The following is a 57671-nucleotide window of genomic DNA, read 5'->3' on the forward strand; positions in this document are numbered from 1 at the left end:
AAGGATTTTGAAATGGGATCAGTTTTTAGATTGATAGCCATGGATTAGAAAAATACCCGAATGTGGTGGATTTATGTTCGGGTATTATCAGTACATTCAAGCGTAGCGAAAAGGGATTATCCGCCCATTATATTGCACTATCTAAACATCGGTGACGAAATTCCGCTGGCGTTTCTCCTTTTTGTTTTCGATAGAAGCGGCTGAAATACGCAGGGTCATCAAAGCCCAATTCAAACGCTATGGTCTTGACGGTTTTCGTCGAAAACACCAGCTCTCGATTGGCTTCTAATATGATTCGATCATGAATCAGTTGCGTGACCGTCTTGCCTCTGTCGGCTTTCACTAACTCGTTTAGACGTTTGCTGGTAAGGGCTAATGCATCGGAGTAAAACTGGCATTTCTTTTGTTCGCGATAATGCAGTTCGATTAATTCGGTCAACTGAACGATGCGAGCGTCTTTCTGCTCCCCTTTCTGAGATGGTGTTTTAGCAAAGCGCAATGCATAGCGAAGAAAGCTGTTGATGAGTGATTCGACAAGGTCCCAGTCACAGTCCTCTCTTTCACACTCTTCTTTGATTAGGGTGTAAATCGATTCTAGGTAGGGAAAACCCTCGTCGCTGCAATCGAGGTACGGCGGTCGCTCAATCGTAGAAAATACGCTATTCACCAACTGTGTGCTACGTGGATTGGTTTCAGCAAAGCCAGGACGGAATATCAACATGCGAATGTTTTTACCCATGAACTCGGAATGGTGAACCTGCCCTGGTGAAATGGTAAACAAGCGACCAACGCGGTTTTGGTATTCGACGAAGTCGACGCTCTGCGTTCCGCTATTATCTAAACACCACACGATTTCCCAGTACTCGTGACGATGCGGTTCGATGTATGGGTCTTCTTGGATGTCCGAAAATTCAAGCGCTCGACACGGCTCACCTAAAATGAGTCGCACTTGTCGGATTGGCGAAATCATATTGCTCATGAGGCATTCAACAGCTCTTGGGGATGATGATTTGATCATTATGAATCGAATAATCAAGATTGTGCACGGAAATTTTTGTGCTCAGTAGCCAGTGAGTTCCATATAACCTGTCCCAGAATGAGAGCCCTCAATATGTACTGGGCCTTCCCAATAAGGCACGGAAAGCGGCATTTTCGCGTTCGGGTTGAGAGCAGAAACGGTAAGCTCGATTTGCTGATTTGGAATCGACACTTGCCACTGGGTTGGATACTTTCGCCCTTGGATTTCTGTTTGATTGGTTGCCTCTAACTGAATGGCTTTTTGTGGGATAGCGATGCCAGAACCATCTTGCTGCATCAGCCTTGCGCTGGAGTAACTGGCTGCTCCGGTTTTGGAATCTCGCAATTGGAACACCACCAAGCTGGTTTCGTCACTCAACCTTAGGGCAAACCAGTCCCAGCCTTGTTGTGAGTCGAGTAAGAATTGCGAGCTCCACTCTCGGTCTATCCAACCTTTGCCCGACACTTGATGGATTTCGCCGTCGATCGTGACTTCACCGGAGACATCAATAAATGGTTGGCTGTAGTAATACGAAGCCACCCGTCCATCGGCACTTTTGGTGCTGTAACCTTGCTCGCCTTGCTTTTGATAAGGCGCAGTGCTGGTAAGAGTGAGCGAATAGCCAAACTGTTCGGAGTTCGCCTTCAATGTTGCAGGGAAGAGGTCGTTGGTTGAAGAGATCCACTGCCAATCATCGAGATAAACCCGAAATGGTGAAGTGTCGACGCCTGCGAGAGAGGCTTGAGCGCGTGACCATTTTTCATCAGCGTAGTGTTTGTCTGCGGTCGTCACTGCGCTGTGCGCCATGTAGATTTGCTGAGTTTGCCACTCGGTTTTCTTCACGTCATCTTCGCCCCTTGGCGGTGGTGGCGGCGGCGCAGCAGCAAAGCGAAATTGTGTCCACTGGACGCCAAGTGGGTTGCCATCTTCATCAATTAAGTTAGCGGTTAAGTACCACCATTCATGACGAAAATTCGGGTGCGCTTGATGGTCTGCCGGGAAGGTGAGTTCATTCCCTTTTTGTACGGGTGTGAATAGGTTGCTCTCGCTTTGCGTATCTCCACTGCCCAGCAACGTGCCCATATTTTGTTGCTGCGTATCTTCACAACCAAACAGGAATAAGCTGCTTATGAGTAGAGCAAGTTTGCTTGCTAATCGAACCATCACAACACCTCGCTTTGCAAACTGGATACGACAGGCTTGCTGACCAATCGCCACAGCGGAATCAAGGTTGCAATCACCGCTACCAAGATGGTGATTGCCGCAATGCTGAGGGCGTCACTCCAATTCCACAGGTAATTTAAGCTCCAACCAAAAGCGCGCAAGGTGACGATGTCTGTCAGTACGTAACCCACCATGGCTCCGAGGGGCAGGGCGATAACCAGAGTAAAACTGACCAAAGCGACGATCTGTCCGACCACCATGGTCATTAATTTACGACGACTAACGCCAAGTGCATACAGCCTTGCAATGGCGGCTTTACGCGCGTCGAGTAACATGAAACAAGCACTGAACAAACCAATCACCGCGACCATCAACGTCACGCCATTGAGCGCACGCGTAATGGCGAAGGTTTGCGAGAATATATCCAAAGCGATGGATTTGATTTGCGCCTGATCGTAGAGCTGACTTGGATGCAGATTCAATTGCTCGCGCAGTTGCTCGTAGACGATTTGTGGGTCCCCCGAGACTTTAATGCCAAGGCTTGTTGGCAAGTCGGTAAATCCGCTCTCTTGCCATAGATTTGGTGCTAATAAGACTTCACCGTTAGGTGAGCCGTAATCATGGAATACCGCACCCACAAGTAGGTTCTTATTTGGAACGGCATCAAGCGTGAGCTCGCTACCCAGTGATAAACCCAGTTTGACCGCGGTTGGCTCACTGATAGCGACTAACTCACCTTGGTAAAAGCGTGGCCAGAAGTTCTCCAAATGCGATTTGAACACCATGGTTTGCTCTAAGGTGTCTTTGTCTTTGGTGCCAAGCAAAATCGGTAAGCCTTGCAGATTATCGTCGACGTAGTATTGCTTGTAGACGGTCTCAACCTTGTCGAACTGTCCTAACGCGCGCTCTACATCAGCGATTTCTCCTTGGGCAGGGCTGACGTAAATATCGGCGTGCAGTCTTTGTTCTAACCACTGTTTTAGGGTGGACTCGAAGCTACCAACTAGCGTGTTCATCCCCATATTGGCAGTAACGGCGAGTAGCAGTGCCATCATGGCGAGAGAAAGCGGAGAAATCAGCTCGCGCAGCTCTGCAAACAGATACTGCATCAAACCGGAAGTGGTGCGTTTTTCACACCAATTGGCTAACACGCTGAGTGTTTTGGGTAGATACAAAGGAATCGACACCACAAGCACACCGAGCCACGCCATGGTGAAGCGGTGATGCTCACTCAACCATAACCCTGCGAGTGCGAGAGCCGTCAACGCAGCACCTATCACGAACAATTGGTTTTCGTTAGAAGCTTCAGGTGCTTGATAAAATCCACCATGAGAGGAAAGCGGCTGGCGCACTCGCTGTTTAAAGTGCTGCCAACACGCCAATAGGGTTGCGGCTAACGTGAGCAGCAGCGCTTGCGCCCACCATTGCCATTGCCAAGTGCCGGGCAGCAGTGTCGCACCATAAAGTTGTTCTAGAGTCAGTGCTACGGTCGGATGCAACCAATGGCTGAGCTGCATGCCCAATACAAAACCGAGGGAAGCACCGATGGTAACGAGAAGAGAGAGTTCAACTAACAGCGCAGAGAACACAATGCTCGGCGCAACACCTGCCTGTTGGATTTGTACTAACAGACGATTGCGTTTCAGCAAACTGTATTTTACGCCGTTGTAGGCAATGAACAGCCCGACTAAAAAGGCAAGTAAGCTCATTGCGGTGAGATTGAGGTGAAAGCTGTCGGTCAGCGAGCCAAGGTCTGTGCTTTGATTGTTGGCAATCCATTGCCCTTGATCGCCAATCAGCTTCTGCCAATTTGCTTGCGTGTCTTTATTCCCTTTATCACCCGAGTGGAAAACCGCAATGTAACTGAGCTGTCCTTGTTTATTGAGCAGTTGCTGGGCAAAGCCAATGTCCATCAACATTCGGCTACCTAACTGCCATTCGTCGGGTAGCACCACCACTTGGGTTGGAATGTCGTCCAGAGTTAGGGTTTCTACCTCTCCTAAGTTTTGATGTTGAGATTGACTCATCATCACGATTGGCTCGCCAGCTAAAAGCTCAGGTAAAGGTAAAGCACTGTCGAACAAAGACACGTTTTGTTGGTTTTCTGATGACTTTCCGTTTGCAGAATACCGAGAACGCGAAGAGATGGCAGCAATCAACTCGCTGCCTTGTACTGACCAACGTCGACCTTGTTCATCTCTCACTCGCCCTTCGATTACAGGTAGCGCTGCGCTGAGTCCGTTTTGTCTAAGGGTGAAGTAGAGCGACTCGGGCAGATAGTTTTGCCCTGCTGGTGGAATAATTAAGTTCTGAGCTTGTGCGCTAAGCTGCTCGGTAGACTCCGCATAACTGCGCTTGGCATTAAGGTTGATGGCTTGCACCGCAACAAATAAGGTCACCGCCAACACGATACCGATCAGAATCGCGGCGGCTTGCAGTGGTGCCTGCCGATAGTGCGCCGCAAACAGATTCAGGGCGAGTCGAGTATGCGTGAATCTGGTATTTTGGAGCTTAGCTTGCTTCATGGCGAAGCTCATGCTTGTTTTGGTGATGACCGCCATGCAACTGACTATTTTCCAAACGCCCATCTTTTAAGCGTAACTGGGTTTGCATAAACCCGGCACATTCAGGGCTGTGTGTCACCAGTAGTACCGCCGTATTGCCTTGGGTGGTGATTTCACTCAGTAATTTCATCACTTCCAAGCCGGCTTTTTGGTCGAGGTTACCTGTGGGTTCATCAGCAAGTAGCAGTTTAGGTTTGTGTGCTAATGCACGTGCAATAGCGACTCGTTGCTGTTGGCCGCCGGATAGGGAAGAAACATGTCTATCGAGCAGTTGGCTGATGCCTAGAGTCTCGACCAAATAGTCGCACCAGTCATTCCATTTCTGTTGATTCAAATTCAGAGGGAAGGCGATGTTTTGCTGCACGTTGAGCGGCGTTAATAGGTTGAATTGCTGGAAGATAACACCGAGTTTTTGGTGTCGAAATCGGCTCCATTGTGGGTCTTTCCAAGCCGCCGTGTTATCACCATCTAACCACAACTCACCTTCGGAAAGTGGCTCAAAGCCAGCGATGACGTTGAGTAAAGTACTTTTGCCGCTGCCACTTGCGCCCGTCAGCGCAACACTCGCTCCTGTGTTCAACGTGAAGTCGACGCCTTCCAACACGCGATGTGTCTCTTTGCCATCGACAAAGCTTTTGCTAGCTCGTTTGAGTGTGACAAGTGGGCTTTCCATTTCCTCTCCCTGTATTCAAAAGGTGTCGTTTCTTTTGGCAATCACTATTGCAGTTAGTTCTCTAGAAACTTTAGACAACAATCAGATAAAAACAGCGATTTACATCGATTTCTTAATAACTTGTACTGAAAAGAAGAGGGAAGAGATTAAATGAGGAGGGATATGACAGGCATTAAAAAAGCCCGAGTCAAACTCGAGCTTTCAAATACATTCAGCGTGGTCAGCTTACACGTAGTACGCTTCAACTTCGCCTTTAAGTTTGATTAGCATTGGGTTACCGAAACGGTCTTTTGCTTTAGGAGAAGCAATTTTTACCCAACCTTCGCTGATGCAGTATTCTTCTACGTCAGTACGCTCTTGGCCGTTGATACGAATACCGATTTGGTGCTCGAAGCATTCTTTGATGAAGAATGGGCTACGTGGGTTACCCGCTAGGCGATCTGGTAGAGCTGGTTTAGCTGTGTCTGTCATTTTGTGTGACCTAAATTCCGTAAAAAGTGCGCTATTGTAGTCAGTGCACTGTGTGTGTTCAAGATATGTTGAGAGTCGATGCGTTGTTTGACTTTCAAGTAACTCCTACAACCCCTTTAAATACTGCGCGTTGGCTGTTGGTTGAATCATGGCATTCAGCGTTTGGACGGTTTGTTCGCTGTGTTCTTCAAGTAGAGCTAAGAACGCGTCAATCAACTCAGGTTTGCTTGCTGAGACTTTCGTTTCGGTCTGGATATCACGCAGATCGATCAACACATCGGTAAACAATTGCGGCAGATCGTGCAGCACTTGCAGGTTTAAGATGTTGTGCTCGCTGTAGATTGAATTGTGGCTGCCTTTTTGTTTTTGCACCAAGTAAGGATTGTCTTTTAAGTTGATGATAGACGTGCGTTTATCACAGCGTTTCAAACAACTTTTGTTGACCTTCACCTTACGGCATCCTTCGGTTTGTTGAAACAAACATTGGCGGCTCGTGAGTAGAGTGTTCGGGTGATAAATGCTGTAGAAGCTGCGCATGTTTTTCGGACGCTTTATGTGACGCACCTGCTTCATATTCAGCTCGTTAGAAACAAACGCGCCACTTGCCGCGAACTCGTCTTGAAGGCATTTAAACGCGTATGAGTTCACCGTGTTCAGTTGTGGGCCTGCCACCCAGCCTAAGCCGAGCTCTTTTGCGATCATGCCGACACCTGAGTTGTTGGTGATCAACAACTCAGGTTGGATGGTTTCCAAAAATACGCGCGCGGCGTGGTAGTCTTCGCCAATCAAAATGGCTGGGAACCAAGGTTTGAGCATTGGGTTGGCTTGGAACAATTCAATCATCGCGCTCAGTTCACCAGACAATCCCATTGGCAATTGATAGTAAACATCAACGTCGTGGTATTCGCACAGCATGGCTTCTTGTGCTGACGAGATCAGAACCGATAATTTTGGCGCACCTTGGCGAGGTTCTGGTTGAGGTAACGTTGGCAGAGTTGGCACATCAATCGACCCTTTCAAGCTGCTGCCGGATACTTGTGTTGAAGTGACATCGAACGACTTAGTTTGCTCTGCCACTTTCTCAATGATCGCGGTTTTGTCATCGTAGAGTTTCTTTTTCACCGCTTGTACATCATCAGCAGACTGGCATTGGTAAACCTTCGAAAAATGCTTTACAGCATGGTCGCGCGGGTTGTCGATGTACATCGCCTTGCCGAAATCACCTTGCAAAAATGCGTTGGAGAAATCACGGTTGAACACCGTGTATAACTCTGTGGTGTCTTCAGAGAGTTCCAAACCCTCGCACAAGCGATCGATTTGCTGGCGCCAATTGTCGACCACGGTATAGACGTAGTGCGATTTCTTGATTCGCCCTTCCACTTTTAATGAATACACGCCAGCATCGGCAAGCGCTTCCAAGTCCCCAAAGGCGGAGTTGTCTTTCATATTGAGTGGGTAGTTGTTGCCTGTTTTGGTCGTTTCGTACTGTTCGCGACAAGGTTGGCTACAGCGTCCACGGTTACCTGATGCGCCATTGCGAGCGGAACTGATGTAGCAAATTCCGGAGAATCCGATGCAGTATGAGCCGTGGACAAACACTTCCATCATTACGTTGTGCTCGCGACCAAATTGCGCCAGATGTTTTATCTCACTGATGTTAAGTTCGCGAGATAAGTTTACTCGGCTTGCGGTGAGCTGGTTGAGAAAGAGGATTTGGCCTTCGTTATGCGTGTTCAGTTGCGTTGAAGCGTGCACATCCAAATCGGGAAAGTGATGTTTGAGAATGTAGGCCAGACCGAGATCTTGTACGATCACGCCATCGATTTTGGTGGTGTTCAGTTGGCTGAGCAAGCGAACAATCGCTGGAATTTCACTTTCTAAAATCAGCACATTCAACGTTAGGAAAATCTTACAGCTGTGCTGATGGGCCAACGTTAACACGCCATTTAAGTTATCTAAGGTGAGGTTGGTCGCTCGGTTACGAGCATTGAAGCGGTCGAGCCCACAGTAAATTGCATCGGCGCCAGCGGCAATGGCGGCTTTGATGGAATCTAAATCACCACCGGGTGCTAATAACTCAAATTGATCGCGTGTCACTACTTTTCTCTTTCTTACTAAAATAGGCTGCAAATGTTACGTATTTCACGCTTTTGATGCTCGGCTAGTTAATGCTTTATTAATCTGAATCAATTTATCCGTGTTACACGGTCGACTCTTGAGTGGGTAGAGTGCAATTCGCGATAGCGGAATCTGACTTCTATAGTTTTCCTACACTTGGTTTTTCTATATCTAGTTTTCGACTCAGAGAGAGGAAGGGACGACAAATGAAAAAAGTAATCATCGGGTTGGTCGTGGCGTTGACGTCATTGAGTGCGTTGGCTGGTGAGGGCGTGGTAACCGTTGCGAGCACACATTCAGCAAAAGATACGGCGGATAAATTTGTCGCTATCGCGCAAGAAAAAGGGTTGAACGTCTTTGCGCGCATTAACCATCAAGAGAATGCCACGAAAGTCGATATGACGTTGCGACCAACTGAAGTTATCGTGTTTGGAAACCCTAAAGTGGGCACACCACTGATGATCTGTGCGCAGGAGGTGGCGCTCGATTTACCCCAAAAAGTGTTGGTGTATGAAGATGCTGAAGGCAAAACGTGGTTAGCTTACAACGATCCGATGTATTTAAAGCAGCGCCATCATATTGAAGGCTGTGACGAGGTATTGAACAAAATCAGCGGCGTGCTGGGCAATTTAACCCACGCGGCGGCGAAGTAGGGTGCAGTATTAGGGCTGCTTGTTATGTTGAAGAATAAAAAAGCCCCAATGATTGGGGCTTGAATGAAGCGAAGTATGCCGTTTAAAAATAGTGAAAGATCGGCGGTTCATGCATCAAGAAGTTTTGATGGGAGATGTTCCACGCATAGGCGCCTGCTAAGGTAAACACAACATAATCACCAATATCGACATGGGCGACGTGTTGATTGCGTGCCAGCACATCTTTGGGCGTACAAAGCTGGCCGACAAAGGTCGCTTGTGCATGCTGAATTGGGTGAGAAATCTCATGGTGTTGCTCGCTTTTCAGGATGACGAATGGATGGTCATGACTCTGCGCTGCTGGCGTGCGGAAGTGGTGAGTTCCCCCGCGTGCGATGACAAAGTTTTCGCCAAGATTTTGCTTAATATCCAGTACTTCCATCACGTAATAACCGCATGCCGCCGTGATGAAACGTCCGCATTCAAAACGCAGTGTCCAGTCTTGCGCTTGCTCTTTGGCGATGAGGAATTCCAACTTGTCGCAAAACTCCATCCACGGAAAGTGTTGCTCAGGGTTTTGGTAGTTAATGCCCATGCCGCCGCCCAAGTTGATCATTAGCTCACCGAGTTCGAACTCCTGCTGCCACGCCTTCACGACTTGGAAATAGCGCTGCATTAACGCTAAGTGGCGTTCAACATCAAGCTGATGCGACATCAAGTGAAAATGGAAGCCTTTGAGTGACACTTGCGGGAAATCGCGCAGCAACATCAAAGCATTGCTCAGTTCGGACTCGTCCAAGCCAAACGGAGTCGGCTTGCCGCCCATTGCCAACTTGCTGAGCGTGATGTCGCCAATATCGATGTTCATACGCAAAAAGATCGAAGCAGGGCGGTTGAGGCGCTCGGTTAGCGCACCAATGCGTTGCAGCTCAGTGAGGCTTTCGACGTGAATCGCATCGACATCAAGTTCAATCGCTTGTTGCAATTCACTTGGCATTTTTCCTGGGCCACCGAAGATCAATGGTTTATCGAGTTGTTGCTGGTGGAGGTGTGCCAACTCCCCGCCAGATGCCGCTTCAAAACCATCGACATACGGCGCGAGCGTTTTGAGAATCGGGCCCGATGGATTGGCTTTAGCTGCGTAAAATAGCTCGACATTTTTCGGCAAAACGTGACGCAGTTGTTTGATGTGTTCTTCTAAGGCGCTTAGGTCATACACGTACGCGCACAAGGGTTGACTTTGCTGCCGTGCGAGCGTGTGAACTTGTTGGCAAACGTGTGTCGGTAGAGAGAGTGAATTAGACATGTTGCGATCCTTTTTCGTGTTGCTGCCAAGGCGCGGCGACTTGGGTATAGCCCGACTCCTTATCGGCTTTTTGCATCAAACGCGTGGTGAAATTATTTTTGCTTGGGAAGTGACCGCCATTTAGCAACGTTTCTAGTTCCGGTTGTTTTCCATTCACTGATTGCCAATGCACAATGGCACTTTGCACCGCATTCCACAGCGTTTGCTCTAGTGGCTCATCACCTTCTGCGATGAAGAAAATCGCTTCGCTGATGTTGTTGATAAAGGTGCAGTATCCGATGCGATTCCAGCCTTGTTCGCGACTGTAGTAAACCGATTGTCGTGCGCGTTCAGACAAGTCAGTTAATGTTTCTGCTGGCCAGAACTCCGGCAGTAATTTAGTGCCTTCCAAATCACGAATCCAAACACAACACGGCATCTCTTGCTCAAAGCCAATCAGGGTGTTTTGCAAATGCGGCTCAAACGCCACCCCGTGTTTGAAGTAGTAATTAAATACGCCCGGGATCAGGCAATGCAAATAGCGTTCAAACCAAAGTGTCGCGATGTCGGAATAGCGATTTTGCGTAGTACGCGCTTTGTTTTTAAGGCGTTGAGCAATGCGACTGTTGCCGTTATTATCGTAAGCAAACAGAGCGCCAGCGAGGGTTGGTTTCAAGATGTCGACTTCGCTCAGCGAGAAATTTTCGCGATACAAAATCCCAAACGATTCGCGTGCTTTGGTGTTGTCGTCCCAGTTGTGCTCAGCGACACTTTCTAGATTCAACGTGGTGGCGTAAGGCTCTGTCATCACTTTAAATACGGGGTTGTGCAGCTGTTCGTTTTCTCTAATTGGTTTGAGAATCGACGTGAGTTGCACGGCGCTGTCGAGTTCGTACCACGCGTTTTTGCGCACGCAATTGGTTAATCGTACGTTGATGGAGAATTTCGCAAACCAGTCCATGTCAGGGTGGTAGAGGGTACGAACTGAAGAGGTCGGCTGCATCTTTTCACCACCTAAACCCAGTGGCGTGATCTTGCCTTGTTCAATGGCGCGCTTCACGCTTGGGTTACTCAAAATGGTGTAGCTTTCCCAAGGATGACAAGGGTAGAGGGTCTTCCCATTGCTGGTGGCGTGTTGTGGCGCGAGCCGTTGTAGCATGCGCTGCGCAGGGTTAGCTTCTCCGTCGGAACTCAGCACATCAAGTAAGTACGTATCCACTTCAAACCAGTACAACGGGACTTGCGCGCCGACTTCTGGAGAAAACGCCAAGAGATCATCCATGGTGACGCCCGAACGACTTTTCGGGGTCGGATGGAAAGTATGCCCCCAAATCAGAGATTGTTCCGAAGCGATAAATTCGTTGTGATGCGATTTGGGCGCGACGTTGAGAAACTGCTCGGTAACCAGCACGCTATTTTCTAGTTGTTCGATCAGCTCATGGTTAAACGGGATCGCCAATACCTGCTTGAGATAGTTAAGCAAAAGCGTAAGAGTTTGCGTGGCATCCAATTTCGCCCAACCAGATCCCGGCATTTTCGCCCAAGGCAGTTCTGCCAATTTGATTTTGCCCAGTTTGCTCGCGTAGTGAATCGGCAAAACCAGCACGCCATTTTGTTGAGAAAGATGAACGGCTATCCGCTGTTTAGCGGGATAGTTGCGTTTTAACGTTTGGGGTAGAGATGTCGATTGGTAGTGCCATTCCACTTGTTGATTCGGTAGCGCAAATTCACGTAAGTAACAATTAAGAACACCCATTATCGTGTTGAGTTGGGCTTTCTCACGGTTGAGCTGCACCTCATGTGCGCGCAACTCGCTAGTCTGAGAGGATTGAGTTTGTAACATGTTGATTTCCAAATTTTGAGTGGAGAACCAGCGCGATCAAGGTGATTACGCTGACTATCGCAGAAAGTAGGAAAGGAACCTCAAGTAGCCCCAAGCTAGAAATGAAAGAAGCGCAAAATCCCGCTGCCACGCCACCCCATTTGGACATGGCATCAAAGCGAGAAAATACTTTGCCACTGAGTTTGCGATCCAGATTGCTCGCAAGATGCTGATGCAATCCGTGATAACAACACACCATCGCGATGCCGAAGATAATTCTCGCAGCAATGAGTGCGGTTTCGGACGCAATCAAATGCAAGGCAGAGCTCACGGCAAGCAATGCAAACCCAAGCCATAACGTGCGCAGCGGTTGATGGCGATTCAACCCATCTGACAACACGTGAATTTTTCCTGCCAGCAACAGATAGACGCCATGCGGCAGTGCGTACAAAAAACCGATCCATGCGTGGTTAGTGATGCCATATTGCTGCACAAACGGCGAGAAGTAAGGAAAGGTCACCACCATAGAAAACGCAAACCCGAATTGAGCAAAGAAGATCCAACGAATGGCATGCATTGCGTTTTTCTGTGCAACCGGTTTTTCTTGCTGAGGTTCTGAGTTTGGCTTTTCGAGGTTTTGGTCGGCGGGTTTATCCGCTGGCAGTGTTAGCGTGATGCCCATAGCAATTAAAGGCAAAACGCATAACCACAGGTACGCGTTGAGCGGGTTGGTCTCTGACAAGCTCCAGCCGAGCCCAATGGGCGCAACGATCAGCGCCAAGCGAGCAGATAGTTGGGTTTTATTGAGTGACTTGCCGAGTGTTTTGGCTTCTTTAATTTGACTAGATAAGTAGCTGTTCGAGGCGGCCATGGTGCCGCCAAAGGTTCCTTGAACAATAAGACCAAACACAAACATGGCGAGGTTGTCTGCCAAGCCGCACAGCGCAAACCCTGCTGCAAGGCCAAGTTGCGCACGCAAGAGTGAGAGGCGGCGACCGTAGCGATCGGCAAAGTTGCCCCAAAATCGCGCCGCCAACGCAGTACAAAACGTAGGTAGGATAAACAATACCCCTGCCCAGTCCGCATCAATGCTTGCGCCTAACGTTGGCAACACGACGGGTAGAAATAGCGGCATACCTAACGCGGCAAACGCAGCGATAAAGTGGCACAACAACACACTGTAGATGAGTTTGGTCATAATCGTTTAACGTACGCTTTTTTTGATGGCTTCTAAGTAGGCGCGTTGCGCTTCTTCGTTAGAAAGCAGCAAGAAGTTCGGAGCCGACAAACCATAGAACTTATTGATGTCACTCGCGCCGGAGGCTTCTTTCGAGAGCAAACTGCCAGAGCTCAACAAGTACTTGGCGTACAAATCAGGCGCCTCTTGCAGTAACTCGCGTGCCAGTTTTGTCTCTAACCCTTCGCCTTCCAATCGGTTGAGTTGCTCTGCAATGCTTTTGGCCACGATGGCGTAAAGCGATGCTGAAGAGGCAATGCCCTTCGCTGCCATAGATTCTACAATCGCTGCGATATCCAGTTGCAGTGTGATGGTGGTAAACATCTGACCGAGCGCCAATTCATTGTCGACTTTGATGCGTTGGTCGAGCAGTTCATCGCAATCCACTGGAATTGTTTTTGCGCCGTGTTTTTCGGCAGCATGGTCTGTTGCAAAGCGGAAGCGCTCTGGCCAAACTCGCGCCGCGTCGTTGTCTTTCATCGCGAGCGTCATTCTGCCCTGTTGATCAAATGCAACGATGGCGTTTTGCTGGTTGGACTCCAATGCGATGCCATAACGAAGCCACAAGGTGAGGTGCACTTGGCATAATAGATCGACGTAATCTTGGAACCACGCCAGCGTATCTTGTTGATAGTAATGTTCTGCCAAATGTTCTAAGAACAAGCGGTCGTCAGGCATTGGGCTTGCTAGTGCTGCAACCGGAACTAACGCTTTGTCTTCGCAATGAGTAAGTGGGTACTCACGTACGATGTACGCGAAGGTTTTATCATCGCCGATGTGTCCACCGTGTTTTTCGTTGCAATGGAACAAGCGACTGTTTAAGTCGGCGTCCGTTTGTTCAAGGTGGCTGAGTAGGCGTTCAAACCAGTGGCCGTCATACAGTGTTGAAGGCTTGATTAAGCGAATATTTTTCGTGCCTAGCGATCGCATGATCAGCGGAACCTTGATGTGAATGTGCGGTGCCTCGTTGACGACCACAGTACGAACGGAAAGCGTCGGCGTCACGTCTAGATACGTTAAAGGCGCTTCTATCACACCTTCGGGTAAGGCTTCTAAAGATCGCAGGGTGAGCGGATGCGCAGGGAACAGAACGTGGCTAAGTGCAAAATCAGCAGGAAGCCCAACTTGCTCCATGGTTGGCCAGCAATCAGGTTGTTCGCTGGTTAATGTCACCAGTGATTTTTCAATCGCAATCCAATGCAGAGCAAAGCTTTGTGCGAACTCGGGCGCGTACTTAGCAAGGTCTTCATCGCTCAGACCAAACTTCGCACGCGCAGTTGGATAGTACGGGTGGTCAAGGTAAGAAGCGATCTGGTCGGCAAGCAGCAGTTTTTGATGCCAAGAGCCAAGCTTGGATATTGGTTGAGAAATGTGGTCTGCGTGATGATGAAACGCTTGGTCACACAGCGCTTTGTGTTTCTCTGCACATTCCAGTTCTTGAAGATACCCCGCCAACAATTCGTGAGAGCTCTCATGCGCCAGTGTCGTTAGTAGCGCAATCCACTCTTGATAATGCTGCTGATGTTCGACTTGACCATTTTTCTCCACCCACCAACCTTGTGGTGTTTCGTCATTGGAGTGACCGTAGCGCCAGTGCTGCATGTAATACGTTGGCGCAACGGGTAAATACAACGTGAAATCAGAGTTGGCAAATATCAGCCAGACTTGCTCGTCTTGAGGAACAATTACCCCTTTTGGCGCGTCGCTACTGAACTTGGCCTTCGACAAAATGCCAAACATGTCTTCGCGCAAGCAAGTGTCGATCAATCGTTGCGTTAGATACAAAGCGTTGTCATTCATGCTGCCACCTCACGAGTCGGAGCGAGATCGAAATTGCTAAGCGCGTTCTGCAGCGCTTGGTCGAGGTTTCGCCCTGATGGTGAGACAATCGAAATTCGGGCGAGATAATCCTTATTGGAATAACTCTGTTGGAAGTGTTCTCCAGCGGTTTTTAGTACCTGTTGCTGGGTGATGATATCGTCATCGTGTTGGATGAACGACGTCGAACCTCCGTCAATCACACCACTGTGTCCCGCAACTACGTAGTGCACGTGCGCTGACCCATGAATTTGGTAATCGCCGTCCAATCTTCGACCCAGATGCAGACCCAAAATCGTGCTAAACCAGCCGAAGTGAGCGAGATTGTTGAGCAAGAATTCGCGGCCATCTCCAATACTGCGGTAGTTAATTTCCACCAGAACCGGGCCGTTTTCCGTGATGATAAATTCGCTGTGGCAAACTCCAAAACCAACGCCGAACGCTTTCAGTTGAGCCAAGCAAGCTTCTCGGTGAGCAATGCCGTTTGGTCCGTTCCAGTCTGCGGCGGTTTCGATAAAGTAAGGCGGCTCAGAGAGCGACACATCAAAACCGCCCACGGCGATAAGTTGGTTACCGTCTCCTAAAGTTTCGAGCGTAACCAACGGTCCTTGAAGAAACTGCTCCACCAGAATGGCGGCGTTTGGGTGCTTTTGCCAAAACGCCTCGCAGTAAGCATCGAGCTCGCTTTGGGAGTCACAGCGCTGTACATCTAAACTTGCCACGCCTTCTTTGGGTTTTGCTACGACAGGGAAGGCCATGCCTAATGCCGCATTCGAATGGCGGTGCAGCAAACAGCTTTGTGTGTTGGGTAGGGCTTTTTCATTTAACACTTGTCGAGTTAAGTGTTTGTTTTTGGCCTTTAACGTGACAGACCAATCTTTGGATGGGAGGCCAAAAAATTGCGCGCAGATGGCGGTGGAAGTTTGTAAGTGATCACTATTGCTAAAAATAGCGTCTGGCTTTAATTCATGCTCCGTGATGGTTTCGATGAGTTCTAATGGGTTGAAGACATCACATTCTAGAATGGTATCCGGATTAAAGTGACTATCACGACTCGCCAGCTCTAAATGGCTGAGCTTATGGTCGGTGATAAGAACGACGTGAAGGTCCATCGCTTTAGCTGCAGGCACGAAGCCGTGAGTGACTGCATCGTTAACGACATGACTTACGATAATCATCGTAGATTTCATGAGCTTTCCTAATTTTCTAACATTTTCTTCTAACGTTGATAAAGTCGCTCACGGTCGTCTTCCAATGTGCCTCTCGCGAGACGGAGGGCAGAAGTTTTAGTGTTTATTGTTATGATGTTTGGTTTTTTTTGTTGTTAGTTGTGTTTTTAGGGTAAATAAATATAGAGCATAAAATTAATATTGCAAATAGAAATAATATTTGTTCTTATTTCCATCCGTTGGCTTTATAACAACTAAACGGAATTATGGAATGAATAAATTATTGACCCTGACCCCCTTGGCGGTCGCGATTGGTTCTTCACTAGTAGCACCAAGCGCAGTGGCTTCAGAAGAGACGAACTCAACCTCATCAGCAACTGAAACGATTCAAGTCTTCGGGCATCAGTACGAAGGTTATGCTGAACACATGCCTCAATCAGGCACCAAAACCGATGTGGAATGGCTTGATGTGCCACAAGCGGTATCCGTAGTAACGAAAACAGAAATGCAAGACCGAGGCGCGGTGCGCTTAGTGGATGCGCTAGATGGGGTAGCCGGGGTCAATAACACCTTGGGCGAAGGCAGCCGCGATCAGTTCATGATACGTGGTTTTGATTCACTCAACGATATGTACCGTGATGGCTTGCGAGATGACGGTACGTTGCAGTCTTACCGCAGCTTAGCGAACGTTGAACGCGTTGAAATTGTGAAAGGCCCTGCGGGTGCTTTGTATGGCCGTGGTTCGGCTGGGGGCATCATCAACTTGGTGACGAAACGCGCTAACGGTGAGAATTTTACTCACGTAAACGGTAGTGTAGGCAGCAACAACCAGTATGTTGGTCAGGTCGACAGCTCAATGGCGTTTACAGATAAGGTCAACGGGCGTATTAACTTGGAATACCGTCAAGCCGACTCGTACGTTGATCATGTTGATTCAAACGATTTCTTCATTGCACCGACCATTCGTGTGTTACCAGCGGAAGGTCACACCATTGATATTGACGTGGAATACGCCCATCAAGAACTAGTGCCGTATCGTGGTGTGCCATCAAAAAATGGCAAGCCAGTTGATTTGCCAGTAAGCACTTACTTTGGCGGCACAAACGACTATCAGGAGTCAGACAGTCTCCGTATTGCGGTGGATTACGAATGGCGTCTGAATGATCAATGGGTATGGAACAACCGAGCGGCGTTCAACCATATCGAACTTGAGCAAAAAGGCACGCGTCAGGGCAAAGTGACGGGTAATGAAGTGTCTCAAACCGTTAACAACTTTGGTTACGATCCACGTACTACGACCACTTTACAATCTGAGTTGGTTTGGGAAACCAGGGACAATCAATTGATGGTGGGTGCAGATTTCAACCAGATCGATATCGACCTAACGTTGGCAAGTGACAAAACGCTTCCTCTGCAAAATATCTACGACCCAGTCGTTGGTCCAACGCCTGATCCGGGCTTTAAGCCATTTCGTGACAATACCACCACCACGACAGGTTTGTATGTGCAAGACGTCTATACGTGGGGCGACCTTTCTTTGATCGGTAACGTGCGTTACGACTCGATGGAGCTCGAACAACAAAAAGCGGGCTCAGATAAGGAAAAATTGGATGATGACAAAGTCAGCTACCGTGCTGGTTTGGTATACCGCATCAATTCCGACACATCCGTATACGCCAGTTTAGCGCGCTCTTGGCAGTTACCGTACGCTGGTATCTACATCAATCCAAAATTGGCGGAATTCTTCCACACCGACTTAAAAGAGGTGGGTGCGAAAGCGTACCTTTTGGATAACGCATTAATGTTGAATGCGGCACTGTTCCAGATTGATCAAGAGCAACCACAAACTAACGTGGACGGCGATGTGATCGATAAAATTGAAGTGCGTCACCAAGGTATTGAATTAGAGGCTCGCGGTCAAATCACCAAACAGTGGGACATCTCTGTGGGTTACAGCTACTTGGACGCGGAAGACAAAGCCACAGGCAAAAAGCCGAACGATGTATCAGACCACTTGTTCTCTCTTTGGAGCACTTACCAATTGAATGACAACTGGCGTTTAGGCGGTGGTGTGAAGTACGTGGGCGACCGTTACGCAGGTAACGACGAAGCTGTCGCACTTGGCGATTACACAACGGTGGATTTGATGGCGGCGTACACCACTGGTCGTCATAAAATCCAAGCGAACGCTTACAACATTTTGGATGAGAAATACATTCTTGGCGCAACAAACGGCACGTCTGGCTTAAACCAGATTGGCTACGGCGCACCAGCCGAGTTTATGCTCAGCTACGGATATCAGTTTTAGGCTTTTTGTGCGTAGTTAGCGCCTGTTAGCCAATTTTTTCCTCATATTGAGGATGTTTAGCCCCGAGAGCCTACGGGATGTATTCTGCCCGAGGCTCAATTTCTCGCAAAGGAGATCTTAATGTCTTACCAGAATTTGGATGGTAAAGTGCGTGTACGTGCTGGTTTGTCTACCACTTACAGTGTGCTTGCGATTGCAATCGCTTCTGCCACATCCATGAGCGCGGTTGCCGCTCCTGCTAAAAAAGAACAAACTACCGCGATGGAAACCGTCGTTGTCACTGGTAGCGTGATTGGTAAATCTGAAATTGAAGACGTCAAAGAGTACCCAGGTGCTCGTACCGTCATTACCCGCGATCAAATCGAGAAAACCGCCGCAGGCTCGATTGATAACGCGCTGCAGCGCGTGCCGGGTATTAAAGTTCAGGATGAAAGCGGAACGGGCGTATTGCCTAACATTTCCGTACGTGGTTTGAAAGCAAGCCGTAGTGGTCATGCTCAGTTCTTGATGGATGGTGTACCGCTAACACTTGCGCCATATGGTCACACTGGTCAGTCTATCTTCCCAGCAACACTGTCGATGCTTGATCGTATTGACATTGTACGCGGTGGTGCCGCAGTACAGTACGGCCCAAACAACGTCGGTGGTGTGATCAACTTAGTGACCAAACCGATTCCACACACGTGGCAAACTGAAATCAGTAACCGCCTTACCGTGTTTGATGGCGGTGATGCGCCGCTGAATGATTTTTACCTACGCACGGGCGGCTGGTTAAGCGACACATTTGCACTACAGTTGGAAGGTAACTTCCTAAAAGGTGAAAGCTTCCGTGAACATTCCGATACGGACGTGAAGAACTTCCAAGCCAAAGCACAGTGGCTACTGAGTGACACTCAAGAGATTCAAGCATTCCTGCAACGTTACGATGCTGAAACGCAAATGCCGGGCGCACTTTCGCCACAAGATTACGAGCAAGATCGTCACCAATCGAAACGTCCTTACGATGATTATGAAGGTAAGTCGACGCGCTGGAGTGTTAAGTACATTCACGATTTGCCATTTGCCGACAGTGCCGAGCTAGAAGTGCTAACGTTTGGCCATAAGTCAGAGCGTCTTTTCAAGTGGGGCTTTAACAGCGCGGGTGGCCATTGGGCGGATCCGGCTCTGCCAGCGACGGACGTTCGTACCTCTCCACGTGAATTTACCGTGTATGGTATAGAGCCAAAAATGGCGATGTACTTTGGCGAAGGTAAATCCGTTACTCAAAACTGGATCGTGGGTACCCGTTATGTTAATGAAGACATTGACTACAAACTCACTCAGACTCCAATCGCCGGTGGTGCAACCAGCGTTCCGCGTGATTGGCATCTAGATACGGACGCGTTTGCTGGATACGTTAGCAACGAAATTGGTTTGTTCAATGATACATTGAAGGTAACGCCTGGGTTGCGTGTTGAGTCGGTTCGAATGACGTTTACCGATCGTGGTAAAAAACAAACGGCAGACAACACCGTGACGGAATGGTTGCCAGGTTTGACGGTGGCATACAACTTAACTGACCAGTGGGTGACGTATGCGAACGCGCAAAAATCACTTCGTGCGCCACAAATTGCCTACATCCGAGGTTTGGGTGAAGAAGGTAGCGAACTGGCTTGGAACTACGAAGTCGGCGCGCGTTACACCCAAGATGCGACCAGCTTTAACGCTGCACTTTATCGCATCGACTTTGAGGATCAATTGCAATGGCAAAGCTCAACGCAGACCTTCGATAACATCGGAAAAACACTTCACCAAGGCATAGAGCTTTCTGCTCGTTACGTGCCTGAAGCACTACCTGCACTGAGTTTAGGCGCAAGCTACAACTATCTAGACGCTACGCTTGAAGAAGAGGGCGAGAATAAAGGTAATCAACTGCCTTACACCTCTAAGCATCAGCTTGGTTGGGATGCAACCTACGCATTTTACGGCATGGACACCACGCTATCGGGCTTCTACTTCAGTGATTCGTATACTGATAACGCCAACACTAGTGACGAAGACGCAACAGGTGCAATGGGCAAAGTGCCGTCTTACATGGTGTGGAACTTCAACTTAGGCACGGATTTATACAAAGACGACAAAGGCAAGTTACGCATGAATGTTGCGGTGAACAACTTGTTTGACGAGGAGTATTACTTCCGCGGGATTGATACAAGCCCAGTTGGTCGGTACCCAGCTCCGGGACGCTCTTACACACTGGATCTGAATTATCAGTTTTAAGAGTTTCGTTCACCGAGTTTGAAAAGAAAAGTCGCCAATTTACCTTGGCGACTTTGCCGATCTTAGGTACTGGAAAACTCTTAGCACTGGAAAAAAGCAAGATGAAAAATAAAAAGCAATTTACGATCAAACACTTTTCAACCGTTTTGCTGATGCTACTGAGCTCAGCTTTGATGTCATTTAGCGCATTTTCTCAGGTGCGCAGCGTGCAAGATGAGCAAGGCACTTTTGAGCTAGAAGCGATACCTCAACGTATTGTGGTTTTAGAATTTTCGTTTGTCGATGCATTAGCGGCAGTCGATGTCTCACCTGTAGGCGTCGCCGATGACAACGAGGCCACACGAGTCATTCCTGCTGTTCGTGCCAAGGTTGAGCCTTGGCAATCGGTCGGCATGCGCTCGCAACCGAGTTTAGAGGCGATTGCGGTGCTCAAGCCGGATTTGATCATTGCTGATGCAGAACGTCATCGTGCGATTTATCAAGATTTGCAGCGAATTGCGCCAACTTTGCTGTTAAAAAGCCGTGGTGAGACATATCAAGAAAATCTTGAATCCGCACACAAAATCGGCGTGGCAATTGGCAAACAAGCGAAAATGACACAACGAATTGAGCAGCACAAACAGACAATGGCGGAGTTCAAACAGCATTTTGCGACACAAGAAACCATTCAGTTTGGTGTGGTTTCTGACAAAGGGATGTGGCTGCATAGCCCGGTTTCTTACGCTGGGGGCGTTTTGAGTACGCTGGGCATCCAAAGCCCGCTGGCTCCATCTGAGCAAAAAGCGTATATCCCAACCAGTTTCGAACTTTTACTAAAAACCAACCCTGATTGGTTACTAGTTGGACTTTACTCTCAACCAAATATTGTGGATGAGTGGCGCAAAAACCCATTATTTAAGCTGCTAACTGCGGCGAAAAAACAGCAACTTGTTGAGGTCTCTCCTGAACTGTGGTCGTTAAATCGCGGCATGTTGGCTGCGGAAGAAATTGCCCGCAATCTTGAAGCGTTATTGGAGCGCTCATGAGTGCGGCGATAAGCTCGGAAAGCGCGTCTTCGGTTAGCAAATCGCATTGGAAAGCGAGCTTGTTTGTCTGTGCTATGGCCTTGTGTACGCTCTCAGGCTATGCAGCCTCAATGATTGGCTGGTCCAACTTTTCTTTGAGCGTTAATGATCTGACAAGCTATTGGTTTGCGTTTGATGAGGGCAATATGCTGCATCAAATCCTCGCGACGCTGCGTGCGCCTCGTACCTATGCTGGGTTATTAATTGGCGCTTCGCTTGCGGTATCCGGAGTGCTGATGCAAGGATTGACTCGTAACCCTTTGGCGTCGCCATCCATTCTCGGCATTAATGCTGGTGCGGCTTGTTTTATGGCCTTGGCGTCCATCGGCGTACCATTCTTTAGTCAATTGAACCCAATCATCAACGCGGTATTCGGCGCGCTACTAAGTGGTGGTGCGGTCATGTTGTTGGGCGGTTTTTTCTCCGCGCGTTCTCACCCATTGCGCTTAGTGCTAGCGGGCATTGCCATCAGTGCGTTGCTGATAGGGTTAACTCGTGCGTCGGTAATTTTGGCGGATGACATGGCTTACAGCGTGTTGCATTGGTTAACGGGTTCACTCTCTGCGGTAGATTCTGAGCAGTGGCAGCAACTGTGGCCTTTTGCGACTTTAGGTTTGGTGCTCGCCATGGGCTTAGCGCGAAACTTAAATTTACTCGCGTTGGGGGACGAAGTTGCTGTTGGGCTAGGTGGTAACATTCGTCTTACGCGATTTATCAGTGGTTTATCGGTTGTGCTGTTGGCAGGAACTAGCGTAGCGATTGCTGGGCCAATTGGCTTTGTCGGGTTGTTAGTGCCGCACTTGGTGCGCCCGATTGTTGGTCACAACTATCACATTCTCATTCCGGTTTCCGCCTTGTGTGGCGCGACATTAGTGACGTGGTCAGATGCTTTATCACGCGCGATTGCTTTTCCGGCTGAAACGCCAGTGGGCGTGATTACCGCGCTGTTGGGCACACCTTGCTTTATCGCGATTGCAATGAGGAAATCATCATGATGAATCAAACCAAACTGTTTGCATTAGTTGGATTGTTGCTGATTACGTCTTCTCTCACGCTGTTTGTTGGCGCGGCGAACATGTCGGCTCAACAGGTTTTTGCATTACTGTTTTCTTTCTCTGACTCGGACTTTGTGATTCACCAATATCGATTACCGAGAATGTTGCTCGCCATTGGCGTGGGCGCTGGGTTGGGGCTGTCAGGCGTTTTAGTTCAAGGCGTCATCCGTAATCCACTTGCCTCACCAGATTTAATGGGGATAAGCGCCGGAGCAGGACTGGCGGCTACCGCTTGTTTGGTGCTGTATCCGAATGCGCCAGTGGCAATGTTGCCGATGGTCGCCATGGCGGGAGGCTTGCTTGCTGCTGGCTTTATTGCTGTGCTGGCTTACTGGTCGAAACCAACACCAGCACGTTTGGCGCTGATTGGTGTTGCTGTCAGCGCATTTTTAGCCAGCGGTATCGATTTTCTTCTGATTGTGCACCCTATTGAAATCAACACGGCGATGGTATGGCTAACCGGCAGTTTGTGGGGACGAAACTGGCAACAAGTGCCGTTTATTTGGAGTGCTTTATTGCTGCTACTGCCATTGGCGTTTTGGCTGGCTTGGCGGCTAGATGTTATGGGACTGGGAGAAGAAAGCGCCACTACACTTGGCACGAAACCAAGACAGATCCAAATTCTTGCGCTGATTGCTGCCGTGCTATTGGCGAGCATCAGTGTGTCTGTGGCAGGCACGATCAGCTTTGTTGGCCTGCTTGCGCCGCATCTTGCGCGTTTGCTGTTTGGCCACAACCACAAGTTGTTGATTCCAGCCGCTGCAACCCTTGGCGCTTTGTTGGTGATTTGCGCCGATGGTTTAGCGAGAGGCTTACAGCCGCCAATTGAGCTACCAGCGGGAGTGCTAACATCTGTTATTGGCGCACCATATTTCATTTTTCTTTTGTATCGTTACAGAGGTTGGTAAGCATGTTACGAACGCAGAACTTATCCGTCGCGTACGGCAAACAGACCATCATTCCAGATCTCTCTTTGTCGATTCCTCAAGGTAAAATTACCGCACTAGTTGGTCCAAATGGTTGCGGTAAATCGACACTATTAAAAACCTTGGTACGCATCAATAAACCTGCTTCTGGCCAAGTGTTGTATGACGACAAACCACTAAGCAGCTACGGTGATAAACGCTTGGCGCGTTCGTTGTCTTTGCTGCCGCAGATTCTTGTCAGTCCTGAAGGTATTACCGTCAGAAAACTGGTCGAATATGGCCGCTCGCCTTATCTCTCTCATTGGGGCAGGTTAAGTCAACAAGACAAAGCCTTGGTCGAGCAAGCAATGCAAGATACTGGCGTGATTGAGTTTGCTGACAAGCCAGTTGAATCGTTGTCTGGTGGCCAAAGACAAAGGGCGTGGATTGCGATGGTAATGGCGCAAGATACCGACGTAGTGATGCTTGATGAGCCAACCACTTACTTGGATCTCTCTCACCAAGTTGAGCTGATGAAACTCATGAGGCAGATGAACGACAAAGGCAAAACAGTGGTGGTAGTGCTGCACGATCTAAACCAAGCGTGCCGTTACTGCGATCATTTGGTGGTGTTGGAAAAAGGTCAGTTAGTCACGCAGGGAACACCGCAAGAGGTACTGACAGAAGGTATGTTGGCATCGGTGTTTGATTTACAAGCGAGAGTATTTAACGACCCAATCTCAGGCACGCCGATGTGTGTGGCGGTGTAGGTTTACGTCTTTCGAAAGCTATCTGCAATAAAAACGTCGATCCATAAAAACAAACCCCGCTAGTAACAAAGTCGCTAGCGGGGTTTGTTGTTTTTAAGAGCGTCCTTAATGTGGCGTTTAAGCCAGTTTAAACGTTGCCACTTTCGAGTTGAGATCCTCAGCTTGCGATTTCAGCTCAGCAGATTGATTCATCGATTCTTCGGCACCAACTACCAAGTGATCGGTCACATCTTTAATGGACGTGACGTTTTGCGTGATTTCATTGGTTACGTGCGTTTGCTCTTCGGCGGCTGTCGCAATTTGCGTTGCCATATCGCTGATCAGCGCAACGGCCGCGTTGATTTCATCCAGAGCCAGTGCTGCGCGATCAGCATCTTCCACCGAACCTTGCGCGAGCTGAGAGCTTGTATCCATGATAGTCACAGCGCGTTGTGTGGTTTGCTGCAAGGTCTCGATCGTCGAGCGAATTTCTTCGGTTGAGGTGTGTGTGCGTTGTGATAGCACGCGAACCTCGTCTGCAACAACGGCAAAACCGCGACCTTGTTCACCTGCACGCGCCGCTTCAATCGCCGCATTCAGAGCCAGTAAGTTGGTTTGCTCTGCGATGTCTCGAATCGTTGATAGCACGGTTGAGATGTCTTGCGCGTGCTGGTTGAGCTCACCGATGACAACGCTCGCTTGGTTGACTTCAGAAGACAAATTATTGATGGACGATTTGGAGTTGATCACCAACTCATGACCATTTTGTGTGCTTGCTGAAGAGTCTTGAGCGGCTTTAGCCGTCTGCTCTGCATGTGCGGCAATCTCTTGCGTTGCCGATGCCATTTCGGTCACAGCGGTCGCCACCATAGTGATTTCTTGTTGCTGATGGTTCAGATCAGAAACCGACTGATTCGCGCGAGTCGTGCTCAGTTCTGATTGCTGGCTTAGTTCTTCCGCTTGGTGACGAATATGACCAATAAGCTGCTGTAAACTTTCAACAAACTGGTTGAAGTTTTCAGCCAGTTCACCAACTTCGTCACGGTTTTCTACTTTGATGCGTTGAGTCAGATCGCCGCTACCGTTGGCGATTTGCGCAAGCGCATTCGAAACATTGTAGAGCGGACGGAACAAGATGTTACATAGCAGGTTAAACAAAGCCACACAGATAACGACGACGATAGTGGTTGCGATGATTTGATCCCAAACTGCATCGTAAAGTGGGGCAACCAACGAGTTTTGATCTAACACTGTGACCGTTGTGAGTTTGGTACCCTCTATGTGGCGCGCGTAAATCACATATTCGATGTCGTTAATAGAGACGCGACGTTCTGTACCTGAACGTGCGGCTGACGTAATGTCGTTGTTGTTGAGGCCTAGCTTGCTAACCGGTTGATTCAGCAGTTTACCGTTGTTATGAGTGAAAATATTGCCCTGTTCATTGGCAATAAACATATAACCTTCACCCGGTAGGATCACTTGGTTGAGGCTGTTCAGGATATCACCGATCTCTACGTCAGCACCCAGAACGACGGTTTGACCATGCAATTGCAGGGCTTTACCGAGCGACACCACATTCGCACCAGTTGCAGCAGCAACGGTCGGATTATCCATAAAGACTTTCGATGGATTGGCAATGGCGTTGGTGTACCAGCCCCACTTGCGAGGATCGTTATTACCTGGTGGCAAAACCACCCCATTAGCGTTGTCTTGTGACCCGTCCGGGTAAGCGAGGAAAACGTTATCGAACGCGCCAGAGTCTCGGACTTGTTTCAAATGTGTAACCAGAGAACGTTTCTCTGAATCAGAAGAGAGTGAAGTCAGTGCGCGCTCTTTAGAGAGTAGCCAGTCCTTTACGTATTGATTGTAAGATGCGCTAGTGCTTTCTAGTCGCTGTGCGACTTCGACATCGAGCCTATTTAATGAATCTCGAAAAGACAGCCCCTCTACCAGCACTCCCCCTAGAATGATGGCGGCACTGGCAGAGATTGCCAGTTTGTTTTTTAATGATAGATTTTTGAACATAAAGCGAATAATAGATCTTTGAATAATAGTTGTTGTGTTTTTATTCTCATCAGTGCTCTCTGCGCTGTTGAATATGCAGCAGAAAGTCAGATTCGAATCTGTTCAATAATTATATTTTATTGCTCAAAATAAATACTGACTCCATGTCGCGAATTTGAGTTTTACATCAAATAAGCAAAAGGATTTGGGACGATATTATTTATGTATTTGTAAAGTAAGGATTTGTCGATTTTTGTAAATGAGAATTCATTTCAATAAATGGTGATCTTTATCACATTTGCGTATTTGATAATCCATTAAAAATGTGAAGGTTATAGCACCGGATATATATTGATTAGCTTAATCATTGTTATGGGCAATCGTTATGCGCAGTATATTGTTAGTCCCCGCGTTATTAGTGTCAGGGTGTGCTCTGATACAACAGTCGACGCCGATTCAACCTGACGCCAACTGGCACGTGGACCAGTTATCGAACGGTATGAAATACCATCTTTATCCAACAGAAGACCAAGAAGTCTCGGTCCGTTTGGTGATGAATATCGGCTCATTCCAAGAAACATCCTCTCAAAAGGGTTACGCTCACTTTGTTGAGCATATGGCGTTTAATGGTAGTGAGCATTTTACCGGTAACGACGTTGTCAAACTTTTCGAGCAATCTGGTGGTAGCTTTGGCGCTGATATCAACGCTTTTACCAGTTATCAGCAAACGTCTTACCAACTTGACCTTGCGAATAATACGAAGCTAGAAGATGCCCTGAAGTGGATGAGAGATATCGGTAACGGGCTTGAGTTTGCTCCTGAGCAAGTAGAGAAAGAAAAAGGGGTGATTCTCGGTGAATGGCGACGTGCTAATCCGGATGATAAGTCCTTTTCTATGCATGCTTACCAAGCCTCGATTGAAGGCACTATATATGGTGAGCATGACCCAATTGGTACTCGCGAAGCGATTCAAAATGCTTCCTCAAGTAAGTTAAAGGCGTTTTACGACAAATGGTACCAGCCACAAAATGCCGAGTTGATTGTGACTGGTAATATCGACGTAGATTCACTGTCCAAGATTATCAAAAGCAAGTTCTCGAACTGGGAAAGTACCTCGGATACGGTAATAGAGAAGCGCCGTGATATTCGAGTGAACAACGAAAACAGAATCTTGCCAAGTAACACGATGGAATCACCAAGTCTTCATTTAGTGATTGAGCGTGGTCTAAGTGGCGGCACGACGATTGAGCAACAACATGAAGTGTGGCGTGATGAAGTCGCAACACAACTCATTCAACAGCGTTTGATCCGTGTACTCAGTGATGCCGCTGAACCTTTTCAATACGCTTATGCAGAGCCCTATTACTCTAACTATCAGCGTATGATGTCGGCAGGGATTTCGTTTGCACCAGATCGCCGCGAACAAATGCACCAGACTTTCATTCGTACCTTAGCGTCGTTGAGAGATTATGGTGCGACTCAATCCGAGTTAGATAGCGTTATGTCAAATTGGCAAGGTGAACTTGCAAATATTGATTCAGATTGGAGTCAGCGTAAGCCAAACAGTTACGCAGAAGCACGTGTTTTTCAAATTGGACAAGACAGTGTCAGCCAATCAAAAGAGAATTATGCCCAGAGTTTGGCAGAATTCATCAACAACGAGAATTTAGAGAGCATTAACACACAATTTACGGCTTTATTATCTCAGCAGCCAAGCTTTTTTATTGGTTTGGGGAAAAGCGAAACGTCAGAGCAGTTCAACGGTGTATTTGCCGCTCTAAACAGTGCCTATCTTCAAACTGGCGAAAAACCGCTAGAGATGTATGACAAAGTGGATGGATTCTTAAAGCCTACCCAGGAAGGCAGCATCACGAGCATGCGTCAGGAAGCGGGTGGTTTTCAAGTCTATACGCTATCAAACGGTGTCGAAGTGTGGTTCCAAAAAGATACTAAAGCGGGTGGTCGAGCGTATATTTACTATGCGAGCCAAGGTGGTAAAGCCGCTGTTGATCCGACGTTGTATGCCGCTTATGAAATCGCAGCAACAACGGCAATACGCAGTGGGTTAGGGGCATTTTCTGGTTCAGAGCTAGATAGCTACTTACGCAAAAACAACATTGCGCTTGGCGCGATGCTTGATGCGACCAGTCACGGAGCGCAAATTACGGCGCCAAATACGCACCTAACTGATGCTTTGAATGGACTATACAACCTAGCGACGGAGATTAAAGTCGACGAGCGCCAGATGGCGGCAGCGAAGCAAGAGTTTAAACAGCAGAGCGGCGCTTTTTTTGAATCACCGATGGGAAAACTGATTCAAAAAGCAAACGGCAATTCTTATTTGCCGGGTAGTCGTCATCGTATAGTGTCCAGTGATGATGTTGAACAAGTGACTTCCGAGCAGATACTAGCGGTGCATGAGCAACTTTTCAAAACCAATGATGGTTTTAAGATGGTTATTGTTGCAAACGTAGAGCCGGAAGAAATTACACCACTTTTGCGTAAGTATGTGGCCTCTATCGAAATGAAACCGAGTCGTTCGATTGATTATCACGTTGCGTTTAACCCGGAAGTGCCGGAGCGAACTGTGGTTGCGGATGGGCATGAACCTTCATCGTTGTATGTAATGCGTTTGACTAATACGAGCGATTACCAACGTACGGCAAGAGACACGGTTATCGAAGATATTTTGCAACGTATTAGTAATGCACGTGTTTTGGATATTGTGCGAGAAGAGTCTAGCCTTGATTACAGCCCGAGCATTTACACCATGACACAAGATCGCGAACCCATCTCTGATTGGCTCTTGGAGTCTCAAGTTGAGCCCGAAGACGTGGCACTTTTAGAGAGTAAACTGGGCAAAGTGTTTGATGGTTTAGCGTCAAATATTACCCAAAAAGAAGTGGATACGGCCGCGAAACAACTGGCAGTCGCGATGCAAGGATTGGATGACAACCCAGCACAGAGATCATGGGCATATACTCGTTATTTGGTGCATGATTACGGCGTCGATGTGTTGCTTGACGTTGAGAAAGTGGCTAAGAGTGTGACGTTAGATGAAGTGAAAGCGCATGCAAAATCAGCTTTTGGTCCACAAGCAAAACGCTCGGTGATGGTTTTAAATCCGGCCGAATAATCACGTAGTTTCTGACGAAAATCGTGGCAATAGTAATAAAAAAGACGGCGTGAAAGCCGTCTTTTTTAAGCACTTTAATCAGAGCGTTTTATGCTGATTTACGCGCAAGTCGCTTTTCATTGTTGGTGTTGTTTTCTTTTGTGTTCGCACTGTCTTGAGCCTTACCCTTTAACGTTACCACTTCCTTTTCAGGTAATTCGGCTGCTTCACCAAAGAATTTGCCACCAGGTTCAATGCTGAGGTTATTGCTCCAGATCCTACCGCTTACGCGTCCCTTGGCAAGCACTTGAATGTGTTCTGCGTGACAGTTTCCGTCCATCATGCCGTTAATGATCAGCTGTTTAGCGTAGATTTCACCGTTTACTCGCCCGCTTTCTGCGACAACGAGAGTGCCTTCCACGTTAATTTGACCATCGACGATGCCATCAATCTGGACATCGTTTTCTACTTTGAGTTCTCCGCTAAGAGAACAGCCTTTGGCGATGAGAGTTGAAGCTGCTGAGCTACTCGTTGTTCCACTGTTTTGATTAAAGATTCCCATCGTATTCTTCGCTCCTTAGTAAAAATGTCTTCGAAATCATTAAGGCTCCAATCGACAAATGGTTTCGGATTCAGTGCTCGCCCAACAAATCGCACCTCGTAATGCAGGTGAGGGCCAGAAGAGAGCCCACTGTTGCCGGAAATTGCAATCAGCTGCCCTTTTTTGACGAACTGACCACTTTTTACTTTGAACGCTTTCAAGTGCGAATAAGAACTCGAAAAACCGAAAGAATGTTGTAGCCTGAGGAAGTTACCAGAGCCTTTATTACTGCGGCGGGTAACTTCCACTACCCCATCGGCAGGGGCATAAATTTTGGTACCGATATTTACGGCAAAATCGAGCCCACGATGCATTTTGGCAACTTTTGTCACCGGATGGATACGCTTACCGAATCCGGAAGATAGCCGTACGTTGCCGACTGGAGAGCCACTTGGTATTTGGTTTAATAACACCATGCGAACGTTTGAGGTTATCGCCGCTGCATCGAGCCTAGCATCCAAGTTATTTGTCGAGGTATGTTCTCCAACCCCAAGCACTTTCTCTAATTCACCCAAACGTTCCGAAACAAGTTGTACCCGTTCTTCCCGTTCTGAAAGGTCATTTTCTAGCTCTGATTTAAGTGTTTTCAGTGTGCTGAGCTCTTCACCCATGGTGCGTGAATGCTCTGTCAATTCAGCTTGTTTTAACGCTGCATTATCAACGCGAGTGTACAAGTGATGAATTAAGATTACGGTCGCGGCCAGAGCAACAACAAAAAAAACGAAAAACGTTTTTATGTTGCGTTGCATCCTTTTACTGAAGTACCAATGTCTTGAGCCATTGATAGTTGATATAGAGATCGTCAACTGGTCTTTCATCGTCTTCTATTGCTCGTATTTGGTATACGTCTCGTCACTGAGTTAGTAGGAATGTAAGGAAAACGAGTAGGGACTGCCAGAGGCAAATTGGAAAGAAGTGTCAGGTCGTGAGGCGTTTTCAGATATTAGATAAAAGACTCAATAAAGATTTAATATTCTGCTGATTTTGGTCGTAATTACTCCAAATCGCTTCATTTAACTGAATATTATGATTTTTAAGGCGGTTATCCGAGAAATTGGATTGTGAATATTGCCAATAGCATCCGCACGCAATTCAACTTACTTCACGGTTTGCCTTATAAATGTTGGATAATTTATCAAACCGACATTCATTACATCGATAACTTGTTTATGATAGCGGTTGATATAAAGCACTATTCATTGGCTTTAAACCTAAGCGTTACATTTCGTTTAGGAACACATAACTATGACAACGGAGTTGGTCGTGAAAAAACTACTATTGGCTACAGCAGTGGTCGCAGCAGCAGGGGGCGCTGGCTACCTGTACCAAAACAATACTACCGCGAGTGATGCAGGCTCACTGTTAACGCAAGTTCCTGCAGATTCACTTATGGTGACGTATCAGACTGAACCTTTTAACCATTATAAATACATGAACGCATTCGGTACGGCGAACCAAGGCTCGATTGCAGAACTTTTTGCCGATGAACCACTGTCTCCACAACAGCAGTTTGCAGTTAATTTATTCGATGGATACCTAGAGAGTGCTGCGTCGCCAGAAACATTAAAAGCTTATTTGGGCACCGGGGAAAACATTAATCCTGTGTTGTACACAATTGGTATGGTACCGGTGTACAAAGTGGATATTGAAGACCCTGCCGCGTTATGGAAAACACTGGATCATGAAGAGCAGATGAGCGGCGCTAAGCATGAGTTGGTTAAGCTTGGTGAAGTCGAGTATCGTCGTTACGAGATGACTGATTCAATTGACCCGCAGGACGGTATTGGCTTGGTTGTAGCCGTGGTTGATAACGTGCTTACGTTAACGGTTGATGTTCCGCAACTGGGCGTTCAAAACCCGATTAAAATGGCATTAGGGCTTGAAGCACCAAGTCAAAATATTGCTGAGAGTGGACGTCTTGAGGCGTTGCAAGCCAAATACGGTGAAAACAACAACTCTTTTGGTTACTTTGATCATCGCGAAGTGATTAAAGGTTTGACGACGAAAGATGGCAATATGTTTGCTCGTCAAATCAGCACGTTGGATGCAATAGATCCTGAACCAACTATTGAGGAAATGCGTTCACCAGCCTGCCATACTGAGCTTACTCAAGTTGCAGAAAACTGGCCTCAGTCCGTCGCGTTTGCAGAATACAAGATGAAAGGCGATCAGGCGTTCATTAAAGGTTCTTTTGTTGTTGAGTCCAACAATAAAGTGATTCTAGATGCGCTCAAGTCGATTCGTGGTGTATTGGCAGAGTCTAAAAGTGATAAGAGTTTCTTTAGTATGGCGCTTGGTTTAGACATCAATACGCTAGCGCCATCGATTGGTCAGATCTGGGCTGACTTGACTCAGCCTCAATACCAATGCTCTTTATTGACACAAATGCAGCAAGAGATGGGCGGCCAGAATCCAGCAGCCGCTGTAAGCATGGGGTCAGGCATGGTTAACGGCCTTAAAGGGTTAAGCCTGCAAATGTTTGATATCAAAGTAGATACTAATGCTCAGCATGGTGAAGTATTTAGCCAGCTAGATGGTATGTTGTCTCTTTCTGCCAATGATCCAATGATGCTTATTCAAACTGCGCAAATGTTCGTTCCTGAACTTGCTCAATTGCAAATTCAACCGGATAACCAACCTGTTAATGTCAGTGAGCTATTAGAGATGCATACTGGCATGAAGGTGGACGTGTTTGCTCGTCTAAACGAAAACCATTTCACCCTTTACAGTGGTGATAGTGCTGCGGAAGCAAGCAAAGAAGTGATGGCGCAATCACTTTCTCCAAATGGCTTGTTCAGCTTTGATTTTGATTCAGAGCGTATTTTGGAAGTGCTAGAGAGTGCGTCGTCAATCACTGGGGAGCCGGTTCCGGATGATGTTGTCAAAAGCTTACAAGGCGAGCTTGTTGGTGGTATGACGATGGACGTGACAGACCAAGGTATTGGTTTTGAGTTTGATTACCGTGGTGCAACTAAACCTGTAACGGTTGCACAACAGTAACACATTGAGTAGAAAAAGGCGGCATATGCCGCCTTTTGTTATTATGTACCGTATTAAAAAGCGAGTGGGAAGAGCGACGCTTACTCATCTATTTGAGGATGAGAGTATTGCTGATATTCAGGTAACTCTTTTCTTAAATTACTAAATGTCGCCCATGCACTTTCTTTTGAGAGTTTGTTGATCAGCCAGTTTGGCAATAGACCTCCGGGTTCAGCAAACGCCTTGTATTCCACGAGTGTTGTATCGTTTGTGAGTTTTTGTAACTCCCAAGTCGCATCAACCGAGCGAATTCGAACATAACCATTTTGTTCAGCAAGATATGAGTCAGGTGCGCTTTTGATTTCTATCGTGAATCCCAGCTCATCGACCCAGTACTTTGAGTAGGTGACCATATCCCGATTTTTGGCAGGCCATGGTGCTTTAAACTGGGTGTAAACGATGTTCTCGGTGGCCGATATCTGATTTAAAACCCGGCTATGACTGGCATTGTCAATCCAGTTCGGGATATTGTCACTGTCTTCCAGTAGCGTTAAAAATGCACCATAGCTGGTGGGTGTGAACATCCGGGCACGGATCTCAACTAAACCGTCACTATGTTCTCGGGAGTAAATTGTGATTCCATTCTTGTCACTCTCGAACTGCCAGTTCTCGTTGGCGCTCGCATCAGTGCCAGCGGATATCAATGTGGCGAGTGTTAAGGCGCCCATTCTTAAATGCAACATCATGTTAGTATCCGCCAACTTTTCCTAAATTTAAGTTTATACGATTTGTCGTAACTATAAGGACAATAGTATGTTTTTTGTTATCGTTCTGAAGGTTGCTCTGCACTGAAGCCACGTTGAATGTTGGTGAAGGTAAGCGATGCAAATATTACGATAACGATCGCTAGATGCCATGCTTGACTCAATCCAAGCTGCACCAGAGTTAAGCTGACCAATGAGGAGACGACCATTTGTCCACCACCAGACATTGCCGCTGCGGCACCTGCTTGCTTTTTATAAGGTTGCATTACCATCGCTTGTGCACAAGGTAGGGCAATACCATTACCCAAGATCATTAATAGCTGTCCTAGCATCAGAAATAGAGGCTCAACGGGACAGAAAAATAGCCATATTGCGGCAGTAAGGTGAAGAAATGGGGTGCAAAGCAGCATTTTTTTATTGCCAATAATTGGCCTTACTCGGTTACAAATCGTGGTACCACATAACATACCCAAAGCGGGAATGAGCGCCCACATCGCGTATTGAGCGGAGGTCATGCCAATTTGATCTTGCATGATAAATGGCATCACAGAGACTGTCGTAATCATTAAGCTGAAGTTTAACCAACTGATACTGGCGAAACTCATAAAGTAACGAGACGTAAGTAAGCTCTTGTATTGGAGTAACATTTTTCGGGGTGACGGAATGACAGAACGTTTTGCGATGGTTTCTGTGAACTTAAAGGCGATGATTACCCAGGCCAGCGAGACATAGCCCAACAGAGAAATAAACACCATACTCCAACCGAAGTGGAAGTTGATAAAGCCGCCAATCACAGGTGCAATAAGTGGCGTGATTGAAGCCGCCATGGCGATGTAAGACATTGCCACTGGGAGTTCATCCCCGCTAAATCTATCTCGAGTCGACGCCCTCGCGAGTACCGCGCAGCATCCTGTACCTAACCCTTGTAAAAAGCGCCCCATCACCATCCCTGTAAATGTGTCACTGAAGAAAATAATCATCAGCAGACCAGACATCGCGATGAGTAAACCGGTAAGTAATACTCTTTTTCGTCCTAAAGCATCTGACACTGGCCCGTAGATAAATTGAGAGGGGCCAAAGCCGAGCAAATAAATACTCACAAGTAGTTGAGCTTGGTCGAGGGAGATGGAAAAGTCTTTTGCTATCCATGGCAAAGAGGGCATGACTAGCCCCATGCTCAACTGGCCAACGCTAATAATAAGACAGGCGAGTAGTATAGTATGAAAGTTGATTGGGCGACTCATGACTGGTCTCCATTCAAACAACCTTTTTGGCGTCGTGATCTTAAGCCGCCTTCGTCATCCACTTCATTTAGCTTTGCTTTGACCCGCTTCACAGTCGATAGACTGACTTCGCATTGCTCTGCTACGTTTTGCAATGTGTAGCCTTCTAGCAGTAACGTTGCGATCTGTTGGTGTTTGGTTTTGTTTGCGGGGCGGCCGCGAAACTTCTGTTTCCATAATTCTGGCTGCTCTTTAATGGCCTGTCGCCCTTGCTCTGCGGCAAACAGGCGATGTTCAGTCTGCACTTTCCCATATCCAGATAACACTGTGAGTAGTGTTTGAGTTTGAACAGAACCTGGCTCAAAAGTTAGTGATTCACATACGGTTTTCAATGTTACCCCTTTATCGAGTAGCATTTTTATCGTGTTCAATGCTTGACTAAAGTCGCGACCAAATGCGGTCAGCCACCAGAGCACAATCGTATCCCCAGCTCTGACGGAATCGAGCAGTCGTAAGAATGCCTCTCTCTCGGTTGGAGGCATGCAACCACGAACCTTATCCTCAAAATGCTGAGCTTCGGGTGCAAAAGCTTTTAGAGTATTAAGGTGCTCTTGGTAAGCTCGATTTTTTGGCGAATAACGAGTGTAAAGATACGTGGTCATAAGGATTATGAGCCTTTTTTGTTTGGTTCATATAGTGTAATGGCTCACAAATATACATGGGTTCATTAATACTGACAACACTAAATGAGCCGTTTGGGAGTCAGAGGCACATAAAAAAGCCAACCGAATGGCTGGCTATAGCTATTTAAGCTTTTGTTGTCTGTCGCTCGATTAACTTCACTGGCACCATCATTTTTACTAGGCTGCCGTTTTTCGTATTAATTTGATCAACAATGATCTTCACGCACTCGCGAGCGAGGCGACGGAAATCCTGGCGGAATGTGGTTAGTTGATAGCTCAACCATTCTGTCTGAGGAATATTATCAAAGCCAATGACTTGTAAGTCCTGAGGAATGCTCAACCCGCATTCTATACGGGCGATATCCATGACCGCCATAGCAAGGTTATCGGTTGCACAGAACACCGCTTCAGGCCGATTTTTGTCTGCCAGTATGGCACGGACTTTATCAAGTGAGCTCGCGTAGTCATAGCTGGCTTCAATGATGCGTGGCGTCTTGCCGGTTAGGTCTTCAAATTCAGAGCAGAAGCCGCTTTGGCGTTCGTCATTCGTAAAGGTTGGCACTTCTCCCGTCAAATAAACCGCGTTCTTCACGCCACTTTTGTGCAGAAGTTGCGCGGCTTGTTGGCCTGCTTCGTAGTTGTCACTGATAACGTAGCTACTCCTAGTACCTTCAACAACTCGTGCGTATTGAACAATTGGGATATTAAACTCTTCACATTCTTCATAAAGGGACTTATTGAAGGTTGCGGAAGCAGCAATGACACCATCGACGCGATACTGGAAGATATTTGGGATTGAGTGGCCCTCTTCTTCATCCACTTGCCATGGAATCAATACGGCAGAATAACCTTTTTTCTGTAACTCACTGGAAATTAATTGCAGTGTTTTCATATGGATAGGATAATCCGCATCAGGAAACACCAAACCTATCAATTTCGATTCGTTTGTGGTCAGGCTACGTGCAAAGGCGTTAGGGCGGTAGTTAAGGGCTTTAGCCGCTTCAAAGACTTTTTGCTTGGTCTTTTCGGATACTGAGCTACCCGGAACAAACACGCGCGATACAGTAGATTGAGAGACGCCTGCCATCTTTGCCACATCTTTTGATGTGACTACGTGTTTAATTGATTTCATGAATAAAACTTAGTTGCCAGTAATTGAGGTCATAAGACTAGCATAAATAGGTACGTATTCATAAATGTTCAACGGGTATCCTAAGTAGAATAATGGCTTTGGAGTATTAAAAAGCAAAATGTGGGTTAACCCATTCGATTTGCTTTGAGCTAGCACTAGAGCTAGAGCGTAGATACTGTCCGTTTGTTGGACGTACAGTATCTACGTAAAGAACATTAATTTGCTTGTTTGACTGCAACTTTACGTTTCGGGGAGAGGAGTGAATACCCCATGTATCCGATGCAAGCGGTTGCGACAAGAATAGAGCAGCCACGCATAAAGTTAATCAGCATAGGAGCGTTGTCGGTAAACGCGTTGATCCCCCAAAGCATCACGAGAGAGAACACAAACATCACTAGTAAGCCATAACATGGAGCATCGATTTTGCCGGGAACGACATACCAACCATCTTCCTTGATTGGTTTATTTAGACGAGCATATTCCGCTTGCTGGCCTTTCACTGTGTAAAGATGCATTTCATCTTGTTTACCCGTCAGGAGAAGGCTAGCAATGTAAGCAACAACGGCATTCACAAGGACGCCAATCACGCAATACCAAGGCCACGCAATATCGGTCGCAACGGCTACATACCAAATCACCAAGAAGCTAGCAGCAACGCCAATCAACAAGCCTTTTTCAGTAATGTGTTTTGAGTAGAACCCAAGGACAAACATACAGAAGCTCGCACCGACAAAGTAAGAGCCTGCCTTACTCAGCACTTCCAGTACCGAGCCGGTGCTGGTGGCAAACATGATCGCTGGAATGATGACCAAAATCGCCCACGCCACCGTGAAGAAACGCGATACCTTTAAGTAATGCTCTTCCGACTCGTTTTGCTTGTAGAAGCGTTTGTAAAAGTCAGCCACAGAAACGGTCGCCATTGAGTTAAAGGCGGAATCGAGACTCGACATACTTGCCGCCAGAATCGCAGCTGCAATGATGCCCATCAAGCCTGGCATTCCATATTCACTCGCGTAATGAAGAATGATGGTGTTGCCATTTTCAAACTCTTTACCGTCGTAATAAGCGTTGAATAGGACGCCAAGCAAGATAAAGACAAAGTAAATAAAGAAGGCCACGTAGCCCATCATCAACATTGCCTTTTTCGCATCGCCCATGTTTTTCGCGGCCATACAACGTTGTACCATCATCTGGTTACCGCCATACACGGTGGTGTGGAACATCGTCATTGCGATAACGCCAGCCCATACCGTCGTTACTTGGCTTAGGTCAAAACTTGTCTGTAGGGCATCGGTCATTCCTTTCGCTTTGAGCTCTGCCATGACCTCCGTCATTGGAGCAGGCATGCCATTCCAAACGGCTTCAATGATGATGAATGCGCCAATAAATAAGATTACAGCTTGAATCACATCGGTCCAAATGACAGCCGCGATACCGCCCATTACGGTGTAGATAAGGGCAATTGCAGTGACGATCATGATGCAGTACATCACGTCGATACCAGTAATGAACTCTAAAATCATTGCTGTCGCGTAGAGTACGGCTGCCGAGCTCAATGCTTGTTTGATAAGGAAGATAAACGACAAAGTCAGTCGTGAAGCCTTACCGAAGCGTCGTTCTTGATACTCGTAGATGGAGGTTAAACCGCTGTTGTAGAAAAACGGCATAAACACAGCCACGATGAAGAAGATCACCAGCGGATAATTGAGGTGAATCGCGATAACCGACAGGCCTTCTTTGTAAGACCAAGCTGGCCCGCCAAGGAACGACATGGCACTCACGTAAGTACAAACGACAGAAATACCGATCGCCCACCAAGGGATGCTCTTATCACCCAAAGCGAATTGGCTAGCTGAAGTTACTCGCTTACCAATCACCGCACCCAATACTAGCGTTAGGGCGATGTATCCCCCAAGGATGCTCCAGTTAAGTGCGCCAAACTCATGCATAATTAGGTCCTTCTAACTGTTCTTTCATTTGTGCAAACACGTCATAGCCAAGCTGCAGCAGGATATGAACGATGTCGATCGCCACCCAGTTTTCCTTCAGTAAATCGCCTTCGCGTCGCCAAATGTCCATAACGCGAAGTTCGATGTGTTTTCCTGTCGGGGCGAGACCGAGCCAGCCACTGTGACCAGTGTGAGTACCATGCATATGTGGCCAACCACCTGTGGATACGTAGTCATTTTTGGCCAAAAAATTGACCTCAATATCGACACTTCGATCAGGGAAGGCGAACACGAATGGTGCTTGGTGGTGGTTACGGAAACCTTTGATACCGCGCGTAGTACCAATACCTGCAGGGCCGTACCACATGAAGTCATTGTGCCAGTAGTTTTCTAAATCCATCGAGAAAAGATCTTGACCATCAAAACGACCCAAGCAAGACAGCATATCTTCAACCAGCTGGGCGCTCTTTTCACTTTCTCCCAAAGACACAACAGATTGTTGAATACCGTCAGAAGTCGCAGGAGAAGGAACCAAGCCATCGTGACCTAAACTTTTACGAAGAGGGTTGCAGCCTGCTTGATTCATCGCGTCGATGAAGTCTGGGATCATGTAAGATTCGGTGATTTGGTCGTTCTCCACACACACCATTTCGGTGTAACGCAAGTAGAGTGTTTTCCCTGTTGCTGGGATGCCAAATAGTGGTTGTTCAAATGTACCGATAAAGTAGCCGGTAGAGTTGTACCAAGTGCGGCCTTCGTATTCGCCGTGCATCACAATTATTGGTCGGCGCTCGGCGTCAGGCAAAGCATTCACAAGTGGTGAGAGGAAAGATTCGTGGGTTGCATCTGGGCCATTAAGATCGTTCACAGGGTGCGCCACGCACCATTTTACGTCAGGGTTCAAAGTTTGCAGAGCGGCCTGTTTTTGCTCGATGTCTGCGGCTTTGAAGTAGTTCTGGTAGAACTGTTCGATGATGTTGAGTGACATGTTGCTTCCTTACTGTCTGTGATTTTAATAAATAGTGTTTAGTCAGCCGTTAGCCTTGTTGTAGCAGGATTTGCTTCCAGATTGCGGTCTCGTCAAACAAAGTGAATTCGCGACGAAGACCCCAAGGGCCAAACTCAGCGTGGCTGATCCCCATGATGTAAACCTCTTTTCCTGAAGGCTTACCAAACATCCCGTATCCCTCATGCTTACCGTGCAAAGACCATCGAATTGCCGCGCGTGGTGACATCATGTCGTCATCTCGGCCAATACGATGGTGAACGGTAAATTGAGCATTTGGGAAAGACGCACGAAGTGCCATCCAAAAATGATCGACTTCCGAGTGTGATAGGGCAGTTTGACCGCCACTGTATTCGCCGATGCAAGCGCGGTCGTACTCTTTCGGTACTATAGAGAACTCGGCATTCATAAGGCTTCTGAGAATTGCTTCGTATCGCTGACCATATTCGTTGTCGTTGCCTACGCCCAAATAAGGTCCAGGAATGTCGACTTCAGGTGTGAACGGAAATGGGCTTGATTCCACGCCACCTTCAAATTCGATTTGTTGGCGTGCAAACTCTTCTGACGTCATACCCAGTTGTTTCGCGATATCGGCTTGATCGCGAACCAACCATTCGTCATTGATTTGGTTATTGATAGCGTGGCAATCTGCGATAATACGGAAACGAATTTTGCGGTTCGAGGCTTGCCCGTAGAAGCCGTTGCCACTGTGTGTTGCAGTAGAGATGATTCGATGAGAAGAAAGCATGCCTTGTTCCGGGGTGCCTGACCAAATGACGTCTTCGCCATATAGCGTGCGATCGGGAAACTCGGCCAGTGTCGCCATTGTTGCACTGATCACCCCTTCGTTTCCTTGAACGATAGAGAGTGGAGTACGCACAACAATGTCGGGAGAGTAGTAGTGTTCTAAGGTGTTTAAACCTCGGTCTTCCCAAATCTCTTTTGTGATACCAAGAATGTAGTCGGGAAAATCACGCCACTTTTCATCGAAGCCAACCATGGCCATAAATCACCTCCGTAATTGAATAATTATGTTTTGATTACGTATTCAAAATATATCATGTTGCCATTTTGTCAACGGATTGTTTTTCGGTTGTTTAAATAGCGTGCTGATGATCAGATTTTTAACAATTGAGCGGAAAATAAACTAAAAAAGTACAGGCGAGATGGAAGCTATCTCTTATCGAGACGTGTTAATAAGAAAGGAGGTCAAAGTTTTTTGTATGAATTTTCTAGTATCTTATTGTTTTTTAATCGCTTAATTTATTTTGATCTGTTTGAATGGAAACAAATGATTAAGCCAAAACTGATAATCATGCAGATCAAGGCACCCAAATAGACTTTATCGCTAATATTCAGCTATTTTGGTGTCAATTATCCTAATATCTTTCAGATTTTCCCTTTGCATACGAATGCTTAAAGGCTTTTTTATTAAATCGGAAGTAGATAACGAATAAGCCACTAGAAAGGTGTTTATCTAGTGGCTATAACAGTCATAAGCGCTCTATGAGTGCAACGATCAGGATAAAAGCGCAGGTAATGATAGCGAGATGGCAGGGATGAAGGTAATCAACATCAAGGCCACTATCATTGCACCAATCCAACCCATGATGGCTTTAGAGAGCGACTCTATCGGTACTTTGCCTACCTGACTTGCCATAAACAGGTTGGCACCCAGAGGAGGCGTAACAAAGCCAATGGCCAAGTTCACGATCATCACGATCCCAAAATGAACGGGATCCATGCCGAGTGCTGACGTAATGGGTAACAGAATTGGCGTGAGAATAACAATGGCTGCCAGCGTTTCCATAAAGGTACCGACAAGCAACAACAGGACATTGATGCAAAGCAGTATCAGAAGTTTGTTTTCAGTAATCGATAGAATGAACTGAGCAATCTCGGTCGGTAGACGTTCTAGGGTCAATATGCGGCCAAACGTCACGGACGCACCCACAATGACGAGTACTGCGCCAACTAACAGTGACGACTCTAGAATGATTTTCACAACTTGCGCTGGTTTGAGCTCTTTATAAACAAACATGCCAAAGAATAAGCCATAGAGCACACCAATGGCGGCTGATTCGGTAGGTGTGAAGATACCGGAATAGATACCGCCGAGAATGATCACGGGGAGTAGCATTGCCCAACTGGCTTCTTTTAGCGCATCAAGACGCTCTGCCCAGGTCGCTTTGCGCTCGTTACCTGTGTAGCCCCGCAATTTTGAGACAATTAGACAATAGCCGATCAAAACCATACCGACGACCAAGCCAGGAATGATGCCCGCCATGAACATCTTAGTGACGGAGACTTCAGCAGTGATCGCGTAGACGATCATCACCACAGAGGGTGGAATAATGACGCCAATTCCGCCGGAGGACGCGATTAAAGCACCTGCAAAGCTGCGGTCGTAGCCTTTCTTCACCATCGAAGGAATCATCGTCAGGCCGATAGCGGCAACAGTGGCAGACCCTGTTCCAGAGATGGATGCGAAGAACATACACGCCACAATGGCCACGATACCAAGCCCGCCAGTAAAGTGGCCAAAGAAGACCTCCGCCACATGCAATAATCGTTTTGAGATCCCTCCTTGGCTCATAAGGTTACCTGCTAAGGTAAAAAGAACGACGGCGAGGAGAGGGAAGGAGTCGAGCCCTGTCACCAAGCCTTGTACTAAAAACTCGATGTTAAGGAATGGCAGGCTTAATATCGCGACCATACTGGCTGCCGCCAGAGCAATACCGACCGGAACGCCAATGAGCAGAAGCAGACCAAAGCTGCCAAACAAAAGTGCAGACGTCATGCGTTAAACTCCAATAGTCGGTTAGAAGTACGATACTTTGCTTTAAGATGGCGATAGCGTTGGCGTGAAAAGCGTATCCGTTCGCTGGTATTGGATAGAGCGCGAGTGCGTTGATAAATGCTAGTTACCAAGCGTACACAGCTTAAGATTGCGCAAACCAAAACGGACGCATACAGGCAAGCAATAGGTATTTCCATTGCGGGAGCAATCTGACCGAGTTGCAGGCTACGGTTGATAACTTTAAATCCAAACCAGGCGACAGTGGCACTAAAGGCAAGGTAGATAATATCAGAGACAATCAAACTGAATTGTGTCCAATTGCCCGGGAGTTTATCGATGAACACACGAATGCGGATGTGTCGATCATCTCGGATACAGTAGCTGATGCTCAGGTACATCGCCCATACGAATAAATAACGAGCCAGCTCTTCAGCCCACGCGATCGTTGCATCGAACAGGCGTAGGGCGATTTGCAAGCACAGTAAAGTTGTCATCGTTGAGATCGCGATAACGATAAGGGTTGGTTCTAGGTATTTGCCTAGTAAGCGAAACCACTTCATGTTCACCTCCAAAACGAGAAAGCACGACCTGTTGCCAGATCGTGAAAAAGAGTGGGAGTTATAGGCGTTCTATCTCGGCCATCACGTTGTCAAACAAGTCTTTACCCGTTTTACTGCGCAAGTCCTGGTACACGGCCGCATTCATTTTCTCTTTCATGATGCTGCGTACCTCGTCTGGGACGATGTTAACCGTCATGCCTTTTGCTTCGAGCTCTTTGATTACTTCTTGGTTTTGCTTAGCGGCGAGCTCACGCTGTTTTGCGATGGTTTCTTTGCTTACTTCACTGATCAGCGCTTGTTGTGCGGCCGGCAGTGAATCCCAAAACGATTTGTTCATGAACAACACGTAGTTGGTGTATATATGGTTAGTTAAAGAGAGGTACTTTTGTGCCTCGTAAAAACGTTCGGCATAAATAGAGTAGATAGCACTTTCTTGAGCGTTAATCAGGCCTTGTTGTAACGAGGTGAAAATTTCTCCCCAAGACAGAGGTGTTGGCGCAGTACCAATAGATTTCCACGCGCTTATTTGAGTGGGGTTAGATGCCGAGCGAATCTTTAGCCCTTTCAGGTCCTCAATACTATCAATTGGCTGTTTGTTGTTGGTCACGCTACGAAAGCCGACCTCCATAAAGCCAAGTCCATGAAAGCCTTTTGATTCCATAGCATTCAACAATGGTTGTCCGATCTTCTCACTGTCGAGCGCTTTGTGTGCTTGCTCTTCGCTATCAAAAAGGTAGAACACGTCGAGCACGTTAAACTCTGGGACGTAGGGAGAGAGTAAAACTGACGCACCAAACGTCATTTGTAAGTTGCCTTGCTGTACGAGTTCAGTCGTCTCACGCACATCGCCTAGTTGTCTTGCCGGATAGATTTCAACTTCTATCTCACCGTTTGAGCGAGCTTCCACTTCTTGTTCGAAATAGAGCATTGCTTTGTGTACGGGAGAGGTTTCTTGACTGTCATGAGCAAGACGAATAACACTGGTTGCAAACGTATTCATACTGCTAAATGCAAGCCCCAGTGCGGTAAGTGAAGTAAGGATTGCTTTCTTCATCGTTCTTCCTTGTTTCTGGTATGACCTGCCATGGGCATTCGTCGGCAAGTCACACAACTTTTTATGTTTTTATAAATTAGTTGAGCAATTCATATCCATTTTGCATACGAATCCAAAATAAAACATTAAAGTAACAAGTCAATAACAAGATTGATGAATTGATGAGGTATTAAATAACGATTGGTGAAAATTTAATCGTGATCACAGAAAATGCCTTACTCGAAAGCAAGGCATTTTGTTTTATGAAGAATGAATAAAAATGGATTTATTAAATGGTGCTACTACGTTCGATCAAGGTGCCTTGCTCGAAAAGGTATTCGCCAGTTGCATCCAGGTTGCCGTTGATTCGATTCATCAAGTCTTCAACCGCTCGTTTAACAATTTTGTCGACTGGTTGAGCAATGGTGGTCAAATCATAGCTCGGCCATGCAGACATCGGAATGTTATCTACACCCATCACAGAGAAGTCTTGGGGGATCTTTGCTCCGGCTTGTCGCAAGCCATCCATCACACCCATGGCGAGGATGTCGTTTGCACAAAAAATTGCATCGGGTTTGCTAGTGTGCGACAAGATCGCTTTCGCCGCTTCTAAGCCTGCTTCAAAGCTGTACTTGGCTTGGATAAAGGTTGGTGACGGGGAGCCGAGTTCTTGCAATTTTGAAGAGAAACCCAGCCAACGCTCTTCACTGGTCATGGAGCCAGCATCGCCACTGATGTAAGCACACTGTTTTGCGCCTTTCTGCGTTAAATACTCGGCTGCTTGTTGGCCCGCCAATCGGTTATCAATACCAGAGCTATTGGCATTAATACCCTCGGCGTAGCGGTTGATCAAGCTTAAATGAACGCCAAACTTTTCGCATTGGGCAAACGCGCGTGAGGTTAAACGGCTGGTGGCGATAACGAGTCCGTCCACTTGGTATTCAATGGCGCGTGAAATGGCGAGATCGAGGTCGTCCTTGTCGATAGGGCAAAGCACAACTTGTCCGCCTCGCTTTTGAATTTCGACAGCCAAAGCACGAGATTGCATGTCGTACATTGGGTTTGATTCGCTATCTAACGCAATCGCCACTAAGCCTGAACGATTCGAAATCAGACCTCGGGCGATGGCATTCGGTGTGTATCCGAGCTTAGCTGCGGCATCCATCACCATTTTGCGTTTCTTCTCGCTAATACTCGCAGTCGGGCTGAATGCTCTAGATACCGTCGATTGAGAGACGCCGAGCATCTTCGCGACGTCGATCGAAGTTACTTTCGCTTTAATGGTGATACTCCTTATTTAAGGCCATTGAACCTTCTCATACGTGCTGAGTGTATGGGCTAGGGGATTTCTGTGTCTAGAGCATTACATTGATAAGGCGTAAATATCAGAGAAAACTCAAGAATTCATCACATTTCTCTCTTGCTTGAAGCCATCAATGATCATTTTGTGTTCAGAGCCAACACAAAAGAAGCTAACGCCGAGTTCACGCCATTCCCGAGCTTGTTGAGCCGTCGCGACAAACATGCCAACAGGTTTATTGGCGGCTCTGGCCGCTTCGATTACTCGCATACTTGCTTGTGCGACTTTCTCATCATGAACGCTATCAGCACCATAAGCGACAGTGAGATCAACTTGGCCAATGAAGAGCGCATCAATTCCTTCAACATTGGCAATCGCTTCAACATTTTCAACCCCTTGAGGGTCTTCAATTTGTGCAATGACAATCGTATTCGCACGGCTGTCTTTTAAGTGTTCAACCATGGGCTTAGTGGCGTATTGCGCTGCTCGACTGGAACCAGCATACCCTCGGCCACCTTCTCCGTAATGGCAGATTTTCGCCAGTTGCGTCGCTTGCTCAGCAGTACAAACATGGGGAATTTGTACACCCGCCGCGCCACAGTCAAGCGCGTTCAAAATGGTTGAAGGGGCGCTGTCTTGTACTCGTACCACGCACGCGAGGTCATTCGCTCTGGCCGCCATGATGCACAGATCAAGCGAGGAGCGATCGAAAGGTGCGTGCTCTGCATCCAGTACCACAAAAGGCAACTCTGCCAGTGCCAATACCTCGATAATGTGAGGATGAGGGGTTTTAACAAATGTACCTAATAGCGTTTCTTTAGTCAGACGTTGCTTAAAATTGCTCATAATTCTCTCCTTTGCAAAGGTATGCAAAAACTAACACGGTGAAATGTAAATGATGAGTAAAAATGATGTGATCTAAAACTCATTTTTGATTAAAAATTAAACCAAATCAAGGTCCTTATTACTTGCTTTTCTTTGTTTAAATTAATTAATACAAAGGCTTAAGGGTGGTTTTTGTGGTTTGTTGACTTAACTTGTCAAATGTTAATTAGGTGTTTAATCTGATTTTGCATTCGTATCCAAAAGCATAAAAATAACCGTTCGTCAGCCTCAATGTTCAAGGAGAAACCCAATGGCACGCATTTTAAAAAACGGAATCACTGAAGAAGCATCAGCATCAAACGACGCAAAAGTGCGTCAGATTGTTGAAAACATTCTTGCTGATATTGAATCGAAAGGTGATAGCGCTGTACGTGAGTTGTCTGAAAAGTTTGATAACTGGTCGCCGGAGCAATTCCGCCTGTCAGAAGAGCAAATCCAAGCCTGTGTGGATGCGCTTGATGAATCGACTCGTCATGATATCGAGTTCGCTCAGCAACAAGTTCGAAACTTTGCTCAAATTCAACGTGACTCAATGAAAGACGTCGAAGTAGAAACCATGCCTGGTGTGGTACTGGGGCATAAAAATATTCCAGTCAACAGCGTGGGTTGTTACATCCCTGGTGGAAAATACCCATTGGTTGCATCCGCTCACATGAGTGTACTGACGGCGAAAGTCGCGGGCGTAAAACGTGTTATTGCTTGTGCACCTCCGTTTAATGGCCAACCGAATGTGGCGATTGTCGCTGCGATGGCAATGGCGGGTGCGGATGAAATCTACTGCTTCGGTGGTGTTCAAGCGGTAGGAGCTATGGCATTGGGCACGGAGACTATTGCGCCAGTCGATATGATTGTAGGGCCGGGTAACGCATTTGTAGCAGAGGCAAAACGTCAGTTGTTTGGTCGCGTTGGTATCGATTTGTTTGCAGGCCCAACGGAAACCCTAGTCATTGCCGATGAGAAAGGCTGTGACCCAGAATTAGCAGCAGCAGATTTGCTTGGTCAGGCTGAGCATGGTTACAACTCTCCCGCTGTATTGTTGACCAATAGCGAAACATTTGCGCAAGAAACCATCAAAGAAATTGAACGTCAGTTAACCATTCTTCCAACGGCTGAAGTCGCGGGTAAAGCGTGGGCAGATTACGGACAAGTGATTGTGTGTGATAGCTACGAAGAAATGGTGGAAGTGGCAGACGATATCGCTTCTGAACACGTTCAAGTGATGACCGAAGATCCTAAATACTTCCTAGATAACATGACCAACTACGGTGCCTTGTTCCTAGGTCGTGAAACCAACGTTTCTTACGGCGATAAATGTATTGGTACCAACCATACACTGCCAACGAAGAAAGCGGCGCGATACACCGGTGGTCTTTGGGTAGGTAAATTTATCAAAACCTGTACTTACCAGCGTGTAACGGAAGCTGCGTCCCTCAAAGTCGGTGAGTATTGCTCTCGCTTGTGTGCACTCGAAGGTTTTGCTGGCCACAAAGAGCAAGCGGATATTCGTGTGCGCCGTTACAAAGGCAAAGTAGAAGAGGCGTAATATGTCGAAACTTGCCTTAGTCACAGGCGGCAGTGGCGGACTGGGTGCCGCCATTTGTCGCAAGCTAGCTGAATCGGGATATCGCGTAATTCTGACTTACAACAGTAATCAGAAAGCGGCCGAGGATGTGCTTTCCTCGCTGCCACGTAACGAGCATCTAGCATTCAAATTGAACGTGGCAGATTCTAGTGCGATTGAACAGCTTAAACATCAAGTCAGTGAAATAAGCGACAAGCTGGATTTGTTGGTCAACTGTGCGGGGATGACGAAATTCGTCGCGCACTCTGATTTGCAAAGTTTAGATGACCAGCTGTTTGACCAAATTTTCCAAGTGAACGTCCGTGCGCCTTTTGCCATGGTTCGAGCGTTTGAGCCTTGGCTTAAGCAAGCCAATGGTTGTGTGGTGAACATTACTTCTATCGCGGCACAGACTGCGATGGGGAGCAACATTGCTTACTGTGCAAGTAAATCTGCCGCGGAGAACATGACCCGTTCTTTAGCTCGCGCTCTGTCTCCCGAGGTTCGAGTTCTGGCTGTTGCTCCAGGGCTTGTCGACACTGAGTTTGTCAAAGGCTTGGATGACGCATGGCGTAATCAACAAGAACAATCCACACCGCTTAAGCGTTTAGCCAATGATGAAGAAGTCGCTCAAGCCGTGTACGCCGTGGCAGATCTTCTTACCTTCTCGACAGGCAATACCATCGCGGTTGATGGTGGGCGACCTTTAGGTCTGTAACACACTTTCGGTTTGTAACTAACAATTCAAAGGCTAGGTCCAAACAAGGACAACAAGGATTTACAATGACTCTACAATCTAAAATGAATAATAATCTGGTCCGCTACATGGAACTGATTCCGGGTACGAGTGCGTTTATTGATGCGCGCACGCCAGGCAGTGATCTGAAAGATAACTTCTGCATTATCGGTGCTGGGGTGGCAGAAAGCAGTCGTCAACATGTTCATATTCGCGATACGGCGGGCTTTAACATTGGTGCCGCAGGCCAACCGCCGGGCATCAAAAATTCGTTGCACTCTCATCGTACCGCCGAGCTTTTCTTGGTGTTCAAAGGTCAGTTCCGTTTTTATTGGGGGAACGATGGAGAGCATGAGGCGGTGTTGTCTCACGGTGACGTCATCTCGATTCCAACCAATCTCTTCCGTGGATTTGAAGTGGTTGGCCGCGATTACGGCTTTATGTTCTCGGTACTTGGCGGCGACGATTCAGGTGGCGGCGTTATTTGGCATCCAAACGTTATTAAAGACAGTCAAGGTTATGGTTTATACCTCAAAGCCGATGGCACACTCGTGGACACCATTAATGGCGACCCGGTGCCACAAGAATCAGAATTGATGCCGCTGCTTACCGAAGAAGAGCTCGCGACCTTCGATACCTACACCGCAGAAGAGATGATGCCATTTGTCGCTCTGCAAAAAGATTATCGTGAAATCAAAGGCGATTTCGGCGGAAGCAACGTGAAACAATACGCCTTAACGGGTCATCCTTTGGCGAGTTATGACTTCCAAGTAAAGAGTGAAGATGAAGTGAGCATCATGGCTTATGAGCTTTCTGAAGGTGGCTCGATTCCTCAACACTGCCGAGAAGAAAAACAAGTACTTATCAACTTTGATGGCGATACAGAGGTGGTCCTCACGCATCAAGGCGAACAAGCTAATGTTGTTTTAACGCGCGGTGATGTGCTGAATGTTCCAGAAGGTGCGTCTTATTCACTGACGAACTTGCGTGGTAATAGTTTGACGTATTGCATTCTTGGGTCTGATCAACCAAAGCCGCTGGCAGGAGAATAAAATGACGCAACCCACCTCGTTAGTTTGGCTACCCGGACTACTTTGTGATGGCACATTGTTTGAGGAAGTCAACCGAGCGTTGCCAAGTTGGGTTGAGCCTTCATGCCCGACGCTGGCCTCATTGCCGTCAATGGAACAGCTGGCGCAGAAAGTGTTGCAAGACGCACCGCAGGAGTTTGTCTTGGGTGGCCTATCAATGGGTGGGATTCTTGCCTTTGAGGTGTACCGCCAAGCGCCAGATAGAGTCAGAGGTTTGGTGCTAATGGACACCAACGCGGCGGATGAAAAGCCAGAGGTGACACAAAAGCGCGACGCACTGGTTAGTCGAGCGTTAAGTGGTGAATTTGAAAGCATTACGCCTGATACTCTAATGCCTGTGCTGATTCATCCAAGCCGTTTGCAAGACAAAGCGTTAACTGAGCGTATAGAAGGCATGGCGGTCAATGTAGGTTTGGAGGCATTTGAAGCACATGCTAAAGCGTTAGCAACTCGCCCGGATGCTCGACCTTTATTGGCGGACATTCAAGCTCCTACGTTGGTGATAACAGGTAAAGAAGATAAGCTTTGTCCGCTAGACAATCATCTGCTCATGGAGCGATGCATCCCAAACGTCACGCTTCATGTTATCCCTGAGTGTGGGCATCTATCTACGCTTGAGCAGCCTTTAATTATTAGTGAAGTGATGACTACTTGGCTTCAAGATAACTTTGCTTAGTGTTGATAAGAACTTCATCACTCACCACCTTAAGGTTACTTGGGTATAGGTGGTGAGCGATGAGTATTATCAGAAGTAGTAGCGAATACCTGCCGCGAATTGATCATCACGGTTTTCGAATTTGCTGCCATCGTACTGATCTTTACCTAGGTCGAACTGGTATTCAGTCCAAACTAGGAATTTGTTCTTCTGGAAGTGGTATTCAAGACCAGGAATCAGCAAGTTACGCTCGTAGCCTTGTGTCTCGTCACCGCGATCTTCCATGTAGTTGTAGTTCAACGTTGGGCGTAGGCCGTTATCGAAGTGGTAGTAAGTGTAGATTTCGCCACCTAGGGTATCGAACATTACGTCCGTACCGCCTTGGCTCACTGCTTCCCAGTTTTCGCCAACGTGGAAAGTCGCACCTGCGTAGAAGCCACCGTTGCTGTAGTTTGCGCCCAATAGCATGATGCGCATGTTGTCGCCGTTTTCTACGCCAACCACGCTTGCGTCTAAATCAGCAACTTCATTTTGATGGTAAGCCGCACCAAGTGTTACGCCATCAACCGGTTTGTAAGTGATAGACGCACCCATGCCGTTTTTCAATGAGGCTGTCGCATTGCTTGCTAGAGCAACATCTTCACGCGTGGTTTGGTAAGTAAAGCCGTAGCTCACTTTTTCATTGATTGAATTACGGTACGTGATTGAGTTTTCTGCACGACCAGCACCGGATGCGATACCCCAGTCAGCTAGGTTGTAAACACCTGAGCCACGAGTACCGAATACACGACCTAAATCGGTGTACCATGCTACGTCGTAGAAGGTAGACCACTGCTTAGTACCCGCAGCAATCTTGCCATATTTTTCGTGATCAACACCTGCGTATAGCAAGCGGTCGTAAATGTTGTCGCCGTTCGCGCCAGAGTTGTAGCCCCATTCCGCGTGACCGAAACCAGTCCAGCCGTTATCCAGACCCATTTGGCCTTTCAAACCGAAACGTGAGCTGCCGCTGTTCCATTCGCCGTTGTCATCACCGCCACGGTCTTGGTAGCGAAGATCGAAACGGCCATCGATGGTTAGGCTGTCGCCAGCGTCATTAACAAAAGTGTGTGCAGCAAAGGCTGAGCTAGAAGTAAGCGCTGCTAAAATCACTGCAGAAAGGGTCGACTTTTTCATCATCAATCTCATTATTCAGGGCGCAGAAAGCCACCGTGCGTTCATGCCCGTTTTGAATAAGGGTTCTATCTTGAGGTTGTGCCCCATCCTTGAGGCACGAGTTGGGAGCATGTCGCCTGAACCGAGAGGGGATTCAGGCAGCATAAAGGCGGGTTGACAATCCGCCCCTAGGACTTCTTATAGAGAAGGGTTTAGGATCTGTTGAGTACGCTCGAACACGTCTAGACCTTGCTGTTTTAGCCAGTAAGGAAGGTCGATCAGTACCCAGTTCTCAGATAGCTTGTCGCCGTCACGGTAGTAAACGTCAACCACTTGCATGTCTGCACGTACTTCACCACCTGTCATACCTAGGAAACCACCGATTGGCGTGTTAGATAGGTTTGGCCAGCCGAAGAAACAAGAGAAGTTACCTTCTGCGAAACGACATACGTGGCCGTTAAACTTCTTGTCTTTCAAATTGTTACGGAACGGCAATTGGTGCTGCTGTTGGTAACGAGGAATTGTGTAAGACGCACCGATACCACATGGACCGTACCAGATCATGTCTTTAGACCAGCTCTTCTCAAGAACTTCTGGTGGGCAGCCCATAGCGCCGCTGTCGTTTAGTGCAGATAGGTCATCAACCATCTTGTTCACTAGTGCTAGTGTTGCTACGCCTTCTTCTGGTGCTGCGTCTTCGAACAGTAGACCGTCGTGGTTACGAGGACCAGGGTATACGAAGTGCTTACCTGTTGATGGTGGTAGTGGGTAACAACCCGCTTGGTCCATCGCGCCTAGAAGATCTAGGAATAGGCCAGTCTTAGTGATCTTGCCGTTTTCAACACAGTTAAATTCTGCGTAACGGATGTTCATGATTTTGCCAGTTGGGCGCATGCCTAGGTATTCAGCGTCGAATAGACCCATGAAGTGACCCATGCTCATTACCCAGATTTCACCTGATGTTACTTCGTTCTCACCACCGATGAAGATGTCTTGACGACGCTGCATGCGAGTCATTGATTTCATCAAAGGAGCCCAGAAAACGTCAGCCGCTGCTTGAGCGCCTTGTTGCTCACGGAATGGGTAAACACCACGCCATAGGTAATCTTCTGAAGTGTGTGCTTTTAGTACTTCTGCCACGTTCTCGTGAGTTGCGTTTTCCATTGCGCTGAAGTATTCACGTACAACGCGTTTCGCTTCTTGATATTTAGACATAATAAACTCTCTTATTTGCTGTCGAGTCGGCTTTGGGAACAGGACTCGAAATTAAGTTTTTTCATCCGGCCGGGGAGCCAGCCGGAGTTTTTGAAATTCAGTTACGCTTTTACTGCTTCGGCTTTTTTGCTCTTATCGAACACGCCGCCTTTTAGTGTCTCTGGCAGTGATAGCCATAGGAGACCAGCAAGGATCCATACGATTGGTGAACCCCACATTGCGGTTTGTAGGTCGGTACGTTCTTGGATGAAGATAAGTACCATTGGTGCCCACATACCGAGGATACGACCGCCGTGGAATAGCGCCGCGCCGTAGCTACGTAGGTGTGCTGGGAACAGTTCTGAGAAGTAACCACCCCATACCGCTGAAGAAGACAGACCGAAGTTGTAAATCAGACCAAGTAGAGCCAGCATGTTTAGGCCGCCAATCACCATGTCGCCAGGTGCAACAAAGAAGATTGAAACCATGATGCCTGCTAGGATGAAGCCAAATGCGTTCACCTTACGACCGAATTTGTCAGCTACCCAACCCCAGAACCACGCACCAAACAGTGAACCAAATGCTGAGATAGAGAAGATGAGACCGATGGTTGCACCGTCGAACATACGTACATCACGTAGGTAAGTGGTTACGAAGCCACCAAAGAATTGGAAACCGTAGAAGTTAAGGCCAGCCAGTAATAGACACGTTAGTGTGATCTTACGGTAAGGCTTGCTTAGCATTTCGCCCCAAGAGCCTTTTTTCGCTGGTGCATCTGATTCTTCTGCTTTTGCTTGCTCTTCTTCACCGTAAGCGATTACTTTGCTGTCGCTAGGTAGTACAAAGATCATGACAACAGCGGCTGCCAATGGTGGGATACCACCGACAAGCATTAGGCTTTCCCATGGTGCATCGATGCTTGCAATAAATGCTGCATACGCACCCATTACCATCAGTGCTACAGAGAACATAGAAGACGCGAATGCCGTCAACTTACCACGTACCGTTGGCGTAAATAGGCCGATCATTAGGCTTACTGCCACGGTGAAGTAACCACCCAGTGACAAACCAATGATGAAACGCATTGCTGCCCATGTTGTGTAGTCGGTGAACATCATATTGATGATCGTTGCGCCACCGTTTAGGGCTGTGATGGTAATAAGAGTGGATTTCTTACCAAATTTTGTTGCGAACCAAGCACAGCTCAATGCACCGATAAGTGCACCAACCGACTGCCATGTATAGAACTGGGCAGTGTCTGACAGGCTAATACCATCATACGCTTCAACGATGTATGGGCGTACGTAGTCAATAATTACAAAGTTATAACAATAGAAAAAGTAACCAACCAGTATCGCTAGATAGGCAGCTACCCTTTGAATCATAGGAACTTCGCTCATGTGTCTTTTGGCATTCATGACCGATAAACCTCTATTTCACTTAGGATTTGTTGCTATTCAAACTTAAAGAACACGATCTTATTGGGATCATCTTCGATTTCGTGTCGTGGTGAATCATAGTTTTTTTAAGGTCATTAGATCCGTGATCAATATCAATTTTAAAATGAATGCGTACCCAATTAGTGGTTTTTAGTGATGGGAGTCTCATTAAATCGGTCTTTTTGGCATTTTTGAATATATAACCGTCTATATTGGTGATTATAGTCACAGTTATGGCGGGATTATCGTTTAGATATGCTTTTTTAAAGTAATATCCAAGCACAAATAATTAGCACCCAGAATTATGGAAACCCTGAAATGGTTACGTACTCAAGTTTTGTGGTGATTGCGTTATACGTGTTAATCACCATATTAATCAGCTATTTAGTGAATAAGCGCTACAGCAATGGTGGCGACTTTTCTACGGGTGGAAAGCAATTTGGCTGGTTTACGGCGGGTGTTTCGATACTTGCGACTTACATTAGTGCGATGACGTTTGTAGGGATGCCTGGTTGGGTTTATAGCTCTGGCATGGAAGCGATGAGTATTCACCTTAACTATCCCATCGTTATCTTTTTCACCGTCATTTTCTTTGTGCCTGTCTTCTATAAGCTGGGCTTGACTTCGATTTATGAATACCTTGAGCACCGCTTTGGGGTGTATGCAAGAACCATCAACTCGATTGTGTTCATTGTGGTTCAATGTATCTCTGCGGGTGTGATTTTGTATGCCGTGGCGCTGATCTTAGTGCAAGTTCTGCCTATCAGTATTTCTGAAGCCATTATCTACATCAGTATTTTCACCGCTTGCTATACCTATGCGGGCGGAATTTCCACGGTTATCTGGACCGATATGTTGCAATCTGCAGTATTGGTAGCAGGCAGCATCGCTATCTTTGCCATTCTAATGACAGAGATTAATGCGGCAGATTACCTTTCTCGTGATCACCTGAATATCATCAACTTAGACTTTGATTTGGGCGTGGATACCACACTCTGGGCTGGCGTGGTTGCCGTGAGCTTTTTGCATTTGAGTGTGTACGGCACCAACCAATTGATCATCCAACGCACGTTAGCGACGAGATGTGAAAAGACGGCGCAGAAGTCGATGCTGTTGTGTGGTTACGGTGCGTTTTTCGTGTACTTGTTCTTCGCGGTACTCGGTGTTCTTTTGAGTGTTTTCTATCAAGAGCAATCGTTTGAAAACAGCAATGAAGTGATTTTGGATTTTGTATTCAACCACACTAACCCTATTGTGGTTGGTTTGATCATTTCCGCATTGGCGGCGGCCGCAATGTCGACGCTGGACTCGACCTACAACTCAATGGCGACCGTCGCAACGTTCGATATCTACAAGCGTTTCGTTCGCAAAAGTGCCGATGATGAGCACTACGAAAAAGTCGCAAGAAAGATGAGTTTGCTCGCTGCGGCTATGGTGGTAGTGCCAGCTCTTCTGGCTGTATCGAATGAATCGGTACTCAAAACCATCGCTAGTCTGACTTCTATCTTTGTTGGTATCCGTCTGGGTTCATTCGTGCTTGGTTTATTCTGGGCGAAAGCCAATGAGAAAGGCGTGATCGTTGGCAGTATCATGAGTGTGATTGCGGTGTTTACTGCGATGTATCTCGACGTGGCTTGGCCGTGGTTCGCGCCAATTGGTACGTTCGTCTTCCTCTTGTTTGGTGTGTTAGTGAGCCGTCGTTGGGGCGCTGTGACTGCCGAGCAACAAATCTTTATCAATAATCAAAAACATCTTTTTGCAAAGCCAACCGCAAGCCATTACGGGCTGTTGGTGTTCGCTGTGGCGACCATCGCTGCTTGTATGGTTCTCCCTGATTGGCTTTATGCTGCATTGTCGTAATAGGTAAGTTTATGCTGTCCATCTTTGATATTTACAAGATTGGTGTGGGCCCTTCTAGCTCTCACACCAATGGTCCAATGATCGCGGGTTACCACTTCACTCGTTTGATTGAATCGAACTTGGCAAAAGTGGTTCGTATTCAAGTCGATTTATACGGCTCACTCTCGTTAACGGGGATTGGTCACCATACTGACCGTGCAACGATTTTGGGTCTGTTGGGTAACAAACCAGATACCATCAAAATCGCTTCTGCGAACAAAGCGATGCGCAAGGCGATTGAAGAGGGCATGATGTCTGTCGATGGCCGTCATGAAATCGAATTCAACTACAAAACGGACATGTTGTTCCATGAAGAGAACCTTCCTCTGCATGAGAATGGCATGACGATTACTGCGTTAGATGCGCACGGCAATCAGGTTGGGTTTGAAACTTACTACTCTATCGGTGGTGGTTTCATCGCAACGGCGGATGAATTGCAAAATGGCAGTGCGACTGCACCCGTAGAAGTTGAGTTCCCATTCTCCAGCGCGGACGAAATGTTGGCACAGGCAGAGAAGAACGGCATGAGCCTCGGCGGCATGATTCTGAAAAACGAACAAGCGTTTCAGGATATGGAAGCCATTAATCAACGCGCAGAACAGATCTGGCGTGTGATGACGCGTTGCATGGAGCGCGGTTTCGAAACTGAAGGTATCTTGGATGGCGGCTTGAATGTGACCCGCCGTGCGCCTAACTTGCTGAAGAAGCTTGAAGCAAATGCAGCGATTGAAAACGATCCAATGGAAATCATGGATTGGATTAACCTGTTTGCTTTTGCTGTGAGTGAAGAAAACGCGGCTGGTGGACAAGTCGTAACGTCACCAACCAATGGTGCGGCGGGTGTGATTCCGGCAGTATTGATGTACTACCATCGCTTCATCAAAGAGCTTGATACTAAACAGCTTAAAGACTTCCTTGCTGTATCCGGTGCGATTGGCATCTTGTACAAAACCAATGCGTCTATCTCGGGTGCCGAAGTGGGTTGTCAGGGCGAAGTTGGCGTGTCTTCTTCCATGGCGGCAGCTGGCTTGACCGCGCTGCGTGGTGGCAGCAATGAGCAAATTTGTATTGCGGCTGAGATTGCCATGGAGCACTCACTAGGCATGACTTGTGACCCGATTGGTGGCTTAGTGCAAGTACCGTGTATTGAGCGTAATGCAATGGGTGCAATGAAAGCGATCAATGCTTCTCGCATGGCATTAAAACGTAATAGTAAATGTTTGATCTCGTTGGATAAGGTGATTGAAACCATGTATCAAACGGGCAAGGACATGAACAAGAAATACCGCGAGACGTCACTGGGTGGGTTAGCTTTGATTCACCTAGCGCCGCCTTGCGAATAATGAGTTAGGCACATCTAACCAACAAAAAAGCCGAAGCACTGAGATGCATCGGCTTTCCTTTTTTGGAGCGTTTATAACTTAGCTACGCGTTTGCTCACCTTTTGGTGTGCTTTGGATTGGTTGATAGTGCAAAATCACCATCGAGGTGGGTGACAGCAAGACTTCGCCTTCAGCATGTCCTGGGTTGAGGTTACGTACGTTTGTATCACAGATCGTCACCCATTCTTGCTTTCGCTCATTGGGGAGCTTAAAG

General features: G+C 47.3%; 46 protein-coding genes (2 of these 46 only partly in view). 15 read left to right on the forward strand and 31 right to left on the reverse strand.

Annotated features, from left to right (window positions below):
- From R7P72_RS04930 to R7P72_RS04960, 7 genes are all read right to left on the reverse strand, one after another.
- A protein-coding gene (locus tag R7P72_RS04930; RefSeq protein ID WP_213906968.1) for an MATE family efflux transporter crosses the window boundary here: on the reverse strand, positions 1-41 show its start. It extends 1312 nt beyond the left edge of the window; the window shows 41 of its 1353 coding nt (coding positions 1-41); it begins with the start codon at positions 39-41; the stop codon falls past the left edge of the window.
- A gap of 86 nt (positions 42-127) precedes the next feature.
- A complete protein-coding gene (locus tag R7P72_RS04935) occupies positions 128-979 on the reverse strand; it encodes a helix-turn-helix domain-containing protein (RefSeq protein ID WP_081009282.1) in 852 nt (283 codons plus the stop codon).
- Positions 980-1060: 81 nt separating this feature from the next.
- Entirely contained in the window at positions 1061-2182 is a 1122-nt protein-coding gene (locus R7P72_RS04940; RefSeq protein WP_213906967.1) for a lipocalin-like domain-containing protein, read from the reverse strand.
- Positions 2182-4707 carry an ABC transporter permease gene (locus tag R7P72_RS04945; RefSeq protein WP_213906966.1) on the reverse strand — a complete coding sequence of 842 codons (2526 nt, stop codon included), beginning with the start codon at positions 4705-4707 and terminating at the stop codon, positions 2182-2184. The genes R7P72_RS04940 and R7P72_RS04945 overlap by 1 nt, the downstream gene beginning before the upstream one ends.
- Positions 4694-5419 carry an ABC transporter ATP-binding protein gene (locus R7P72_RS04950; protein ID WP_005374684.1) on the reverse strand — a complete coding sequence of 242 codons (726 nt, stop codon included), beginning with the start codon at positions 5417-5419 and terminating at the stop codon, positions 4694-4696. The genes R7P72_RS04945 and R7P72_RS04950 overlap by 14 nt, the downstream gene beginning before the upstream one ends.
- 225 nt (positions 5420-5644) lie before the next feature.
- Positions 5645-5890, reverse strand: a complete 246-nt coding sequence (locus tag R7P72_RS04955; protein WP_005374689.1) for a DUF3297 family protein — start codon at positions 5888-5890, stop codon at positions 5645-5647.
- Positions 5891-5995: 105 nt separating this feature from the next.
- Positions 5996-7987 carry a U32 family peptidase gene (locus R7P72_RS04960; RefSeq protein ID WP_005374691.1) on the reverse strand — a complete coding sequence of 664 codons (1992 nt, stop codon included), beginning with the start codon at positions 7985-7987 and terminating at the stop codon, positions 5996-5998.
- 227 nt (positions 7988-8214) lie between these two features.
- On the opposite strand from R7P72_RS04960, the gene R7P72_RS04965 reads away from it, so the two are divergent.
- Entirely contained in the window at positions 8215-8661 is a 447-nt protein-coding gene (locus R7P72_RS04965) for a DUF302 domain-containing protein (protein WP_017634511.1), read from the forward strand.
- Between the two features lie 82 nt (positions 8662-8743).
- Here the strand turns inward: R7P72_RS04965 and R7P72_RS04970 are convergent, their stop codons facing one another.
- The 5 genes from R7P72_RS04970 to R7P72_RS04990 are packed head-to-tail and all read right to left on the reverse strand — an operon-like array spanning position 8744 to position 15992.
- Positions 8744-9946 carry a type III PLP-dependent enzyme gene (locus R7P72_RS04970; protein WP_054576551.1) on the reverse strand — a complete coding sequence of 401 codons (1203 nt, stop codon included), beginning with the start codon at positions 9944-9946 and terminating at the stop codon, positions 8744-8746.
- On the reverse strand, positions 9939-11768 hold the full coding sequence (locus tag R7P72_RS04975; RefSeq protein ID WP_005374700.1) for a siderophore biosynthesis protein PvsD: 1830 nt from the start codon (positions 11766-11768) through the stop codon (positions 9939-9941). Before R7P72_RS04975 ends, R7P72_RS04970 begins: the two co-directional genes overlap by 8 nt.
- Positions 11740-12945 (reverse strand): MFS transporter, encoded by a 1206-nt coding sequence (locus tag R7P72_RS04980; RefSeq protein ID WP_005374702.1) that lies wholly within the window; start codon positions 12943-12945, stop codon positions 11740-11742. The genes R7P72_RS04975 and R7P72_RS04980 overlap by 29 nt, the downstream gene beginning before the upstream one ends.
- Positions 12946-12951: 6 nt before the next feature.
- Positions 12952-14784 (reverse strand): siderophore biosynthesis protein PsvB, encoded by a 1833-nt coding sequence (locus R7P72_RS04985; protein ID WP_005374704.1) that lies wholly within the window; start codon positions 14782-14784, stop codon positions 12952-12954.
- On the reverse strand, positions 14781-15992 hold the full coding sequence (locus R7P72_RS04990; protein ID WP_005374706.1) for an acetyl-CoA carboxylase biotin carboxylase subunit family protein: 1212 nt from the start codon (positions 15990-15992) through the stop codon (positions 14781-14783). Before R7P72_RS04990 ends, R7P72_RS04985 begins: the two co-directional genes overlap by 4 nt.
- 250 nt (positions 15993-16242) lie before the next feature.
- Here R7P72_RS04990 and R7P72_RS04995 point away from each other — a divergent pair, with 250 nt between their 5' ends.
- The 6 genes from R7P72_RS04995 (at position 16243) to fecE (ending at position 24332) form a co-directional block, all read left to right on the forward strand.
- Entirely contained in the window at positions 16243-18279 is a 2037-nt protein-coding gene (locus tag R7P72_RS04995) for a TonB-dependent receptor (protein ID WP_005374708.1), read from the forward strand.
- Positions 18280-18399: 120 nt separating this feature from the next.
- Positions 18400-20538, forward strand: a complete 2139-nt coding sequence (pvuA, locus tag R7P72_RS05000) for a TonB-dependent siderophore vibrioferrin receptor PvuA (protein WP_318110387.1) — start codon at positions 18400-18402, stop codon at positions 20536-20538.
- Positions 20539-20639: 101 nt separating this feature from the next.
- Positions 20640-21563, forward strand: coding sequence for a Fe(3+) dicitrate ABC transporter substrate-binding protein FecB (locus tag R7P72_RS05005; protein ID WP_031778868.1), 924 nt, complete (start codon positions 20640-20642; stop codon positions 21561-21563).
- Between the two features lie 74 nt (positions 21564-21637).
- Positions 21638-22597: a FecCD family ABC transporter permease gene (locus R7P72_RS05010; protein WP_374042414.1), complete on the forward strand. Its 960-nt coding sequence runs from the start codon at positions 21638-21640 to the stop codon at positions 22595-22597.
- Positions 22594-23565 carry a FecCD family ABC transporter permease gene (locus R7P72_RS05015; protein WP_005374716.1) on the forward strand — a complete coding sequence of 324 codons (972 nt, stop codon included), beginning with the start codon at positions 22594-22596 and terminating at the stop codon, positions 23563-23565. Before R7P72_RS05010 ends, R7P72_RS05015 begins: the two co-directional genes overlap by 4 nt.
- Before the next feature lie 2 nt (positions 23566-23567).
- Positions 23568-24332 carry a Fe(3+) dicitrate ABC transporter ATP-binding protein FecE gene (fecE, locus tag R7P72_RS05020; RefSeq protein ID WP_005374717.1) on the forward strand — a complete coding sequence of 255 codons (765 nt, stop codon included), beginning with the start codon at positions 23568-23570 and terminating at the stop codon, positions 24330-24332.
- A 117-nt stretch (positions 24333-24449) separates the two neighbouring features.
- On the opposite strand, the gene R7P72_RS05025 is transcribed toward fecE, so the two are convergent.
- A complete protein-coding gene (locus R7P72_RS05025) occupies positions 24450-26336 on the reverse strand; it encodes a methyl-accepting chemotaxis protein (protein WP_005374718.1) in 1887 nt (628 codons plus the stop codon).
- 364 nt (positions 26337-26700) lie between these two features.
- Between R7P72_RS05025 and R7P72_RS05030 the strand changes: the two genes are divergently transcribed.
- Positions 26701-29451, forward strand: coding sequence for a M16 family metallopeptidase (locus tag R7P72_RS05030; RefSeq protein ID WP_213906963.1), 2751 nt, complete (start codon positions 26701-26703; stop codon positions 29449-29451).
- 88 nt (positions 29452-29539) lie between these two features.
- Here the strand turns inward: R7P72_RS05030 and R7P72_RS05035 are convergent, their stop codons facing one another.
- On the reverse strand, positions 29540-29992 hold the full coding sequence (locus R7P72_RS05035; protein ID WP_080659230.1) for a polymer-forming cytoskeletal protein: 453 nt from the start codon (positions 29990-29992) through the stop codon (positions 29540-29542).
- Entirely contained in the window at positions 29896-30849 is a 954-nt protein-coding gene (locus tag R7P72_RS05040) for a M23 family metallopeptidase (protein ID WP_005374721.1), read from the reverse strand. The genes R7P72_RS05035 and R7P72_RS05040 overlap by 97 nt, the downstream gene beginning before the upstream one ends.
- Before the next feature lie 427 nt (positions 30850-31276).
- Between R7P72_RS05040 and R7P72_RS05045 the strand changes: the two genes are divergently transcribed.
- Positions 31277-33031 carry a hypothetical protein gene (locus R7P72_RS05045; RefSeq protein ID WP_005374723.1) on the forward strand — a complete coding sequence of 585 codons (1755 nt, stop codon included), beginning with the start codon at positions 31277-31279 and terminating at the stop codon, positions 33029-33031.
- A gap of 80 nt (positions 33032-33111) precedes the next feature.
- Here the strand turns inward: R7P72_RS05045 and R7P72_RS05050 are convergent, their stop codons facing one another.
- From R7P72_RS05050 to R7P72_RS05105, 12 genes are all read right to left on the reverse strand, one after another.
- Positions 33112-33756, reverse strand: a complete 645-nt coding sequence (locus R7P72_RS05050) for an START domain-containing protein (RefSeq protein ID WP_005374725.1) — start codon at positions 33754-33756, stop codon at positions 33112-33114.
- A 77-nt stretch (positions 33757-33833) separates the two neighbouring features.
- Positions 33834-35018, reverse strand: a complete 1185-nt coding sequence (locus R7P72_RS05055) for a multidrug effflux MFS transporter (RefSeq protein ID WP_005374727.1) — start codon at positions 35016-35018, stop codon at positions 33834-33836.
- A complete protein-coding gene (locus tag R7P72_RS05060) occupies positions 35015-35659 on the reverse strand; it encodes a recombinase family protein (RefSeq protein WP_005374729.1) in 645 nt (214 codons plus the stop codon). The genes R7P72_RS05055 and R7P72_RS05060 overlap by 4 nt, the downstream gene beginning before the upstream one ends.
- A gap of 145 nt (positions 35660-35804) precedes the next feature.
- The gene (locus R7P72_RS05065; RefSeq protein WP_005374731.1) at positions 35805-36812 is read right to left on the reverse strand and encodes a LacI family DNA-binding transcriptional regulator; all 1008 of its coding nucleotides are present in this window, start codon (positions 36810-36812) and stop codon (positions 35805-35807) included.
- Positions 36813-37027: 215 nt separating this feature from the next.
- Positions 37028-38761 (reverse strand): sodium:solute symporter family transporter, encoded by a 1734-nt coding sequence (locus R7P72_RS05070; RefSeq protein WP_213906962.1) that lies wholly within the window; start codon positions 38759-38761, stop codon positions 37028-37030.
- Positions 38754-39749, reverse strand: a complete 996-nt coding sequence (locus R7P72_RS05075; RefSeq protein WP_206970576.1) for an ester cyclase — start codon at positions 39747-39749, stop codon at positions 38754-38756. Before R7P72_RS05075 ends, R7P72_RS05070 begins: the two co-directional genes overlap by 8 nt.
- Positions 39750-39798: 49 nt before the next feature.
- Complete coding sequence (locus tag R7P72_RS05080; protein WP_053307979.1) at positions 39799-40773, reverse strand: ester cyclase; 975 nt, start codon at positions 40771-40773, stop codon at positions 39799-39801.
- A gap of 513 nt (positions 40774-41286) precedes the next feature.
- On the reverse strand, positions 41287-42567 hold the full coding sequence (locus R7P72_RS05085) for a TRAP transporter large permease (RefSeq protein WP_054578612.1): 1281 nt from the start codon (positions 42565-42567) through the stop codon (positions 41287-41289).
- Positions 42564-43127 (reverse strand): TRAP transporter small permease, encoded by a 564-nt coding sequence (locus tag R7P72_RS05090; protein ID WP_318110388.1) that lies wholly within the window; start codon positions 43125-43127, stop codon positions 42564-42566. Before R7P72_RS05090 ends, R7P72_RS05085 begins: the two co-directional genes overlap by 4 nt.
- A gap of 58 nt (positions 43128-43185) precedes the next feature.
- Positions 43186-44181 carry a TRAP transporter substrate-binding protein gene (locus tag R7P72_RS05095; protein ID WP_054574866.1) on the reverse strand — a complete coding sequence of 332 codons (996 nt, stop codon included), beginning with the start codon at positions 44179-44181 and terminating at the stop codon, positions 43186-43188.
- Between the two features lie 268 nt (positions 44182-44449).
- Positions 44450-45406, reverse strand: a complete 957-nt coding sequence (locus tag R7P72_RS05100; protein ID WP_025768661.1) for a LacI family DNA-binding transcriptional regulator — start codon at positions 45404-45406, stop codon at positions 44450-44452.
- Positions 45407-45556: 150 nt separating this feature from the next.
- Positions 45557-46306, reverse strand: a complete 750-nt coding sequence (locus R7P72_RS05105) for an HpcH/HpaI aldolase family protein (RefSeq protein ID WP_005374748.1) — start codon at positions 46304-46306, stop codon at positions 45557-45559.
- Between the two features lie 289 nt (positions 46307-46595).
- Here R7P72_RS05105 and hisD point away from each other — a divergent pair, with 289 nt between their 5' ends.
- The 4 genes from hisD to R7P72_RS05125 all read left to right on the forward strand — a co-directional run bounded on the left by hisD (position 46596) and on the right by R7P72_RS05125 (position 50409).
- A complete protein-coding gene (gene hisD, locus R7P72_RS05110; protein WP_005374756.1) occupies positions 46596-47888 on the forward strand; it encodes a histidinol dehydrogenase in 1293 nt (430 codons plus the stop codon).
- Position 47889: 1 nt separating this feature from the next.
- Positions 47890-48624, forward strand: a complete 735-nt coding sequence (locus tag R7P72_RS05115; RefSeq protein ID WP_005374763.1) for an SDR family NAD(P)-dependent oxidoreductase — start codon at positions 47890-47892, stop codon at positions 48622-48624.
- 65 nt (positions 48625-48689) lie between these two features.
- Positions 48690-49694: a cupin gene (locus R7P72_RS05120; protein WP_025768658.1), complete on the forward strand. Its 1005-nt coding sequence runs from the start codon at positions 48690-48692 to the stop codon at positions 49692-49694.
- 1 nt (position 49695) lies between these two features.
- Positions 49696-50409: an alpha/beta fold hydrolase gene (locus R7P72_RS05125; protein WP_025768657.1), complete on the forward strand. Its 714-nt coding sequence runs from the start codon at positions 49696-49698 to the stop codon at positions 50407-50409.
- A 69-nt stretch (positions 50410-50478) separates the two neighbouring features.
- Here R7P72_RS05125 and R7P72_RS05130 read toward each other — a convergent pair whose 3' ends face one another.
- The 3 genes from R7P72_RS05130 to R7P72_RS05140 form a co-directional block, all read right to left on the reverse strand.
- Entirely contained in the window at positions 50479-51564 is a 1086-nt protein-coding gene (locus tag R7P72_RS05130; protein WP_017634480.1) for a porin, read from the reverse strand.
- A gap of 177 nt (positions 51565-51741) precedes the next feature.
- A complete protein-coding gene (locus R7P72_RS05135; RefSeq protein WP_005374772.1) occupies positions 51742-52758 on the reverse strand; it encodes a nuclear transport factor 2 family protein in 1017 nt (338 codons plus the stop codon).
- Positions 52759-52859: 101 nt separating this feature from the next.
- A complete protein-coding gene (locus tag R7P72_RS05140) occupies positions 52860-54155 on the reverse strand; it encodes an MFS transporter (RefSeq protein WP_213906960.1) in 1296 nt (431 codons plus the stop codon).
- Positions 54156-54494: 339 nt separating this feature from the next.
- Here R7P72_RS05140 and R7P72_RS05145 point away from each other — a divergent pair, with 339 nt between their 5' ends.
- Both R7P72_RS05145 and R7P72_RS05150 read left to right on the forward strand, forming a co-directional pair.
- Positions 54495-56036, forward strand: a complete 1542-nt coding sequence (locus R7P72_RS05145) for a sodium:solute symporter (protein WP_104980220.1) — start codon at positions 54495-54497, stop codon at positions 56034-56036.
- An 11-nt stretch (positions 56037-56047) separates the two neighbouring features.
- Positions 56048-57418, forward strand: coding sequence for an L-serine ammonia-lyase (locus R7P72_RS05150; RefSeq protein ID WP_005383410.1), 1371 nt, complete (start codon positions 56048-56050; stop codon positions 57416-57418).
- 78 nt (positions 57419-57496) lie between these two features.
- Here R7P72_RS05150 and glgX read toward each other — a convergent pair whose 3' ends face one another.
- Positions 57497-57671: the 3' portion of a glycogen debranching protein GlgX gene (gene glgX, locus R7P72_RS05155; protein ID WP_213906959.1), read on the reverse strand. 1817 nt of this gene lie beyond the right edge of the window; the window shows 175 of its 1992 coding nt (coding positions 1818-1992); its start codon lies off the right edge, out of view; the stop codon is at positions 57497-57499.

This window comes from Vibrio sp. Vb0888 (assembly GCF_033338835.1).
Classification (GTDB): domain Bacteria; phylum Pseudomonadota; class Gammaproteobacteria; order Enterobacterales; family Vibrionaceae; genus Vibrio; species Vibrio alginolyticus.

Excerpts from the sequence above, each read along its gene's own strand:
- R7P72_RS05025 (WP_005374718.1), bottom strand. The coding sequence starts at position 26,336 with ATGTTCAAAAATCTATCATTAAAAAACAAACTGGCAATCTCTGCCAGT.
- R7P72_RS04950 (WP_005374684.1), bottom strand. The coding sequence starts at position 5,419 with ATGGAAAGCCCACTTGTCACACTCAAACGAGCTAGCAAAAGCTTTGTC.
- R7P72_RS05100 (WP_025768661.1), bottom strand. The coding sequence starts at position 45,406 with ATGCTCGGCGTCTCTCAATCGACGGTATCTAGAGCATTCAGCCCGACT.
- R7P72_RS05115 (WP_005374763.1), top strand. The coding sequence starts at position 47,890 with ATGTCGAAACTTGCCTTAGTCACAGGCGGCAGTGGCGGACTGGGTGCC.
- R7P72_RS04975 (WP_005374700.1), bottom strand. The coding sequence starts at position 11,768 with ATGTTACAAACTCAATCCTCTCAGACTAGCGAGTTGCGCGCACATGAG.
- R7P72_RS05005 (WP_031778868.1), top strand. The coding sequence starts at position 20,640 with ATGAAAAATAAAAAGCAATTTACGATCAAACACTTTTCAACCGTTTTG.
- hisD (WP_005374756.1), top strand. The coding sequence starts at position 46,596 with ATGGCACGCATTTTAAAAAACGGAATCACTGAAGAAGCATCAGCATCA.
- R7P72_RS05045 (WP_005374723.1), top strand. The coding sequence starts at position 31,277 with ATGACAACGGAGTTGGTCGTGAAAAAACTACTATTGGCTACAGCAGTG.
- R7P72_RS05035 (WP_080659230.1), bottom strand. The coding sequence starts at position 29,992 with ATGGGAATCTTTAATCAAAACAGTGGAACAACGAGTAGCTCAGCAGCT.
- R7P72_RS04970 (WP_054576551.1), bottom strand. The coding sequence starts at position 9,946 with ATGTCTAATTCACTCTCTCTACCGACACACGTTTGCCAACAAGTTCAC.
- R7P72_RS05095 (WP_054574866.1), bottom strand. The coding sequence starts at position 44,181 with ATGAAGAAAGCAATCCTTACTTCACTTACCGCACTGGGGCTTGCATTT.
- R7P72_RS05140 (WP_213906960.1), bottom strand. The coding sequence starts at position 54,155 with ATGAATGCCAAAAGACACATGAGCGAAGTTCCTATGATTCAAAGGGTA.
- R7P72_RS05130 (WP_017634480.1), bottom strand. The coding sequence starts at position 51,564 with ATGAAAAAGTCGACCCTTTCTGCAGTGATTTTAGCAGCGCTTACTTCT.
- R7P72_RS05060 (WP_005374729.1), bottom strand. The coding sequence starts at position 35,659 with ATGACCACGTATCTTTACACTCGTTATTCGCCAAAAAATCGAGCTTAC.
- pvuA (WP_318110387.1), top strand. The coding sequence starts at position 18,400 with ATGTCTTACCAGAATTTGGATGGTAAAGTGCGTGTACGTGCTGGTTTG.
- R7P72_RS04945 (WP_213906966.1), bottom strand. The coding sequence starts at position 4,707 with ATGAAGCAAGCTAAGCTCCAAAATACCAGATTCACGCATACTCGACTC.
- R7P72_RS05090 (WP_318110388.1), bottom strand. The coding sequence starts at position 43,127 with ATGAAGTGGTTTCGCTTACTAGGCAAATACCTAGAACCAACCCTTATC.
- R7P72_RS05125 (WP_025768657.1), top strand. The coding sequence starts at position 49,696 with ATGACGCAACCCACCTCGTTAGTTTGGCTACCCGGACTACTTTGTGAT.
- R7P72_RS05105 (WP_005374748.1), bottom strand. The coding sequence starts at position 46,306 with ATGAGCAATTTTAAGCAACGTCTGACTAAAGAAACGCTATTAGGTACA.
- R7P72_RS04980 (WP_005374702.1), bottom strand. The coding sequence starts at position 12,945 with ATGACCAAACTCATCTACAGTGTGTTGTTGTGCCACTTTATCGCTGCG.
- R7P72_RS05055 (WP_005374727.1), bottom strand. The coding sequence starts at position 35,018 with ATGAGTCGCCCAATCAACTTTCATACTATACTACTCGCCTGTCTTATT.
- R7P72_RS04935 (WP_081009282.1), bottom strand. The coding sequence starts at position 979 with ATGAGCAATATGATTTCGCCAATCCGACAAGTGCGACTCATTTTAGGT.
- R7P72_RS05070 (WP_213906962.1), bottom strand. The coding sequence starts at position 38,761 with ATGCATGAGTTTGGCGCACTTAACTGGAGCATCCTTGGGGGATACATC.
- R7P72_RS05015 (WP_005374716.1), top strand. The coding sequence starts at position 22,594 with ATGATGAATCAAACCAAACTGTTTGCATTAGTTGGATTGTTGCTGATT.
- R7P72_RS04940 (WP_213906967.1), bottom strand. The coding sequence starts at position 2,182 with ATGGTTCGATTAGCAAGCAAACTTGCTCTACTCATAAGCAGCTTATTC.
- R7P72_RS05040 (WP_005374721.1), bottom strand. The coding sequence starts at position 30,849 with ATGAAAGACCAGTTGACGATCTCTATATCAACTATCAATGGCTCAAGA.
- R7P72_RS05075 (WP_206970576.1), bottom strand. The coding sequence starts at position 39,749 with ATGTCACTCAACATCATCGAACAGTTCTACCAGAACTACTTCAAAGCC.
- fecE (WP_005374717.1), top strand. The coding sequence starts at position 23,568 with ATGTTACGAACGCAGAACTTATCCGTCGCGTACGGCAAACAGACCATC.
- R7P72_RS05150 (WP_005383410.1), top strand. The coding sequence starts at position 56,048 with ATGCTGTCCATCTTTGATATTTACAAGATTGGTGTGGGCCCTTCTAGC.
- R7P72_RS05135 (WP_005374772.1), bottom strand. The coding sequence starts at position 52,758 with ATGTCTAAATATCAAGAAGCGAAACGCGTTGTACGTGAATACTTCAGC.
- R7P72_RS04965 (WP_017634511.1), top strand. The coding sequence starts at position 8,215 with ATGAAAAAAGTAATCATCGGGTTGGTCGTGGCGTTGACGTCATTGAGT.
- R7P72_RS05010 (WP_374042414.1), top strand. The coding sequence starts at position 21,638 with ATGGCCTTGTGTACGCTCTCAGGCTATGCAGCCTCAATGATTGGCTGG.
- R7P72_RS05050 (WP_005374725.1), bottom strand. The coding sequence starts at position 33,756 with ATGATGTTGCATTTAAGAATGGGCGCCTTAACACTCGCCACATTGATA.
- R7P72_RS05085 (WP_054578612.1), bottom strand. The coding sequence starts at position 42,567 with ATGACGTCTGCACTTTTGTTTGGCAGCTTTGGTCTGCTTCTGCTCATT.
- R7P72_RS04995 (WP_005374708.1), top strand. The coding sequence starts at position 16,243 with ATGAATAAATTATTGACCCTGACCCCCTTGGCGGTCGCGATTGGTTCT.
- R7P72_RS04990 (WP_005374706.1), bottom strand. The coding sequence starts at position 15,992 with ATGAAATCTACGATGATTATCGTAAGTCATGTCGTTAACGATGCAGTC.
- R7P72_RS05120 (WP_025768658.1), top strand. The coding sequence starts at position 48,690 with ATGACTCTACAATCTAAAATGAATAATAATCTGGTCCGCTACATGGAA.
- R7P72_RS05145 (WP_104980220.1), top strand. The coding sequence starts at position 54,495 with ATGGTTACGTACTCAAGTTTTGTGGTGATTGCGTTATACGTGTTAATC.
- R7P72_RS05065 (WP_005374731.1), bottom strand. The coding sequence starts at position 36,812 with ATGAAATCAATTAAACACGTAGTCACATCAAAAGATGTGGCAAAGATG.
- R7P72_RS04955 (WP_005374689.1), bottom strand. The coding sequence starts at position 5,890 with ATGACAGACACAGCTAAACCAGCTCTACCAGATCGCCTAGCGGGTAAC.
- R7P72_RS05030 (WP_213906963.1), top strand. The coding sequence starts at position 26,701 with ATGCGCAGTATATTGTTAGTCCCCGCGTTATTAGTGTCAGGGTGTGCT.
- R7P72_RS04985 (WP_005374704.1), bottom strand. The coding sequence starts at position 14,784 with ATGAATGACAACGCTTTGTATCTAACGCAACGATTGATCGACACTTGC.
- R7P72_RS05080 (WP_053307979.1), bottom strand. The coding sequence starts at position 40,773 with ATGGCCATGGTTGGCTTCGATGAAAAGTGGCGTGATTTTCCCGACTAC.